This window comes from Sphingomonas pollutisoli (genome assembly GCF_029167165.1).
Taxonomy (GTDB): domain Bacteria; phylum Pseudomonadota; class Alphaproteobacteria; order Sphingomonadales; family Sphingomonadaceae; genus Sphingomonas; species Sphingomonas pollutisoli.
Genome location: NZ_JARFNJ010000003.1, coordinates 115344 through 173014, shown reverse-complemented (window position 1 = coordinate 173014; position 57671 = coordinate 115344). Strand labels below are relative to the sequence as shown.

Here is a 57671-nt window from a genome sequence, read left to right as displayed (position 1 = left end):
GCCGCGCCGGCGAGCGCGACCACCGGATAGCCGAGCCCGGCGGCGATCACGCCGCCGCCCAGCGCCGCGCCGAACGCGTTGCCCAGATTGAACGCGCCGATGTTGACTGACGCGGCGAGGTTCGGCGCATCCGCCGCCGCCGTCATCACCCGTACCTGGAGCGGGGGGACGAGCGCGAAGCTGGCCACGCCCCACAGGAAGATCAGGACCGCCGTGGGGCCGGCGTGCGGCATGAGCATCGCGAAGGCGGCGAGGATCAGCGAGAGCGACGCCATCGTCACGATCAGCGTGCGATCGACCGAATGATCGGCGAACTTGCCGCCCAGCCAGTTTCCGGCGGTGAGGCCGAGGCCGTAGAGCACGAGCATCGCCGTCACGAAGCCGAGCGAGGCATGCGTGGCCTCGCGCAAGATCGGGGCGATGTAGGTGAAGACGGTGAACATCGCGCTCGACCCGACCACGGTGAGCGCGAGCGCGCCGAGCACCTTGCCGCGCGCGAGCACGCGGAGTTCGGCCATCGCGTCGCCCCCCGCCGGCGCGGGCAGGCTGGGCAACGTCAGCCGCAGCGACACCATCGTCACCACGCCCAATGCTGCGATGCCCCAGAAGGCGGCGCGCCAGCCGAGATGTTCGCCCGCCCATGTCGCCAGCGGAACGCCCGCGACATTGGCGATCGTCAGCCCCATGAACATCGCCGCGACCGCGCTCGCCCGACGGTGGGGCGGGACGAGGCCGGCGGCGACGATCGAGCCGATTCCGAAAAAGGCGCCGTGGTTGAACGACGTGACGACGCGCGCCGCCAGCAGCATGCCATAGCCGGTCGACAGCGCCGCCAGCAGGTTGCCCAGGGTGAAGACGCCGGCGAGCCCGATCAGGAGCGCGCGGCGCGGCACGCGGCCGGTGGTGAGCGTCATCAGCGGCGCGCCGATCATCACGCCCAAGGCATAGGCGCTGATCAGCAGCCCGGCGGCGGGGATCGAGACGCCGAGATCGCGCGCGATCACGGGGAGCAGCCCCATCGGCGCGAACTCCGTCACGCCGATGCCGAACGCACCGACCGAAAGGGCGATCAGCCCGGGGTTGAGTTTCATCGCCATCGCCTCAGACCAGCGCCGGGGCGAGGCGGGCGAAGCCCTCCTGCTGGCGATATGGGGTGATCGGATAGGCCGGCAACACCGCGCTCGCGGCGTCGAGCGCGGCGATCTGCGCAGGCGTGAGCGACCAGCCGACCGCGCCGAGATTCTGCCGTAGCTGTTGCTCGTCGCGCGCGCCGAGGATCACCGAGGAGACGGTCGGGCGCTGGAGCAGCCAGTTTATCGCGATCTGTGGCACGGTCTTGCCGGTCTCCGCCGCGATCGCCTCCAGCGCGTCGATGACGCGGTAGAGATGCTCGCGCGCGACCGGCGGCGCGAACCGTTCGGTCTCGTGCAGGCGGCTGCTGGGCGGGATCGGGCGGTCGCGTCCGATCTTGCCGGTCAGACGGCCCCAGCCGAGCGGGCTCCACACCAGGGCGCCGATGCCCTGGTCGGCGCCGAGCGGCATCAACTCGGCCTCATAGGCCCGGCCGATCAGCGAATAATAGACCTGATGCGCGACCAGCCGTGGCCAGCCGTGGCGATCGGCCAGGCCTTGCGCCTTCATCACCTGCCAGCCGGGATAGTTGGAGACGCCGGCATAGCGGACCTTGCCGGACGCGATCAGCCGGTCGAGCGTGCCCATCACTTCCTCGGCGGGCGTCGATGCGTCGAAGGCGTGGAGCTGGAGGAGGTCGATATGGCCGGTGCCGAGCCGGCGCAGCGCGTCCTCGACCGCGCGGATCAGGCGCGCGCGCGACGCGCCCCAGTCCTGCGGCCCGTCGCCCATCGGCAGCCCGGTCTTGGTCGAGATCAACACCGCGTCGCGCCGGCCGCGAACCGCTTCGCCGAGAATCTCCTCGGACGCGCCGTTCGAATAGACGTCGGCGGTGTCGAATAGCGTCACACCCGCGTCGAGGCAGATGTCGATCAGCCGCCGCGCGTCGGCGGCGTCGCTTTGTCCCCAGGCGCTGAACAGCGGGCCCTTGCCGCCGAACGTGCCCGCGCCGAAGCTCAGCGCCGGTACGCGCAGGCCCGAAGATCCGAGTTGCCGATATTCCATGATGCCGTCTTCCGTTGCTATCTTCGCGCACAGATGGACGCTCACGGGCGACGAGAGTAGCGGAAGCGCACGCGAAGGATTTTTGCAGTGGACGCAAAGCTGATGGCCGGCACCGATCGCGCGCGCGAGATGGCGACGTTCGTCGCCGTCGTCGAGCAGGGCAGCTTCTCGGCGGCCGGGCGCGTGCTGCGGCTGAGCCCGTCGGCGGTCAGCCGCGCGATGGACCGGATCGAGGCGCGGCTCGGCGTCCGTCTGGTGCTGCGCTCCACGCGCGCGCTCTCGCTCACGGCGGAGGGGCAGGCCTATCTCCAGGCGGCGCGCCGCATCCTCGCCGATCTCGACGACGCCGAGCAGCAGATCGCCGACCAGGGGAGTCCGCGCGGGCGGCTGCGCGTGAGCGCCGCGCTGTCGCATGGCCGGCTGTGCGTGGTGCCGCTGCTGGGGCGGTTCGCGGCGCTCTATCCGCACATCCTGATCGACATCGCGCTCACCGACGCGCTGGTGGATGTCGCGGCGGGGCAGGCCGATGTCGCGGTGCGGTTCGGCCCGCTCGCCGACAGCACGCTGACCGCGCGCAAGATCGGCGAGACCCGCCGTGTCGTCGTCGCGTCGCCGGACTATCTCGCCCGGCATGGCATGCCGCGCGAGCCGGAGGATCTGCACGGCCACAATTGCCTCAACTTCAACTTCCGCCGCGCCGAGCCGGTCTGGCCGTTCCGCCGGGCCGGGCGGGACTTCGCGCTGTCGGTGCGCGGGAGCATCGAGGCCAACAACGGCGAGACGCTGGGGCAGCTCGCCGCCGCCGGGATCGGCGTGGCGCGGGTCGGCGCGTTCAGCGTCGCGCCCGAGATCGCCGACAATCGGCTCGTCGCGATCCTGGAGGCGTATAATCCCGGCGACGTCGAACTGATTCACGCGGTGTTCGTCGGCGGCGCCAACACGCCGGCGCGGGTGCGGGTGTTCGTCGATTTCCTCGCGGCCAACCTGCGCTGAGCGCCGGCCCGAACCCCGGCGCGGAGACGGCGATCAGATCGTCGGCGCGGGCGCGCCGAGATACGATGCCGGCTCGGCCACCGTGCTCAGCACCAGCTTCTGGAGCACGACATTGTCGTCCAGCCGCCAGATCTTGATCGTGTGCCGCCCCACGGCGAGCGCGTTCAGATCCGCCGCGAGCCGCACGATGTTGTCGCTCACCGCCTCGGCCCAGCGCCGCTTGGCGGACGTATCCTGATCGCCCCCGGTCGCCTCGAGCGAGGTGCGCAGGATCTGGACCGGCTGATCGTCGATCGAGACGCCGATCCGCGAACCGCCCCGGCCCGACGTGTCGAGCGTCGGCGCGAGGTATAGCGTCAGCGTGGCGCGGCCGGCCTTGCGCACGACCACGTCATATTCGAGGCGGACGGCATCTTCCGCGCGCGTCGCGGGCTGGCCCTGGGGCAAAGCGAGCATCGCGCCGGCGGTGCGGCCGAGGTGCGCGATCGGCGTCCAGCGCAGCCCGCCTCCGTCGCGGGCGCGGGTGAATGCCGTCGCATCCAGCGCGATGATGCCGGCGGGCGCGGGGGGGCGCGCGACGAACGTCGGCTGCGGCCGGCGCTGTTCGCTGGGCGTGTCGGCGCCGACCCGGACGATGCTCGGCATCGTCTGCTGGGTGGGATCGTTCCAGATGACGTAGTTCATGTGGACCTGCGCCATCATGCCGTTCCACTTGCCGCCGTTGAGGGTGTGGTAGCGCCGCACCAGCTCGCCGTCGCAGCGGAACGCGGTTTCGACCTGGTCCGCGAAAAAGTTGGCGCGGGCATCGTTGCTCGACGCGAGCAGCCGGTTCCAGGCGGTGCCGTAATACAGCCGGTACAGGTTCGCCATCGCGGCGATCGGATATTCGATCAGTTGATAATATGCGTCGGCTTGATCGGGCCGCAGCCGCGCGCGCACCGCGAGCATCCGCGCTTCCAGCGCGTCCCATTCGGCGACCATCGCGCCGAATTCGCCGCCGTCGAGCCCGGCGGGCGTCACCCCGCCGAGGGGGAAGCTGGTCTCGTTGACGAGCTCGGGCTTCCGCCGCGCGGTATATTGGCTGTAGGCGGTGATCATGTCGCCGATCGCGGGGGCCTGTTCGGGGCCGAAGGTCGCCGACGCCCATTTGCGCGGATAGGCGGCGACCGCGTCCGGCGTCATCGCCTCGGGGTTCCACGCGTGCGCCAGGAAGAAGCCGAGCGGATATTCCATCGGCTTGATGTCGCCGACATTGCCGATCCAAATCGTCCGCGCGCCGTGCCGGTAGGCGAGGTCCATCTGCTGCCAGACCTTCTCGATCTGGCTGGTGTTGATCCATTTGTAGTTGCGCGGGCCGCCGACATAGTCGAAATGATAATAGATGCCGTAGCCACCCGCGCGCGGCGGCGCGGCGGGATCGGGCAGGCGGCGGATCTGGCCCCAATTATCGTCCGAGAACAATAGCGTGACGTCATCCGGCACCTTCATGCCGTGGTCGTAATAGTCTTGCACTTCCTTGTAGAGCGCCCAGACCTGCGGCGTGTCGCTGGCCGGCCTGCCGGTCACGTCGGCGATGATCCGGCGTTGATCGGCGACGACACGCTCGAGCAGGCCGGTTGCGGTGCCTTCCGCCATCGCCTGATCGCCGTCGCCGCGCATCCCGACGGTGACGAGCGATTCATAGCCGTGGCCATCGCCCTTCGACATCATGCGCTCGATGCCGCCGCGCCAGAACGCGCGGAGGTTGTCGCCGTTCGTGTCGTAATCCCACGCGCCGCCGGTGATGCCGCCGTCCTGATGGCGGTGCCATTCGGCTTGCGCGCGCAGCATCGGCTCGTGGTGCGAATTGCCCATCACGACGCCCATCGCATCGGCCAGGACCATGCTGTCGCGGTCGTCGTCGGCGAAGGCCTTGCCCCACATCGCCGGCCACAGATAATTGCCCTTCATGCGCAGCAGCACTTCGAAGACATGCGCGTACATCGCCGCGTTGACGCCGCCGAACGCCTTGGCGGCCCAGCCCGAAAGGCACGGGTCTTCGTCGTTGATGAAGAAGCCGCGATATTTGACCCTGGGTTGGTCGCGCCGCGCGCCGGCGGGGACGAGGATGTCGCGCTGGCGTTGGACCGGCACGTCGGCGAACCAGTGCCAAGGCGAGACGCCGATCCGCTCGGACAGGTCATAGGTGCCGAACACCGCGCCGCGCCGATCGGCGCCGACGATCACCAGCGCGCGGGGTACGCCGGGGAGCGGGTTGTCGATGACGATCTGGCAAAACGCCTCCCACGCGCCGCGCAGATCGGCGGCGTCGATCCGGCCCGTGCGGACGAGCTGGTCGATCAGCGCGCTGTGGCCGAGGACGCCGATGATAACCGCCGGCCCACGCAGATCCGCGGTCCGTTCGACCAGCGCCGGGCGGACGCCGCTCACGCGTTCGAGATCGCCGGTGAAGCTGGCGGCGACCCGGCGGACGGCGCTGTCAGCCGTGGCATCGACGAACACGGTGGCGGGTTTTCCATCCGCGATCAGCCGGAAGGCCGTGGCGGGATCGGCCCCCACGCCCGCGGGTGCGGCCAGCGCGGACGCCGGCAGGGCACCCAGCGCGGCGCCCAATCCCGCGCTCGCCAGCAGGGTGCGGCGCGACATGGCCGGTGCAGTGGGTCGGGTCATCTCGCTCTCCAAAGTCTCGCCGAGGCGCGCCGGCACGGCATCGAGGCGGGGCACCGCGCGCGGTGCCCCGCCGATAACGCGCCTAGAACGTTCCGCGGAGTCCGACGAGCAATTGTCGGCCGGGCTTGTACTGGGTGAATGTGTTGTTTTCGAACTGGAAATACGATCTGAGCGTGGCGTCGGTGAAGTTGGAGAGATTGATCGTCAACTGCGGCGCGTGCGGGATGTTGAAGATCTTGTCGAGGTCGAACGCTGAGGAGAAATCGTAGCTCGTATAATCGAAATTATACAGGCCGGCGGCGGGAATGCCGTTCTGCGCGAGGCCGCTGCTCTGCGAGCCGCGGCGTGAGGTGGTCGACACGCGCAGCATGATGCCGTGCTTCTCGTAATAGCCGGTGATGTTGTAGGTGAAAGGCGCGACCCCGAAGGCGACGGCGGCGCCCTTGCTGGTCTGATCGACGATCGTGGCGTTGGCGTTGAAGCCGAAGCCGGTGACGCCGATGTGCCTGGTCAGGAAGTCGAGCGGCTGGACCCACTGGAATTCGAGGCCGTTGATCGTCAGCTTGTCGGGCACGTTGATCTGCGAGGTGATCTGGACCTGCGCCGCGGTCGGCCCCCCGCGCGAGTTGATCGCGATCTGCTGGGTCGGGTTCAGCGTGTCGTAGGTGATGCCATATTGCGCGAGATCGGTGAACGGCACCGTCGTGATGTTGGTGGTGGTGAAGCCGTTGATCGACTTGCGGAAGGCGTTGAAGCTGACGACGCCTTCGCGCCCGGTATAATATTCGAAGCCGAGATCGAGATTGGTCGACAGATAGGGCTTCAGCGCCGGGTTGCCGATGCCGGCCTGATCCGCCGAGGGCGCGCCGAAACTGACGCCGGGCAGCTGCGCCGAAGGATCGGGGCGGGTCATCGTGCGCGAGCCGGCGAGGCGCACCAGCGCATGTTCGCCGATATCATATGCGAAAGTCGCCGCCGGCAACCAGTTGCTGTAGTGATTGCGCGTCGTCACATAGTTGGTGATATTGGGGTAACGGCTCCCGTCGGGAAGCGACGCGCCGCCGGCGAGCGTGTTGCGCGGATCGGGGAGCGATACGCGCCCGGTGATCGTCTGGATCGTATCGACGTAGCGAACCCCGACGTTGAAGCGCAACGTGTTGCCGCCGAGTTCCTGCGCGCCGGTCAGTGTCGCGAAGGCGGATTTGACGACTTCGCGGATGTAGCCGCCGCTCGCGCCGGTGTTCGAACCGCCGGTATCCGGCGCATTGTCATGGAAATATTTGTAGTTGGTGGCCTTGGCGAAGGCCGGGAAATCGACCGTCACGAAGCCGGCCGGGCCGGGCATGAGATAGCTCGGCACCGCGCTGTTCGGCGCGAGCGAGCCGCCGTAGGTGACCGGGCCGCTCTGCCCGGCGGTGGAGCCGGTGCCATAGCCCGGGTAGGTCGGATAGCCGGCCGGCGCGGCGCCCGGCGCGTTCAACCCTTCGCACGGCGGCTGCGAATTGGGCGACGACACGAAGATGTTCGGGTTGTTGCCGCATGCCGCGTTCTGCCAGGCCTGGCTGTTGTCGAAGCCGCGGATGAGACGCGAGACGTCGTCATACGCGCCGCCGACCGTGAGGCTCAGCGCCTTGCCGCCCCAGGTGAGATCACCGCGCGCGCCCTTGGTCTTGTTGAGCCGCCGCTCGTCCTGGATGTTGAGGCGCGAGCCGGTGTACCATCCGAAGTTCTTCGGATCGTTGAGATCGAGCGCGCTCTGGATGGTGGGAATGCCGGACCCGTCGTTCGTGTAGGTGACGGTGTTGCCGACGCCGAGCGGGGTGGTGAAGCCGACCGTGGGGCTTTCGCGGTGGAAGGTCGACCGCGAGTAATTGCCTTGCAGGTTGAGTTTCAGTGTGTCGGTGATCTCCCACGCGCCGCCGGGGTTGACGCTGAACAGCTCGGTGGTTTCGATATAGGGGCGGAATTCGTCGAAGAATTGCGCGTTGGCGAACGTGCCGCCGGTCACCGTGCAGCCCGCGCTGCAATCGGATTTGTCGAAGGTCATGTTGGTCGGGATGATCGCGCCGTTGCGCACGATCCACGCCATGTCCTCACGGATCAGATCGTTGTGCTTGTAGCCGTACAGGCCATCGACATAGAAGCGCAGCGTATCGGTCGGCCGCCATTCGGCGCTGACGATCGCGTTGATGCGGTCGCGCGAGCCGCGCTCGTCGGAGATGCGGCCGAGACGCGGAAGCAGCGCGTTGTCGATCTGCTGGATCGTGGCGCCGGGATTGTGGGCGAGCAGGAAAGCCTTGTCGATCGGCGTGCCGGCGACCAGCCCCGCTCCGGCGCCGACCGGCACGGCCGCCGGGATCGTCCAGTTGCCGCCGCCTGTCGTGTTGCAGCCGCTGCTCGCGCCACATTGTGCGGCGGTCAGCGCGGGATTGGTATATCCAATCGTCTCGAAGCCGCGCGTGTCGGTGAACAGGCGTTGCCCCGACACGCCGGCCAGAATGCCGATCGTATCGTTGTGCCAGCTCCCGATCATCGAGCCGCGCACGCCGATGCGGTTGTCGGGGCTCTGGTTGGAACCCTGGATATTGTAGGTGAGGAACGGCTTGGCGGTGTCGAACGGGCGCGCCGAGCGCAGATCGACGTTGCCTGCCGCGCCGCCTTCGAGAAGATCGGCGGTGTAGCTCTTGTTGACGGTCAGTTTGGTGAACAGATCGGTCGGGAAGAAGCTGAGATCGACCGAGCGATCGGTGCCCTGCGCGTCGGTCGCGCCCGACGAGGCGACCGCGATCGGCGCGCCGTTCAGCGTCACGTTGGTGAAGTTCGATCCCAGGCCCCGGATCGCGACGTTCACGCCTTCGCCGGTGATGTCACGCGTGATGGTGATGCCCGGAATGCGATTGAACGATTCCGCGATGTTCGTGTCGGGGAACTTGCCGATATCCTCGGCGAAGATCGAATCGGTAAAGCCAGTCGCTTCGCGTTTGGCATTGGTCGATTTGGCGAGACTGGAGCGATAGCCGGTCACGACGATGTCCTGAGCGGCCGCATCGGCCGCCTGGTCCGCCGGTGGTTGGGCGATCGACGCGCCGCCCTGCTCTGCTCCGGCGGGCGGCGACGGTGGCGGTGCGGTCTGCGCGACCGCGGCGAAACTCGCCATGCTCGCCCAGGCGGTGGCGCACAACAATGCCGAACGGGCGGTATAAAGACGTGTTTTAGGCAATTTCATTTTCAGGTCCCCTCTCGATTGTCGGCATTTTTGCCGATCAACTTGATTTTACTGAACAAAACACGGTGAAAATGCAGGTTAGCCGGTAACGAAGCGGCCTTATCGAACCTTTGCGACGCAGATCAGATCAAGCCGGTGATGCGAAAATAGGTTTGCGGTAACGACGTATGGAACAGTGCCAACACGGCAGGCGGCGCTAGCGGCCTTCCTTTGATCGAACACGCCAGCGCATGTATCCCACCCGCCACACCAAGCGCGAAACAGACCGAGCGTGGTAGCGCTATCTAATGGTGGAAATTTGGCAGTGTCAACCCGATTGGTCTGATCGCCTGAAAAAACTGGCTTGCCCCACACGCGGCAATCGGTTTTCAAACCCGCAGATGATCGAGGATCGCGTCGGCGGCGCGCTCCCCGGCGGGGCGGTCCGAGCGGGAGAAGGTCGCCGCGTCGGCGATCCGTTGGCGCTCGCGATAGGCATCGGGGTCGGCCAGCGCGCGGGCGATCGCGGCGGGCATCTCGCCGACGCTCTCGATCACCTCGCCGAGCGACCAATGGCCATAATCCTCGGACGCGTGCCGGTCCGGCTTGTGCGTGTCGAAGAAGATGGCCGGGCGCGGGCGCTGGATCCATTCGTAGATCTGGCTCGACACGTCGCCCAGATAGATGTCGGCGGCGCGGACGTAGCTCATGTCGATCGAACGCCGGCTGCCCGTGTCGATCCGGATTCCCGGAGAATCGCGAAAGCGCGCGGGCACACCGGGCCGGAGGCGCGCCTTGCGGTGGATTAGCGAGGTGTGCAGCCGCCGTTTGAACAGCATGACGTGCGGCGCGAAGATGAGGTTGAGCGCGTCCTGCGACGCGAACCAGTCGAGCACCTGCTCCCCGTGCGAATACCAGGACGAGAGGAGCGGGTTGAAATGCGGGTTGTACAGGACGGTCGGCTTGTCGTTGTCGAAGAAGCGCGGCGTGGCGGCGAGATCGACCGTGTCGAACTTGGGATATCCGACGATCGCATGCCCCCGTTCGGAGATCAGGCCGAGCGACAGCATCCGGTCGCGGACCTTCTCGCCCGACAGCAGCACCAGATCGAAATGCCTGGTGACGGGCTGGAAGCCCGCCGCGCCATCCCCCGCGCCGTGGGGCAGGTAGATCAGCTTGAGCGTATCGAGCCCGAAGCGGGTCTTGAGCAATGTCGACGTCGTCTCGGGCACTACCAGCGCGTCGAGCGCGGCGAACGCCGGCAGATTCTCGCGCAGGATCGCGATCCGGCGGAACGGCGCGACGTGACGGAGCAGCCGGTCGGCGAGCCGGCTGATCCGGCCGACCTCCAGCGCCCGATGGCGGACGTTGGCGGTCGCGGGCAGCAGCGCGCTCGCCACGCCGCGCTGCTCGGCGCTCGAGGTCAGGATCTCGACATCGACGCCGCGCGCGGCGAGCGCCGCCGCGATCGGGATCGTATGCGCGATCTGATGCGTGGCATCGTGGTTGAAGAGGAAGCCGATCCTCATCGCCGTAGAAACGCGACGGTCGCCTCGGCGGCGCGCGCGGCAGCGCCGGGGCTGCGATCACCGAGCGACGCGGCGGCGCGCGCCTCCTGCCGATCACGATAGAGGTGGTGGCGGGCCGGCGCGGCTTCGATCGCCGGCATCAGATCCTGCGGGCGCGAGATCACGTCGCCGAGGTGCCAGTGCGCGAAAGCGGGATCGGCCTTCCAATCGATATCGTACGCGTTGAGAAACACGCAGGGGCGCGGGTGTGCCAGGAACTCATAGACCTGGCTGCTGATGTCGCCGACATAGATATCGGCCGCGCGCGTGTAACTCATATCCACCGACCGATCCGAACCGACATCGATGAGGATATTGGCGGTCGACCGCGAACGCCAATAGGCTTTGGTCCTCGCCCCGCGCCTGCGGAACAGCTTCACGTGCGGCGCGACGATCAGATTATACGCGTCCCGCGCGGCGAAATCGGCGAGCATCGGTTCGATGAACCGGCTCCAGGATTGAAGCCCGCGCGTCTTGTGCGCGTTGTAGAGGACGGTCGGACGCGCGGTTTCGAACAGCGGCCCGGACGCGCGCGCCAGCCGCTCCGCCGTTTCCAGCTTCACCAGCCCGACCTCGCGGTGATTGTCCGGCCGGATGTGCTTCAGGGCGAGCATGCGTTCGGCCGACTTCGGCCCCGGCAGCAGCACGTAATCGAAGCTGCGAAGCCGCGGCGAGAAGCCGACCGTGCCGTCGCCCGCGCCGTGCGGCAGATAGATTTTTCGCGGCCGCAGGGTCTCGGCACGGTTTTCGAACAGGCGGAAGGCGGTATCCTCGACGGTGAAGATCGCGTGGTATTTAAGCAATTCCGGCTCGCTCGACCGATAGACTGACTGTTTCGCGAACCCGAAGATCCCGATGCGCTCCACCAGTTTCGCGAAGAGGTTCCGCTTCATGCGGATATACTCGAACGGGGCTTCGCCATAGGCATGGCGAATGCGCTCGAAATGGTGGAGCGATTCCGGATCGTTGTAATGGATCGCGACCCGGACACCGGGTATGCGGCGCAGTTCGAAGGCGACCGCAAGCCCGTGGTAGCATTGATATGGTTCGGCAATAAAAAGAAACGCGATGTCCATTTTCGAACGCCGTAGGGCGGCCATCGCGACGCCGTCAACGGATATGACGTGGTGATGCCGCCGGCCCTGATCCGGCTTCGCGATCGCCTCAACGGCCAGACGCCGCTGCTCCGCACCTTTCGCAACACGGGCTGGCTGCTGATGGCGAAGCTGCTCGGCGCGGTGCTGAGCCTGGCGTATCTGGCGATGGCCGCGCGCGGGCTGCATGCGGCCGGATTCGGCGCGTTCGCGCTGATCCTCGGGCTGGCGCAGGGCATGGCCGCGCTGGTCGGCTTCCAGAGCTGGCGGATCGTGCTGCATTGGGGGACCGCGCCGATGCTCGAAGGCAGGACCGCGCAAGTCTCCGCGCTGCTTTGGTTTTGCGGCGTCCTCGATCTGGTCGCGGGGATCGCGGGATGCGCGATCACCGTCGTGCTCGTCCGCTATCTCGCGCCGCATTTCGGCTGGTCGCGCGCCACCGCCGATCATGCGATCCTCTTTGCGTTCGTGCTGCTGCTCACCGTGCGATCGACCGCGGTCGGCGCGCTGCGGCTTTACGACCGGTTCCGCGACGGCGCGCTGGCGGACACCGCGACGCCGGTGTTCCGCATGATCGGCGCGCTCGTCGCGGTGTCGGCGGGCGCCAGCGTCGACGGGTTCCTGCGGGCGTGGGGCGTGGCGGAGATCGCCACCGCCGCCGCCTATTGGGGACTCGTCTGGTATCGGGTCCGACCGGTCACGACCGGGCTGGCGCTCGCCGATATCGTGTCGGTGCCGCGCGCGTATCACGGCTTCTGGCGTTTCGGGTTGTTCAGCAACCTCAACTCCACGCTGTCGTCGGCGAGCCAACAGGTCGCGCTGCTCGCGGTCGGCTATGCGGTGGGCGCGGTTTCGGCCGGCTATTTCCGTCTGGCGCACCAGCTCGGGCAGGCGTTGCTCATCCTCGCCGAGATGCTGAGCCGGTCGCTCTATGCCGAGCTGGCGCGGGTCAGCGCGAGCCGGAGCCGGGCCGCGATGACGACATTGCTCGACCGGACCAACAAGGCGGCGCTGTTCGGTGGCGTCGCCGTCTTCGCGGTCGTCGCGATCCTGGGCAAGCCGGCGCTCTATCTGATCGGCGGCGCGGCCTATCTTCCGGCCTTCCCCGCGCTCGTCATACTCGGCGCCGCCGCGGCGGTCCAACTGATCGGCGTGAGCTTCGAGCCGGCGCTGATGGCGCTCGGGCGGACCGGCAGCTTGCTGGTGATCCGGGCGACGGCGCTGCTATGCCTCGCGGGGCTGCTCGCGCTGCTGTTGCCGCGCATCGGCGTCCTTGGTGCCGCCTTGGCGATGCTGGCGGACGCGCTCGTCGCCGTGGCGCTGCTGCGACGCGCGACGCGGCGGGTGGCTAGGGCCGCACCCCCGTCTCCCTGAGCGTCCGGCGAACGATGCCACGCAGCCGGACCGCGTTGGCATAGGGCGAGTTGGCCGTGCGCTTGACGTCGATCAGCGTCACCGGCCCCGCCGCGGCGAGCGTATGGAAGCCTTGGGTGAAGGGTGCCATCCAGCCCGGCGCGCGCAGCGCGGGTGCGTCGCTCGCGGCGAAGCGCGTTTCGCTGAGCTCGGTGATCGACAGCAGCCGGATCGCGCCGCCATAAGTCTCGCGGCAATCCTGGACCGGCAGCAGGATCACGCCGTCGCGCACGATCGGCACGCCGCCGGGGCGGGTGCTCGCCAGGTCGACGCGAACCGGGTTGAGCGGGTGGAGCCGCCACGGCCCGGCGAGCCGGTCCGCCCATGCGACATGAAGATGGCTGCGACGCGCCGCCTTTTCGGCGGACGGCGCATAAAACAGCCACCATTTGCCGGCGTGATACAGCGGTGTCGCGTCGATCGCGGCGCCGTCGAGCGGGATGTCGCAGGCCGGCTCCCACACGTTCGGGAAATCCCTGGCGCGGTAGAGCGTGAGCGTGCCGGACTTATAGGCCTCCGGCAGCATCCAGGTTTCGCCATCGGCCTCGAACACGAACGGATAGGAGAGATGCCAGGGCGTCTTGAGGACGGTGCGGCAATCGAGCAGCGTCAGCCGCTCGTCATACGTCAGCACGTCGATATGACCGATCCGTGTCCGGTAGTCGAAGGCTTCCGCGAACACATGGAGCCTGCCGTCGCGCCATAGCCCGAACGGATCGGCCCGGAACGCGAGCGGCGGCATGTCGGGCAACCAGACGACGGCCGCCGGATCGACTCCGTCGTCAAGGATCGCCTTCGCGCTTTGCCGTACGATCGCACAGCGCCATACATCCATCGGGCGCAGCATTCGGTCTCCTCTGATGCCACTCCTAAGCTGCGGAGAGCGGTTATCCAAGCGTCCGTCATGCCGCCGCCGCCCTCGCATGTTGAAACGCCATGCCGGCGGCCATATTTCGTCCCGGATGAAAATGTTGTCATCGCGGGCCTTGCTTGCCAGTCTCGCCATCGCGGCCGGCACCCTCGCTCCTCCGGCCGTCGCGGAGGTGGTGGGCGCCGATGCGGCGGCGTGTGGCGACCCGACCGCCGCGTCGGTGCGCGTCCACATCACGGGGTTCAAGAACGGCGACGGCACCGTGCGGGTCCAGGCCTATGGCTCCAACCCGGCCGACTTCCTCGCTACCGGGAAGTGGGTGCGCCGCGTCGAGGTGCCGCTTCAGGGGCGCCGCGCGCTCGACGTGTGCCTGCGGCTTCCGGGCTTCGGCGCCTATGCGGTGGCGGTGCGGCATGATGCCAATGCCAATGGCAAGTCCGACTGGAACGATGGCGGCGGCTTTTCGCGCAACCCCAAGCTGTCGCTCTTCCACCTGAAGCCGGCATTCGCCGACGTTGCGGTGTCGGTGAACCGCGATGCGCCGACGATCCCGATCGTGATGCGCTACCGGCAGGGATTTTCGATCGCCCCCGTGCCAGAGGCGGCGGCGCGCTGAGCGGCGCCGGGCGAAATCCCGTCGGGCGGTCGCGCGTCAGGCGCCCCAATCGACGATCCGCCACCCACGCGCGCGGGCCAATGCGCGCAGCCGGGCGTGCGGGTTCACCGCGATCGGCTCGTCCGCCCATGCGAAGCTCGGTGCATCGGAAACATGGTCGGACTGGAAGCGGATGTGCGCATCCTGCCGCGCTATGTCGGCATCGGCCAGCCACCGCTCCAGCATCGCGCGCTTCGCCGCGCCGTAGCAGTTCGGGCCGTCGAGCATCGGGGTGATGTCGCCCGCCGCGTCGCGCTTCGCGCGGGTGGCGACCAGATCGGCGACGCCCAGCCGGTCGGCGATCGCACGGGCGTAGAAGGCGTGGGCCGCCGTCGCGATCACGATCCGGCGCCCCTCCGCGCGGTCCGCCGCGATCTGCGCGCGCGCGCCCGGCCGGATGTGATCGCGCGTCAGGCGCGTGGCGAAATCCTCCGCCAGCCGCGTGGCGGTCGCCTCGCCAAGCGCCGGGCCGAGGATCAGCCGGTGCATCCGCTCCTTGCGGCGGTCGCGGTCGGCGTGGGTCAGCGCGGCGAGACCGACGACCGGCAGCGCCGCCAGCCGCCACGGCGCCACCGCCCGCGCCGCGTGGAGCAGGAACGGCGTCCAGGTCGGCAGGCTGGTGATCGTCCGATCGAGATCATAGACGGAAATCCGGACGCGGGGCGCGATCATCGTATCAGGCCACGCACCAGATCGAGATCGGCCGGCTTGTCGACATCGACCGCCGCCAGCCCGAAGGGCGATTCGACCATGCGCGCCCGCACGCCGACGCGGCCGCCGATATCCGCCAGCGCGCGCGCCAGCGTCAGCCTGCCGGTCGCGTACCGGACGAGCGGCATGACGCCCAGCCGCCGCACGATCCGCCAGGGCCGTTTGCGATCCCGCTCGACCTGCTGCCACAGATCGAGCGCGAGGTTCGCCGCCGGGGTGGCGAGCCAGAACAGGTTGCAGCCCGACCAGTCGCCGTCGGCGAAGCGCAGATAGGTCCGCCGCGTCGCCGGGGCGTCGCGCTCGATCGTTTCACGCCGGGCGAGCAGCGCGGCGATGTCGGCGTCGTCCGGTACCGCGTCGAGAAACGTCGTGATCCATTCCGCGCGGAGCAGCGCGTGGTCCGCCGTGGTCAGCAGCAGCGGTGCTCCCGCCAGGGCGAGGCCGCGCTTGGCGCTCGCGCTCGGCCCCGCCTCGGCGGCGGTCGGCTCGGCGCCGAGCGTGAGCGCCTCGCGCCGGACCGCCTCGTCGGCCGTGCTGACCAGGATGCGCGCCGCGCCCGCCGCGCGCACCGCATCGACGACCCGGGCGAGCATGGTCCGGCCGCCGATGTCGATCAGCGCCTTGTGGGCGACGCCGGCATAGGCCGCGACCGGATCGATCCCGCCGCGCGAACCCGCGAGAATCAACGCGTTGAAGCTCATCCGCCGCCAACGTGAAAGACGCGCCAGAGCACGCCCGGCGCGGCGAGCAGCGGGTGACGTTCGCGCCACGGCGTCAGCGCGACGCGGACGCCGGTGTGGCGCTCGATCTTCCAGAGCCCGTAGCGCGCGGCGCCGTCGAACGTGAAGGCGGCCTTGACCAGCCGCGCGACGTTCAGCGGCTTGCCCGCCGCCGCGCGCGTCAGCCACGCCTGGACCAGCCGCCGGCATTCGCCGAACCCCAGCGACGGCACCAGGCTGGAGCCCCGTATATCGAAGGCGATCCCGCTTTCCTGCCATGCCAGCGGCAGCAAGCGATCATAGCGCTCCGGCGCGTGGCCGAGAATCTGCGTCTCGCGGCCGGGGGGCTCGACGCGAAACTCGACGCGGTAGGTCTCGCGCAGCAAGGCTTTCCAGAAATCCTCGGCCCGGCCGTGGCGCGGCCCCAGCACCGCCGCGAACCGCCCCGCGGTCTTGACCGCTTCGGCGACCGCGCTCAGCGTGCGGTGCTGGTCGGCGGGGCTGTGGCTCCACACCAAGGCGCTTGGTTGCGCGAAGCGAATCCAGATCGTCGTATCGAGCAGCACGCCCGTCGCCGCCCGCTCGAACGTGGACAGCGGCATCGTCGCCACCTTGGCGCGGATCGTGCGCTCGCCGACGCGTATCTCGTGATAGCTGACATCGGGCCAGAGGCTGCCGAGCACAGCGCGCCGCAGCAAAGAGCCGCGCGCGCGCGGCGTGAGCACGTAGAAATCGAGGATGTCGCCAAGCGCTCCGGTTCGCAGCACCGAGCCGTAGAACAACACCGCGACGCCGCCCAGGCGCTCGGCCAGCACCCGCGCCACCGAACGGATCTCCCGCGGCACCGCCACCGACAATTCCTGTGCCACCAGACTTTGCAGCGCGCTCGTCATGGCACCACGAAATCGATCAGACCCCCGCGCGTGAGGACCACGTCGCCACCGGGATAGGTCTCGCCGTCGAGCACGAAATCCGCATCGAACTGAAGGCGTATGCTGCTCGTCGTGCAGCGATGATAGCCGAACCTTTGCAGCCACTGCGCTTCCGATCCCGCGAGCAGCGCCGGGAGCGTCGCCAGCAGGTGGCGCGGCGGAGCATCGACGCCGAGCACCTTGAGGCCGGCGCGCTCATGCCCGAACGGACGCAGCCCGAGCGGCAGGCGCTTCAGCGTCGATCCGAGGATCAGGTAGAAGGGCCGCTCGATCCGCATGCCGTCTTCCAGCGTGACGCCGACGTTCAGCCCGCGGCGCCAGCGGTTGTCGGCCTTGCCGAACACGGTCTGCGCGATCGCGGCGGCGAGCGAGAGACCCACCGCGACGCCGCGAAATCCGCCGAGACCGTGGACGTCCTGCGCGATCTCGGTCGCTTGGACGAAGGCGCCGGCACCGAACAGGAAGCCGCGCAGATGCGGGGTCGCGGCGGCGGCATGGCGGACCTCGAGCGGGCTGCGCTGCTTGACATGCCCGAGCGGAATGGCGCCGAGCGCGTCGGCGAGCGACCAGGTGATCGGGATGCCGAGATCCAGCGCGAGCGCGTTCGTCTTGCCCGACGGGACGATCGCGATCCTGGGAAGCCGGTCCCGAAAATAGGCCGGTGCGATGCTGAGCACATCGCGGATCGTCCCGTCCCCGCCGTCCACCGCGAGGACGTCGATCCCGCGATCAGCGAAGCGCGCGAGCGCCTCGCGCAAATCCTGTTCGGTGTGGGGAAACGCCCAGTCGAGCGCCCGCGCCACCTCGGGCGAGGCTTGCGCATGCCTGAGATTGCGGTGCGCCTTGCGATTGAAGATGATCCCGACGCTGTTCGCGGATGGTCTCGCCACGTCCGGGTAGATCGCGGGGCGCGATACCGCCGGTCTCGCGGCGGTGACTCGCATGCGGGCGATGCCCCGTGCCAGCAGGCCGTCCGTGTCGGCGGCGCGCGGAACCGAGGGTGCCAGAGGCCCGGTGCCGCCTTGCAATGTCACGCGCTTCATACGTCATGCAACTGTCATAAACTTGTCCGGTTTGAAACCGAAATATGAGTAGTCTCCTCCGTTTCGTGCGCGGCGGCGGCGCGGGTTGATGCGCGGTGGCGGCCGGCCGGGGTCGCGCTGGCCGCGCGGACCGGCCGGCGCGATCACGCCGTCAGGTCGAGCACCACGCGGCCTTCGATCTGTCCCTTGTGCATACGGGCGAACACGTCGTTGACGTCCTCCAGCCGCGCGGTCGAGATCGTCGCCTTGACCTTGCCGGCGGCGGCGAAATTGATCGATTCCTGAAGGTCGAGCCGCGTGCCGACGATCGAGCCGCGCACGGTGATGCCGTTCAGCACCAGCCCGAAGATGTTGAGCGGGAAATCGCCCGGCGGCAGGCCGTTGAGCGCGACCGTGCCGCCGCGCGCCATCATGCCGATCGCCTGTTCGAACGCGCGCTCGCTGACCGCCGTCACCAGCGCGCCCTGCGCGCCGCCGCCCGTCTCCCGCTTGATCGCGGCGGCGGGATCACCGTTGCGGGCGTTGACCGTCGCCGTCGCGCCGAGCCGGCGGGCCAGATCGAGCTTGGCGTCGTCGACATCGACGGCGGCGACGTTCAGGCCCATCGCGACCGCATATTGCACGGCCATATGGCCGAGGCCGCCGATGCCCGAGATCACCACCCAGTCGCCCGCTTTGGTGTCGGTCATCTTCAGGCCCTTGTACACCGTGACGCCCGCGCACAGGATCGGCGCGATCTCGTTGAAGCCGATGTTGTCCGGCAGGTGGCCGACATAATCGGGATCGGCGAGGACATATTCGGCGAACCCGCCGTTGACCGAATAGCCGGTGTTGCGCTGGCTTTCGCACAACGTCTCCCACCCGCCCATGCAATGCACGCAGTGGCCGCAAGCGCTGTAGAGCCACGGCACGCCGACACGGTCGCCCTCCTTGACGTATTTGACGCCCTTGCCCACCGCCGACACGAAGCCGACGCCCTCGTGCCCTGGAATGAACGGCGGGTTGGGCTTGACCGGCCAGTCGCCCTCGGCGGCGTGGAGATCGGTATGGCATACGCCGGACGCCTGGATCGCGACCTGGATCATGCCTTCGCTCACCTCGGGCACGGGGACTTCGTCTATGGTCAGCGGCTTGCCGAATTCGCGCACGACGGCGGCCTTCATGGTCTTTGCCATGGCATCACTCTCCTTGGGGTTTTGCGGGGGTTGGGAACCGGGCCGGGCGGCGGGAGGCCCCGGCCACCCGGCGGCGGTCAGAAGAAGCCGAGCTTCTTGGGGCTGTAGCTGACCAGCAGGTTCTTGGTCTGCTGGTAATGGTCCAGCATCATCTTGTGGTTCTCGCGGCCGATGCCGGATTGTTTGTAGCCGCCGAACGCCGCATGCGCCGGATAAGCGTGGTAGCAGTTGGTCCACACCCGTCCGGCGTGGATCGCGCGGCCCATGCGGTAGGCGCGGGTGCCGTCGCGCGTCCACACGCCCGCGCCGAGGCCGTACAGCGTGTCGTTGGCGATCGCGAGCGCCTCGGCATCGTCCTTGAAGGTGGTGACCGATACGACGGGGCCGAAAATCTCCTCCTGGAAAACGCGCATCCGGTTGTCGCCCTTGAGCACGGTCGGCTTGACGTAATAGCCGTCGAGCCCCTCAATCACGTTGCGCGTGCCGCCGGTCAGCAACTCGGCGCCTTCGCTCCGTCCGATGTCGAAATAGGACAGGATCTTCTCGAGCTGTTCCGAGGACGCCTGGGCGCCGACCATCGTCGCGGGATCGAGCGGATCGCCCTGCACCATCGCCTCGACGCGGCGGATCGCGCGCTCCATGAAACGGTCATAGACGCGCTCGTGGATCAGCGCGCGGCTCGGGCAGGTGCAGACCTCGCCCTGGTTGAGCGCGAACATCGCGAAGCCCTCGATCGCCTTGTCGAAAAAGTCGTCGTCCTCGTCCGCCACGTCGGCGAAGAAGATGTTCGGGCTCTTGCCGCCCAGTTCGAGCGTGACCGGAATGAGATTGTCCGACGCATATTGCATGATGAGCCGGCCGGTGGTCGTCTCGCCGGTGAAGGCGATCTTGGCGATGCGCGGCGATTGCGCGAGCGGCTTGCCGGCCTCGACGCCGAAGCCGTTGACGATGTTGAGCACGCCCGGCGGAAGCAGATCGCCGACCAGTTCGGCCCAGACGAGGATCGAGGCCGGGGTCTGCTCGGCGGGCTTGATGACGACGCAATTGCCCGCCGCGAGCGCCGGCGCGAGCTTCCAGCACGCCATCAGCAGCGGGAAATTCCAGGGTATGATCTGCCCGACGACCCCGAGCGGCTCATGGAAATGATAGCCGACCGTGTCGTGGTCGATCTCGGAAATGCCGCCTTCCTGCGCGCGGATGCAGCCGGCGAAATAGCGGAAATGGTCGATCGCGAGCGGCACGTCGGCGGCGGTGGTCTCGCGGATCGGCTTGCCGTTGTCCCAGGTTTCGGCGGTGGCGAGTTCGGCGAGATGCTCCTCCATGCGGTCGGCGATCCGGTGGAGGATGAGCGCGCGCTCGGCGGGGCTGGTGCGGCCCCAGGCCTCCTTCGCGCCGTGCGCGGCGTCGAGCGCGCGCTCGATATCGGCGGCCGTGCCGCGCGCGACCTCGCAGATCACCTGTCCGTCGATCGGTGAGCGGTTCTCGAAATAACGGCCCTCGCTGGGTTCGACCCAGGTGCCGCCGATGAAATTGCCGTAGCGCGCCTTGAACGGCGCCGTGCGCGCCGAGACGGTCTGGTGGACGGTCATATGCCTCTCCTTGGTGTCGATTTATCGGACCAAAAGGCGCCCGCCGGCGCCCGCTGGCAAGCGGCGCGGGAGGCGGGCGGGCGCCGGACGACGGAATTTCGGCGCGCGATCGCTCGGGTCCGGCGCAGCGTGCGACAGTCGGACGCGCACCTGTCGCAGAGTGCGACAGTTGGGCCGGCTTCGCGGGGGCGATGGGCGGCGCGGCGTCAGGCCGGTGAGTCGGGCGGTTGGCGTTCGCGCGGATCGGAGTAAGATCATCGGCGAGGCGCGGCGCACGACCGCGCGCGATAGGATGGAGACTGGATCCGCGATGGAAAGCGTCGGCATCGACTCGGCGCGGGAGGCGTTCTTCGGCGAGGGCCGCCTGCCGGTCGCCGCGGTGCGCCCGCCCGTGCTGCAATCGTGGATACGCTGCGTCGATCTCGGCCTCGCGCAACGCACGTTGCCGCGCTTGGCGCCGATCGCCGACGGCGATCTGCACGTCCTCCAGCAACGCCACGAAGCCTTGCGACGCTTGTGCCGCCCCGAACTCGAGGTGCTGGCGGGGGAAGCGCGCGAAACCGGCAGCGTCGTCATCCTCGCCGACGGTGATGGGATGATCCTCGATGCGATCGGCGACCTCGCCTTCGCGTCGCGCGCCGCGCAGGTCGCGCTGCGCCCCGGCGTGTCCTGGAAGGAGGCGAGCACGGGCACCAACGCGATCGGCACCGCGATCGCCGAGCGGAAGCCCGTCGCGGTGCATGGACCGGAGCATTTCTTCGCCGGGCATGGCGTGCTGAGCTGCGCCTGCACGCCGATCATGGACCCGCGCGGCGCGATCATCGGCGCGCTCGATATTTCGGGTCCGTCGGCGGTCGGTCACGGCCACGCGCTCGGCATGATCCGCATGGCGGTCGACCAGATCGAGCACCGGCTGTTCCGCCAGCGCTTCGACGATTGCCGCGTGCTGCGCTTCCACGGCGACCCGGCGATGCTGGGCACGAGCCGGGAAGGCATATTGGTGTTCCGCGAGGATCGGCTGGTGGCCGGCAACCGCCGCGGCCTCGCGCTGGTCGACCGCCATTGGGACGCGCTCGACGAGAGCCTGATCGGGCAACTCTTCGAGGAGCGCGCGCGGCACGGTGCGGATCTGGCTTTGCGGCTCAGCACCGGCGCGCAGGCGGTGGGCCGATGGGATACGCCCGCGCGCGGGTCGGGCGGGGCAGCGCCGCAATTCGAAGCGCGCTCCGCCCCGAGCGGCGGGGCGCTCGCCGAGCGCGAGGCCGAACTCATCGCATCGGCATTGGCGGAGGCGCGGGGCAATGTCAGCAAGGCGGCGCGGAGCCTGGGGATCCATCGCAGCACCATCCATCGCTATCTCAGCCGGCAGCGGGGCGCGTGAGCGACGCGTATCGCAGGTGGGCGGCGACCCGGTCTCCTCCGGATCGCCGCGCCCTCGTCCCCGTCGCGCGCCCGATCAGAGCGTGCCCTCGGCGAGCATTTCGCGGGTGCGCTTCAGCGTGGAGAGCAGGGCGGCCTTATAGCCCTGATCGCTGTCGAACTGGGCCTGTTCGGCCTGTTCCTCAGGGCCGTTCGGCATCTTGTCGCGCAGCCCGAGGTAGCAATAGAAGGTGAGGTGAAGCGCGCCCGCCGCGTCCTCGGTCAGGGCGTTGATGATCGCGCCTTCGCGCGGGCCGCTCGCCTGGAAGAAGGTGACCTTGCGCCCCGGTTCGAGCGTGATGATCTCGCGCAGATCCGCGCCTGCGATGGTGGCTTCGCGGACGAAGTGGGTCCGGCTTTCCTCGGTCACGTCGCAGCGGGTGCACAGGCCCGGCGGCAGGAAGAGCCGGGCGTCGCGCGCCTTGCGTTCGAGGCCTTTCCAGATCTGATCGCGGGTCAGCCTGGGCTCGCCGTGCGGGTTCACGGGGACGGTCGCGGTCGAATAGATCATGTCGATGGTCCTTTTCATTCGGGATCGGATGATGGCGGCTCAGCCGGCGGTCTGCCGGACATAGTCGCGGTACGAGCGCAGCGGCCGGCCGAGCATCGCGGTGAGCCGGTCGGCATCGCCCGGCTCGGGGAGCATGCCGTCGCTCAGGAAGCGCTCGGCCATCAGGCGCATGTCGAACGCCATCCAGCCCGGCATGAACTGGCGCAGGCTCTGCTCGAAGGCGGCGGTGTCGTCGCCGGAATAGGCGATCGTGCGGCCGAGAACCTCGCTCCAGACGGCGGCAGCGCCCGCGCCGGTCAGCGTGTCCGGCCCGACCAGGTTGATGCGATCGAGCGGCAGCGGCGAGGCCGACCGTTCGCGGCGGATCAGCGCGAGCGCGGCGATCTCTCCGACGTCGCGCGCGTCGATCATCGCGAGGCCGCGCGCCCCGATCGGCATCGGATAGATGCCATAGCCGGTGACCACGTCCTTGATCGTGAGCTCATTGTCCATGAAATAGGCCGGGCGCAGGATGGTGGCGCCCATGGCCATCCGCTCGATCATCCGCTCGACGCCGAACTTGCCCGCGAAATGGGGCACGTTGACGTAGAGATCGCTGTGGATCACCGAGAGATAGACGATCCGCTCGATTCCCGCCTCGCGCGCGACGTTGAGCGCGATCAGCGCCTGGGTGTATTCGTCGGCGACGACGGCGTTCAGCAGGAACAGCGTGGACACGCCGGCCATGGCGGCGCGTACCGAGTCCACGTCGAGCAGATCGCCCTGGACGACATCGACGCCGGCGGCGAAGCCGGCCTTGGCGGGATCACGGACGAGCGCGCGCACATCGGCGCCGCGGTTGACGAGCTGTTCGACGACGTTGCGCCCGACAGTGCCGGTCGCGCCGGTTACGAGAATGGTCATGAAGGTCACTCCTTGAGAGGGTCGTTCAGGTTTGGGCCGGTTGGCTTGCCCCCAAATTAGAGATCCACAATCGTGCCGGTAGCCGGTAGATTTGGACGTACCGTCTCACAGGTGGAACATATGGACCTTCTCGCCCTCGCCGATTTCAACCTCGTCGCCCGTCATGGCGGGTTCGGAAAAGCCTCCCGGGCGGCCGGGCGCCCCAAGGCGACGCTGTCCCGCCGTGTCGCGGACCTGGAGGCCGGCCTCGACCTCCGCCTGTTCGAGCGCGGCGCGCGCGCGCTCAAGCTGACCGAGGAAGGGCGCGCGCTGTTCGAGCGGACGGCCCAGTTGCTGAGCGAACTCGACGAGACGGCGGCGGCGATCGCCTCGGGCGGACACAGTCCGCGCGGGCGCCTGCGGATCAGCGCGCCGCTGCTCTTCTCGCAGACCGCGATGGGGAAGCTGGCAGCGGGCTTCGCGCTGAAATATCCCGAGGTTCGGCTCGAGGTCACGACCGAGGACCGCCCGGTCGACATGATCGAGGAGGCGTATGACCTCGTGATCCGGGTGAACCCGGAGCCCGATGCCGGTCTGGTGGGGCGAATCTTCCTGCGCGACCGGCTCGTCGTGGTGGCAGGCCCCGGCCTCGTGCCGCAGGCGGATGGTGCGCCCGTCCCGGCGGTGGTGCGCGGGGCCGCCGAACCGGTCGGCGCCTGGGACATCACGACCGCGACGGGCCGCGCGAAGATCGCCGTCCGTCCGGTTCTGAGCCTGTCGTCGCTCGTGATGGTGCGCGATGCGGTGCGGACGGGATTGGGCGTCGGCCGCCTCCCGATATCGCTCGTCAGCCATGATCTCGCGGAGGGCAGGCTGGTGCATCTCGGCGACGCCGATGCGCGGGAGATCGCGCTGTGGGCGCTCTATCCGACACGCCGCCTGCTGAGCGCGCGCGTGTCGGCGTTCCTCGACTATCTGAAGGACGCGTTCCCGCATGGGACGCCCGACGAGCTCGCCGCCTATCTTCGGCAGTAGCGGCCGTTTTTCACGGCCTGCCCCGCATCAGCGCGCGGGCCGCGCCGGCTGTCAGATCGCCCTGAAGGGATATGGTACGCGCGCCTTGCGGATCGGGTTGAGATCGAGCGAGCGCGTGATCGGGGGCAGCGAGCGATCGGTGCAATCGGTGCGCTCGCAGAGGTGACAGGCCGGCCCGATCCGGGTCACGCCCGCCGAAGCGTCGCCGTAGCCGATGCGCGCGGCGTGCTTCGCCTCGCAGCCCAGCACGATCACCGCCGGCTCGCGTCCCTCGCCGCGCATCACCGCGCGCGCCCACGTGAAATAGGAGGCGCCGTCCGGCATCTCGACCCGGTCGGTGACGGTCTCGCCAAGCCGGCGGAAGGCGCGGTGGACACGCCAGCGCGGACACCCGCCACCGAAGCGCGCGAGCGGCATCGTCTCGCCCGAGAAGCGCTTGGCGACGTTGCCCGCCGTGTCGAGCTTGAGCAGGAACAACGGCACGCCGCGCGCGCCCGGTCGGTCGAGCGTCGTCAGCCGATGCGCGGCCTGCTCGTACGAGACGCCGAACCGCGCGCTCAGCAGGTCCATATCGTAACGGCTCGCCTCGGCGGCGGCATGGAAGCGGCCATAGGGCATCACGATCGCCGCAGCGGCGTAGCTGGTCAGCGTCTGTTGCGCCAAACCGCGCGTCTCGGCGTCGGGCGCGTCGGCGGCGGCGGTCGCGGCGGCGAGCGGCCCGGAGAGATCCTCGATCGCGAGCCGGCTCGCGATCTCGAACAGCCGGTCCGAAGCCGACAGCGTCTCGGCGAGCATCAGGCGGCGGCGGTGATAGTCGTAATGCCGGATCGCATCGCCCAGCACCTCGCGCCCGACGATCCGCACCGCGACGCCATGATCGTCGCGCAACCGCCGCGCCATCGCCTCGCGCATGGCATCGGGATCGTCCCCCAGCGCGGCTGAGATCGTCTCGGCCGCCGCATCGAGGTCCGCGAAGTGATTGCGCCGCGCGTCGAGCCAGTCGCGCAGCCAGGCGAGCGGTGACGCGACGCGCGTGCCGGCCAGCCCCGCCGATTCGACGCGTTCGGGCATCTGCCGCAAGTCGGCGAGCGCGCGGTAGAGCCGCGTCATCGCCTCCGCGACGCCCGGATAATTTTCGGCGACCTCGAGCACCTCCTGCCGGGGCACACCGATGTCGCGGACCAGCGCGTCGGCGAAAATCTCGTGCAGGTCGCTCGACGACGCCTCGTTCGCCGCCGCGACGAAGCCGCGCATGTCGATGTCATAGGTATCGGCGAGGCGGAGCAGCATCTGCGCGGTGAACGGCCGCTGGTTGCGTTCGAGATGGTTGAGATAGCTCGGAGAGACGCCGAGTTCCTCGGCCATCTGCGTCTGGTTGAGGCCGAGGTCGCGGCGCAGCAGCCGCAAACGCGGGCCGAGATAGAGCTTGCGGTCGCCTGCCGGTGCCATGAGCATTTCTGTCATGGTGTGACAAAGAATTCAAGTCACGCTTTGTCTCGCCGTCACTCTGCGTCCTTCATCGCGCCCGCCGAGCGGGGCATGACACGGTCAACAACCCGCGAGGACGCTCATGACCTACCAAAGCCTTATCACCGACACCCGCCGCATCATCGCCGCCAACGGATCGGGCTGGGAGGGCATTTCGGGCGAGGCGGTCGCGCGGATGCGGCTCCAGAACCGCTTCCGGACCGGGTTGGATATCGCGCGCCATACCGCGCGGATCATGCGCGACGACATGGCCGCGTATGACGCGGACCCGGCGCGCTACACCCAGTCGCTCGGATGCTGGCACGGCTTCATCGGCCAGCAGAAGCTGATCGCGATCAAGAAGCATTTCGGCTCGACGCGCGGCAAGTATCTGTACCTGTCGGGATGGATGGTCGCGGCGCTGCGGTCCGACTTCGGCCCCTTGCCGGACCAGTCGATGCACGAGAAGACCAGCGTTCCCGCGCTGATCGAGGAACTCTACACCTTCCTCAAGCAAGCCGACGCGCGCGAACTGGGGCTGCTGTTCCGCGATCTCGACGCCGCGCGCGATGCCGGCGACGCGGCGAAGGCGGCCGAGATCACCGCGAAGATCGACGGTTTCGAGACGCATGTCGTGCCGATCATCGCCGATATCGACGCAGGCTTCGGCAATGCCGAGGCGACCTATCTGCTCGCGCGCAAGATGATCGAGGCGGGCGCCTGCGCGCTCCAGATCGAGAATCAGGTCTCCGACGAGAAGCAATGCGGGCATCAGGACGGCAAGGTCACGGTGCCGCACGAGGACTTCCTCGCCAAGATCCGCGCCTGCCGGTACGCCTTCCTCGAACTCGGCGTCGAGGACGGCATCATCGTCGCGCGCACCGACTCGCTCGGCGCGGGGCTCACCAAGCAGATCGCCTTCTCGAAGGAAGCGGGCGATATCGGCGATCAGTATAACGCGTTCCTCGATTGCGAGGAGGTGACCGATGTCACCACCTTACGCGGCGACGTGGTGATCGAACGCGACGGCAAGCTGATGCGGCCGAAGCGGCTGCCCTCGAACCTGTTCCAGTTCAAGGCCGGGACCGGCGCCGACCGCTGCGTGCTCGATTGCATCACCAGCCTCCAGAACGGCGCCGACCTGCTGTGGATCGAGACCGAGAAGCCGCATATCGAGCAGATCGCCTCGATGGTCGATCGCATCCGCGCGGTCGTGCCCGACGCCAAGCTGGTCTATAACAACTCGCCCTCGTTCAACTGGACGCTCAACTTCCGCCAGCAGGTGTATGATGCCTGGGCCGAGGAGGGCCGCGACGTCTCGGCCTATGAGCGCGCGGCGTTGATGAGCGTGATCTACGACGGCACCGATCTCGCGCACGAAGCCGACGAGCGCATCCGCACCTTCCAGAAGGATGCGAGCGCGCGGGCGGGCATCTTCCACCATCTCATCACGCTGCCGACGTATCACACCGCGGCCTTGTCCACCGACAATCTCGCGAGGGACTATTTCGGCGCGGCGGGGATGCTCGGCTATGTCGCGGGCGTGCAGCGCAAGGAAATCCGCGAGGGGATCGCGTGCGTCAAGCACCAGAACATGTCCGGCTCGGACATCGGCGACGACCACAAGGAATATTTCGCGGGCGAGGCGGCGCTGAAGGCCGGCGGCGCGCACAATACGATGAACCAGTTCGCGGCGTGATCGCGACGCGATCACGCCCGGCCGGCGGCGGCGAAGCCGCCGTCCGACGACGCGGCTTCGCCGCGGCGCGCCCCAAAAGGAGAAGAGACATGACCACCGAAACCATCACCCCCGCACCGGCCCGCGCCCGCGCGATCTTCTCGACCGAGGATTTCCAGTTGCTCAAGACGGCGGTGATGACGCACCTGCAACGGCCAGAGGTTCAGGACAGCCCGGAGTCGGTCAAATACAGCAATCTCTACCATCGGCTCGGGCGCCTCTGATGCTGGCGCAGATGTGGGATCGCGCCGGCCTGTCGGTCGATCCGCGCCTCGCGCGCTTCATCGAGGAGCGGGTTCTTCCCGGCACGGCGATCGCGGCCGAAGCGTTCTGGCAAGGCGTGGCGGAGATCTTCGCGCGCTTCACGCCCGAAAACCGCGCCTTGCTGGCCGAGCGGGACGCGCTTCAGGCGGCGATCGATGCGCGCTACGAGTCCGGCGCGCCGGCGGACGCGGTGTTCCTGCGGTCGATCGGCTATCTCCGCCCGGAACCCGCCCCCTTCGCGATCGCGCCCGGCCCGGTCGATGTCGAAGTGACGATGGCCGGGCCGCAACTGGTCGTGCCGGTCCTCAACGCGCGCTTCCTGCTCAACGCCGCCAATGCGCGCTGGGGGAGCCTGTATGATGCGCTCTACGGCACCGATGCGATCGGTGCCGTTCCGACAGCGGGCGCATATGACACGACGCGCGGTGCGGCGGTGATCGCCTGGGCCAAGGCGTTCCTCGACGATGCCGTGCCGCTGGCCGACGGCCCATGGGGCGCGTGGCGCGGCGGCGCGCCGGTCCTCGCCGATCCGGGCCAGTTGGTCGCGCGCCGTGGCGAAACCCTGCTGCTGCGCCACAACGGCCTGCATATCGAGGTGGTGATCGACCGTAGCCACCCGATCGGCGCGAGCGACCCGGCGGGGATCGCCGACGTCATTCTCGAATCCGCGCTCACCACGATCTGCGATTTCGAGGATTCGATCGCGGCGGTCGATGCCGAGGACAAGGTCGCCGCTTATGCCAATTGGCTCGGCCTGATGCGTGGAGATCTCGAGGCGCGCTTCGCCAAAGGCGAGCGGACGCTCACGCGCCGCCTCGCTGACGATCGCCATTACACCACGCCCGACGGCGGCACGCTGGTCCTGCCGGGCCGCAGCCTGTTGTTCGTGCGCAACGTCGGCCATCTGATGACCACGCCGGCGCTGCGCCTGCGTGACGGTGGCGAGGCGCCCGAAGGCATTCTCGACGCGATCGTGACCAGCCTGATCGCGCTGCACGACCTGAAGCGCCCCGCCGCGCGGCGGAACAGCCGCGCCGGATCGATCTACATCGTCAAGCCGAAGATGCACGGCCCCGACGAAGCCGCCTTCACCAACCGGCTGTTCGACGCGGTCGAGGATCTGCTCGGCCTGCCGCGCCACACCATCAAGGTCGGCGTGATGGACGAGGAGCGCCGCACCAGCGCCAATCTCGCCGCGTGCATCCATGCGGTGAAGGACCGGATCGTGTTCATCAACACCGGCTTCCTCGATCGCACCGGCGACGAGATCCACACCGCGATGCGGGCCGGGCCGATGGTGCGCAAGGGCGAGATGAAGGCGACCGACTGGATCAACGCCTATGAGGATCGCAACGTCCAGATCGGCCTCGTCTGCGGTTTCGCCGGGCGCGCGCAGATCGGCAAGGGCATGTGGGCCGCGCCCGACCGCATGGCCGACATGCTGCGCGACAAGATCGCGCATCCGCTGAGCAGCGCGAACACCGCCTGGGTGCCGAGCCCGACCGCCGCGACGCTCCACGCCACGCAATATCACCGCATCGATGTCGCCGCACGCCAGGCGCAGCGCACCGGTGAACCCGTCGCCGCGCTGTCGGCGCTGCTCACCCCGCCGCTCGCGGTCGGCCGCACCTGGCGCCCGGACGAAATCCGCGAGGAACTCGACAACAACGCCCAGGGAATCCTCGGATATGTCGTGCGCTGGGTCGATCAGGGGGTCGGCTGCTCCAAGGTGCCCGACATCCACGACGTCGGCCTGATGGAAGATCGTGCGACGCTGCGGATCTCGGCGCAGCATATGGCGAACTGGCTGCTCCACGGCGTCGCCACGCTTGAGGATGTCGAGGGTGCGCTCGTCCGCATGGCGGCCAAGGTCGATGTGCAGAATGCCGGCGACCCGCTCTACACACCGTTGACGCGCGCGGGCGAACCGTCCGCCGCGTTTCTGGCGGCGCGAAGCCTCATTCTGGAGGGAGCGGCGCAGCCAAACGGCTATACGGAGCCGCTGCTGCACGTCTGGCGAGCCCGCATCAAAGCGGCGGCGTAGCGGCCCTGCGGTGCCCGGGGGTCGCATCGGCGCGCGGCATGTGCGCTTGCGGCGTCCGTCGGCATCGATACCGCCCGCGCTGATCGCGCATGCGCGACGATGTCGCCCGGCTGGGCCATAAGGCGCCGCCATGTTTCGGATCCTGCGCGAACCACGCGTCGAGCCGGGGATGAACGGCAGATCGACCTGTTCCTGGCACTTGGTGGCGGATGGGAAGGATGATCCCATCGGGATGCGCGGCACCGCCCCTTCACTCGAGCACCGCCGTCGCGGACGCGCCATGGTCGAACCGGTCGCGCGCGGCCCTGAACGCCGGGGCGTTGTCGATGATCCACGTCCAAAGCGGTATCATCCCGACGAGCAAGCCCCGCCCCAGAAGCGTCAGCGTGTAATCCACCCGAGGCGGAACCTCACCATGGTCGCGGCGGACGATCAGGCCGTCGCGTTCCAGGTGACGCAGGGACCGGGTCAACATGCGCTGCGTGACACCTTCCAGCCGCCTCGCCAGCTCCGCGTGGCGCAACGTGCCCGAGACGCCGAGAGCGTGGACGATGCCCAGCGACCAACGGTTGCCGGCATGGGCCAGCACGTTCCGCTTCAGCCCGTCATCGTGGTAGCTCAGCGCGTCGCAGGCCGCCTGCGAGCGGGCGATCACCTCGTCGAAATCGAAATCATCGAGCAGTATCACGCGTGTACCTTCTTCTGCATCCGGGCCGTGCATCGCATCTTGCCATCAGGATCATAAGGAGCGCCAGATGCCGGAAACCAAGACCTTTGCCGCCACCACGCTCGTCATCGGCGCGGGAGAATTGGGGCTCGCCGTCATCGCCGGCTTGCTGGAGCGGAACCCGGAAAGCGCCCGATCGACCAGCGTCCTGCTCCGTCCACCCGCCGCGGAAGGCAAGGTAGGCCGCCAGTTGCGCGACAAGGGACTTCAGATCGTTCACGGCGACCTCGCGACGGAAACGGTGGACGGTCTCGCCGCGATCTTTGCGGGGTTCGACACGGTCATCTGCTGCACCGGGTTCGTCGGCGGGCCCGGCACGCAGCGCAAGATCACCACGGCAGTCTTGCAAGCCGGGGTGGAACGCTATGTGCCGTGGCAGTTCGGCGTCGATTACGATGTGGTCGGGCGCGGCAGCGGCCAGGACGTCTTCGACGAGCAATCGGACGTCCGCGACATGCTGCGCGGGCAATCCGCCACGCAATGGGTTGTCGTCTCGACGGGCATGTTCACCAGTTTCCTGTTCGAGCCAGCCTTCGGCCTGGTCGATCTGGAACGCGCCCAGGTTCATGCGCTCGGCAGTTGGGACAATCGCCTGACCGTGACCACCGCCGAGGATATCGGGAGGCTCACCGCCATCATCCTCGCGCATCAACCGCGCATCCGGAACGAGGTGGTGTACGTCGCCGGGGATACATTCTCCTATGCCCGGCTTGCCGACATGGTGGCAGACCACCTCGGCCGCGACGTGGAGCGAGTGCTTTGGGACATGGATCGCCTACGGTCCGAAGCCGCCGCGCACCCCGACGACGGAATGCGGAAGTATCGTCTTGCCTTCGCGCGCGGCACGGGCGTCGCGTGGGACAAGGCGGGTACGTTCAACGCCGCGCGGGGCATCGACGTGACCGACGTGCCGACATGGCTCCGGCGGAACCATGTTGCTAGGGGAACACCTCTTATAGTGTCGCGAGGCGACAGGACGGCGGCCCGCGTCAAAAATGGGCGAGATAGCCGCCATCGACGGCGAGCACCTGCCCGGTGACGTACGACGAAGCCGGCGAGGCGAAAAAGAGCACGGCGCCGACGATTTCCTCGGGGCGACCCCAGCGCCCGAGCGCGGTACGACGCGCGAGATGCTCGGCCACGGCGGGGTTCGCGACCATTGCCGCGTTCGCGTGCGTCGCGAAAAAGCCCGGCGCGACGGCGTTGACGGTGATCTGGCGCGACCCGAGTTCGGCGGCGAGCGCTCTGGTGAGCGCATCGAGGCCGCCTTTGGTCATGGTGTAAGCGGCGTCGCCCGCGCGGGCGATCTGGCCGGCGATCGACGTCACGTTGATGATGCGCCCGCCCGCCGGCATGCTGGCGGCAAGACCGCGCGCGAGATCGAACGGCGCGACCAGGTTGATGTCGACGAGCTTACGCACCGCGTCGCGGTCGAGCTCGGCGAGTGGCCTTCGATCGCGATCTCCCGCGGCGTTGACCAATATGTCGACGGACTCGCACGCCGCCAGCAGGTTCGCCGCCGCGTCCGCCTCGCGAAGATCGGCGATGACGATCCGGGCCGAACCGCCGGCGGTCGCGATCTCCCGCTCCAGCCCGGCGAGCCGATCGGCATTCCGGCCGTGGAGGAGGACGTGGGCACCTGCCGCCGCGAGCGCCTTCGCGATTTCCCGGCCGAGGCCACCGCTCGCACCGGTGACGAGGGCGGTCTTACCGTCGAGCTGAATCATCACGCCTCCGCTTTGGCTCATCGAGCCGATTGAGGACGAGGTGCATGGCCGCGCCGGGAGAAGGCCGCAACACGTCCATACCGGTTTGGCTGGACTATCGGTTGGGAGCGGTGACCGCCGCGCCGCCGCAGTTCGTCGAACCTCCAGCCGGCGCTTGTGCGCGCGACAGTGGCGCGATCAAGGTCGGCGCGGCGCGGATGAAACGATCGAGCACGCCGTCTCCCACACGGATCGCGCCCTGCGGACGGGTGGCGCCTTCGATCGTCCGCAACGCTTCCGCCCGGCTGGCGTAGCTGGCCGCCTCGGCGAAGCGCGTGCATGCCGCCGGCATGGCGGCATTGGCCGCGATCAAGCCTTTCGCCGTGGCCTGGAGCGCTTCGCCCCATAGGCCGAGCGCATCGAGCCACGGCGCGCTCTGCGCGAGGAAGCCGGCGTCGTGGACGCCGGCTCGGATCGTCGCCGGCGCGGCGATCATGCGCGCCGCCGTCGCGCCGAGGGCGGCGAGCATGGCGGTGCGGTCGGCTGGGCTGCCGTCCGCCAAAGCGTCCGTCACGCCGTCCAGCAGTCGTTTGAGCGCGGGCGCCTGCGACTGCCACGGCTGGCTGTGAAAGGTCGGCGCGAGATGTTCGAGATCGAACAACAGCAGCAGCGCCTCGGTCGTCGGCCCGTCCCGCGACGCGAGTTCGGCGGCGGCCGCGCGCCACGCGCGATCGGCATCATAGTCGCGATCGTTCCAGGCGAAAGCGGCGCTGCCGGTGATCGCGACGCGGCTGGGTGCTTCCTGGTTCATCGGATTGGCGAGGATGCCGTTCAATTGCTCGGCCAATTGCGGCTCGCGGCCTATGTAGGGGGCGAGCAGCAGCCGCCCCGCCGTTTCCGCATAATCGTTGACCGGGTAATTGTCCCAAAGGACGGTCTTGCGGCCGAAGGCGGTGGCGGCGGCTTTCGCGTCGCGGATCGAAACCGACGGCGGCACGACGTCGGTACCGGTCCACTGCACCAGCACGCGCGGGTCGATCGCGCGGAGCGCGGCCTTGTACGGCGTTTCCTTCGTGTCGGAATATTCGGTCGGCACGATCATCAGCCGCGCGGCATTCCCGTCCCGCGCGGCCAGCCAGGTCAGGATGGTGTTGATGAAGGCGGCCTGCGCGCGCCCCGCCGCCGCCGCGCCCGGTTCGCCGAGCGTCGTGCGGTCACGCTCGCAATTCCACTTGGTGTAATCGATGTCATCGAACGCGATGTAGAAGGATCGCACGCCGATCGCCCGGAATGCCGCGAACTTGCGTTCGAGCGCCGCGATGTCGGCTGGATCGGAGTAACAGACCGACGGCCCCGGCGAGATCGCATAGGTGAAGCGCACATGGTACCGCCTCGCCTGATCGGCGAGCGCCCTCAGCGCTTCGAAGGTCGCTCGCGGATACGGATCGCGCCAGCGATCGCGGGCGAACGGATCGTCTTTTGGGCTATAGACGTAAGTGTTCGCCTTCACGCCGCCGAGGAACGCGAGGTGCGCCATGCGGTCGGTCATCGACCAGGGCGCACCATAGAAGCCCTCGATCGTGCCACGCACCGCCATGCGCGGGCGATCGGACAGCGTCAGCCCCGGCAGCGTTCCGCGCGCGGCGATCTGCCGGAGCGATTGTGCCGCGTAATATAGGCCATCCGCGTCTTGGCCGGCGAGAACGATCAGCGGCCCGCCGCCCACCGTCGTGCTGACGAGCGCATAGCCTTCGGGTGACTCGGGAGCGGCGCCACCGGCTTGCGCCAACGCGCGCGCGACGAGGGGATCGGAACCGAGCCCCAACACCACGCGCGTCGTGCCGGCGCGCGCTGGGCGTTTCGTGACCACGACGCGGCGCACGCCGACCTTGTCGAGCGCGGCGCGCACCAGATGAAGCGTCTCCGCGTCGATGCCGTCCGGCGCGGCGATGGTGGCAGTGTCGCCGAGGTCGAGCGCCGCTCCCGTCAGCCGCATCGTCTCCGGCTGCGGTACGACGATCGGCATGGTGGTGACCGGCCGCGCGCCGACCGTCACGGAAAGCGCGGCGGCGAGCGCCGTCTGGATCAGCGGGAGAGGCAAGGACCATCCTTTCGAGACACTGGCGGTTCGATCGTCATACCTAACCGACCGTCCGCCAAATTAAATAAAAATGATTGTTTAATTTGCCCGCCCGCGTACGAAGCCGCGCGTGACGTAAATCGCAAACGACGGAACAAGGAAGACGGATGAAGCGGATCGCGGGTGTCGAATTGGGCGGCACCAAATGCATCGTCGTGCTCGCGAACGGGGACGACCGGATCGCGGAACAGCATGTGATCCCGACGCTCGATCCCGCGACGACGCTCGCCGCCATAATCGAAACGCTCGATCGCTGGTGGGGTGACGGTCGGTTCGACGCGCTCGGCATCGCGTCATTCGGTCCGCTGGACCTCGACATCAGCTCGCCCGCTTATGGCACCATCACCTCGACGGCCAAGCCCGGGTGGCGTGACACGCCGATCGTCGCGCCGCTGGCGGCGCGCTATGCGGTGCCCGTCGCGTTCGACACCGACGTCAACGGCGCGGCCTTTGCCGAACGGCGCTGGGGCGCCGGGCAGGGGCTCGATGATCTTGCCTATGTCACGGTCGGCACCGGCGTCGGCGTGGGCCTGATCGTCAACGGTCAGGCGACGCGGGGCCTCGGGCATTGCGAGGCGGGGCACATGCGGGTCGCCCGGCTGGCCGGCGATCATTGGCGAGGCGCATGCCCCTATCATGGCGACTGCGTGGAGGGGCTTGCCGCCGGGCCGGCGATCGCGGCGCGTCTCGGGCGTGACGGTGCCTCGGTGCCGGACGACGATCCGGTCTGGGACACGGTCGTCGAGGCGGTGGCGCAGATGCTCCAGGCGCTGGTGTCGATCGCCGGGCCACGACGCATCTTGATCGGCGGCGGCGTCATGGCGTCGCGACCGCTCCTCATCGAACGCATCGAGGCGCGCGTACGGGCCTTGGTCGGGCGCTATCTCGCGCTGCCCGCCGAGCGGTTCGTGCGTTCGCCCGGCCTCGGCGCGGAGGCTGGGCCGCTCGGGCCGATCGCACTCGCGCTGGCAATGGCGGAGCGGGACCGAACCAGCGCGATCGACACGCACGCGTCACCACTCCCCAACTTTAATTAAAAGAAATTGTAAAACTTATCTTGTGAAGGGATTCCGTTTCGGCATAAGAGCGTCGCACGCGGTGATCGAACGCTCACGGAGCCTGAACACGCCGCACGAAAAAACGGGGAGAGTTCTCATGCGGCAGGTGACGACGACGATTTTCCGGGCTGCGCTGGCGGCATCGACGATGCTTGCGACGCCCGCTTTCGCCCAGGTGAGCAGCGCGCCCGGCCCGGTTCAGGGCGGCGAGGCACCGGTCTCCCAGCCCGCACCGGCGACCTTGAGCCCCAGCGCGCCCACGGGAGCGCCGGCACCGCAGGGCGACGTGGTCGTCACCGGCTCGCGCATCACGTCGAGCGGCTTCACCGCGCCCACCCCGACCCAGGTGCTGAACCGCGACGCGATCATCAAGAACGCGCAGCCCAACATCTTCACCACCGTCGCGCAATTGCCCTCGCTTCAGGGCAGCACCGGAACGACCGTCGGCGCGAACGGCACCTCGACCGGCGTGCAGGGGCTGAGCACGCTCAGCCTGCGCGGATTGCAGCCGATCCGCACGCTGACCCTGCTCGATGGCCAGCGCATCGTCGGCGCGAACGTGACCGGTGTCGCCGACGTCAGCCTGTTCCCGCAACTGCTGATCGACCGGGTCGACGTGGTGACAGGCGGCGCTTCCGCGTCGTACGGCTCGGACGCGGTCGGCGGTGTGGTCAACTTCGTGACCAACACGCGCTTTCAGGGGTTCCGCGCCAACGTGCAGGGCGGCATCACCACTTATGGCGACGACGGCAATTACACGTTCCAGGCCGCCGCTGGTAAAGCGCTGCTCAATGATCGCCTGCACCTGATCGGCAGCGCGGAATACAGCCATGAGGACGGGATCGGCAGCGCCGGGTTCGGCGTGGGGTCCGATCCGAACGGTAGCGGCCCGAACGGGCGCAAATGGCTGGTCGCGCGCAACCTCATCAACCGCGGCATCACCAACGACGGGCGGCCGCAATATCTCGACCGCAATTTCACCCAGTCCTACCAGGCCTCGCTCTACGGTCTGATCACGTCGGGGCCGTTGCAGGGCACTGCCTTCGATGCGGCCGGCAATCCCTATCAGTTTCAATACGGCTCGAACGGCGTCCCGCTGAAGAACGCGGCCGGCACGGTGCAGGGCTGTTACAACGGCCTGTGCGAAGGCGGCGATCGCTCCGGCAACGTCACCAACGGCAACAGCCTGCAATCGGCGCTGACCCGCATCAACGGCTATGGCCGGGTCGGTTTCGATATCGATTCCGACAACGAAGTCTATGCGACCGTCAACATCGCCCAGGTGGGGACGAGCAACATCCCGAACCCCGGCTCGGCGCAGTTCGGCAATCTGACGATGCAATGCTCGAACCCGTTCGTGCCGGCGTCGATCCAGGCGGCATGCACGGCGAACGGGATCACCAGCTTCGGCTACGGCGTCGATAACGCGATCTTCCCGGAATTCGTGACGGTGCACACCAACCGCAACCAATACCGCTTCGTCGGCGGCGCGAAGGGGCGTTTCCAGGCGTTCGGCACGAGCTGGCGCTATGACGCCTACGGCGAGCACGGCACCGAAATCACCGACATCCACGTCTACAACATCCCGCTGATGCCGCGTTACAATGCGGCGATCCAGGCGGTGCGCGGCGCCAACGGCGTGATCACCTGCGCCAATCCGGTCGCCGTCGCCAGCGGCTGCGTGCCGATCAACATCTTCGGCGGCCAGACGCCGAGCGCCGCCGCGCTCGAATATGTCGAACCCTCCGCCGGCCCGTCGCAGCACACCCGCCAGACGCAGGACGTGGCGAGCTTCTCCGTCAACGGTGATCCGTTGCGGCTGCCGGCCGGCCCGCTGTCGGTGGCGTTCGGCGGCGAATATCGCCACGAATTCTACGAGGTGAAGGGCGACCCCTACGGCAATGGCGTAACCGCGACCAACCAGAACACCAGCGCCTATCCGGCAGACCCGCTGCTCAACCCGCTCGGCAACAATTGGTATGCCGGCAATTATCATGACGGACGCGGCGCCTATACCGTTTACGAAGGCTTCCTGGAACTCAACGCGCCGCTGTTCGACAGCGCGGCGATCGGCAAGGCCAACCTCGACATCGCGGGGCGCGGCACGCACTACAGCACGTCGGGCACGGTCTACACGTGGAAGATCGGCGGCACGTGGACGACGCCGCTCGACGGCATCCGTCTGCGCGCGGTCACATCACGCGACATCCGCGCGCCCAACCTCAGCGAACTCTATGCCGCGCCGGTCACCAGCAACCGCACGGGCACGGTCGATCCGTTCAACAACCGCACCATCACCGTGTTGCAGACGACGGCGGGCAACCCGAACCTGAAGCCGGAAATCGCGCGCAACACCGAAGTCGGCATCGTGCTGTCGCGACCGTCCTGGGCACGCAACCTCAACCTGTCGTTCGATTACTATCGGATCAGCCTGAAGGGCGCGATCGCGGCGCTCGACGCGCAGACGCAGATCAACCTGTGCTATGCGGGCGTCAGCTTCACCTGCGGCACGTTCAACCTGAGCGATCCGAACAACGCCTCGGTCACGGTGCAGTCGTTCAACCTCGCGTCGATCTTCACGGACGGGTTCGACATCGAGGGCAGCTATCAGTTCCCGCTCGATGGCGTGGGCCTGCCGGGCAAGATCTCGTTGCGCGGCCTCGCGACGCACGTGAAGAACTTCGTCACCAATCGCGGCCTGCCGGGTACGATCCCGATCCAAGGGGCCGGCGTCAATCTCGGCGCGGGCGCCACCCCGCGCTGGAAGGTGCTCGCCAGCGAGGATTGGAGCACCGACGATGTGAGCTTCACGCTCCAGCAGCGCTGGTTCAGCGCGGGCGTGCTGGCCAACGAATATGTCGTCTGCTCGACCGATTGCCCGGTCTCGACCGTCAACAACCCAACGATCGACCGCAATCGCCTCGCGGGCGCGCTCTACGTCGATATCAGCGCGTCCTACAGGTTCGCCAAGGGCCTGCAGGCCTATGTCAAGGTGGACAACCTGTTCAACAAGGATGCCGCGACCGTGCCGAGCGACATCACCAACCCCGGCCTGTACGACGTGATCGGCCGCATGTACCGGTTCGGCGTTCGCGCCAACTTCTGATCGGCCCCCCCCGAACTGGCCCGGCGCGACCTTCCCGGTCGCGCCGGGCTGTCTTTTGTTCAGCGACGTCGATGAGGAAAAGCCGATGTTCCCGATCCTGCTGATCGCCGCCGATGCGCCGTCCGCCGCCACCCCCGCGATCGAGCAGACGATCCGCACGATGACGATGGAGGAGAAGGCCAAGCAGCTCGGCAGCAGCGCACCCGCTCTGCCCAAGGCTGGCTTGCCGGGCTATGATTATTGGAGCGAGGGGCTGCACGGCCTTGCGCGCAATGGCATCGCCACGGTGTTCCCGCAGGCGATCGGGCTTGCCGCGAGCTGGGACGCGGCGCTGGTGCACCAGATCGGCGACGTCATCTCGACCGAGGCGCGCGCCAAGTACAACGCCTTGCCGCGCGGTGCCGACCGACGGCGTTTCGCGGGGCTGCATCTGTGGTCGCCCAATGTGAACATCTTCCGCGATCCGCGCTGGGGGCGCGGACAAGAGACGTATGGCGAAGATCCGTACCTGACCGGGACGCTCGGCGTGGCGTTCGTCACCGGCGTCCAGGGTCCAGACGTCGCGCATCCCAAGGCCATCGCTACTCCGAAGCATTTCGCCGCGCATTCGGGGCCGGAGGCGGGGCGCAACAGCTTCGATGTCGATGTGTCGCCGCGCGACATGGCCGAAACCTACACGCCCGCCTTCCGCATGGCGCTGACGCAAGGGCGCGCGCTGTCGACGATGTGCGCCTACAATGCGCTGCACGGCACGCCCGCCTGCGCCTCGACCGCGCTGCTGACCGATCGCGCGCGTGGCGACTGGAAGTTCCGCGGGCTGATCGTGTCCGATTGCGACGCGGTCGGGTACATCACGACGTTCCACAATTATCGTCTCGATATGCCATCGGCGGCGGCGGCGGCGCTGAGCGCCGGGACCGATCTCGATTGCGGCCCGAGCTACGATGCGCTGCCCGCCGCGGTGCGGGATGGGCTGATCCCGGAGACGTCGCTCGATACGTCGCTGCGGCGCGTGTTCGCCTCGCGCGCCGCGCTCGGCATCGCGTTCGGGCAGCGGAGCCCGTGGGATCGCATCGCGCCGAGTGAAAACGACTCGGCCGCCCACCGCGCGCTCGCGCTCAGGGCGGCGGAGGAATCGCTGGTGTTGCTCACCAACAAGGATCGGCTGCCGCTGAAGCCCGGTACGCGGATCGCGGTGATCGGGCCGAACGCGGATTCGCTCGACGTACTCGAGGCCAATTATCACGGCACCGCCGCGGCGCCGGTGACGCCGCTCGAGGGCATCCGCGCGCGCTTCGGCGCGGAGCGGGTGCGCTATGCGCAAGGTGGCGTGCTGGCGGAGGGCGTTCCCGTGCCGGTGCCCGAGACCGCCCTGTCCGCGAATGGCGCGCCGGGCCTGCGCGGCGAATATTTTCGCGGTACCGACATGGCCGGCGCACCTGTGCTGCGCCGGCAGGATCGCAAGATCGACTTCGATTGGGATCGCGCGCCGCCGGCTGCGGGACTCGCCGAGGACACATATGCGGTGCGCTGGACCGGCCAACTGACGCCGCCCGCGCCGGGACGATATCGCCTGCGGCTCGACGTGCCGCGCTGCTTCGATTGCGATGGGCACGATCCCGCGCGCGTGTGGATCGACGGCAAGCCGCTGATCACCGACGACGGCAGCGATGAGCATGTCGAAGCCGACATCGATTTCATGGACGCGCGCCCCCGCGACATCCGCATCGACTATATCCATCAAAGCGAGGACGGCGGCATCGGTTTGCGCTGGGTCGCACCCGGCGCGGCGCAGCAGGCCGAGGCACTCGCCGCGACGCGCGATGCCGACGTCATCGTCGCCTTCGTCGGCCTGTCGCCGACGCTGGAGGGCGAGGCGTTGCGGCTGGACGTGCCCGGCTTCGTGGGCGGGGACCGCACCGCGATCGAACTGCCCGAGCCGCAACGCCGCATGCTGGCGGCGCTTTCGACCACCGGCAAGCCGCTGGTCGTGGTGTATATGACGGGTTCCGCGATCGCCGACCCGTGGAGCAAGCAGAACGCCGACGCGGTGGTGAACGCATGGTATCCCGGCCAGTCGGGCGGGACGGCGATCGCGCGCATGCTCGCGGGCGACGTCAATCCGGGCGGCAGGCTGCCGGTGACATTCTATGCCGCGACCCGCGATATGCCGGCCTATATCGATTACAGCATGAAGAACCGGACGTACCGTTTCTTCACCGGCGCGCCGCTCTATCCGTTCGGCCACGGGCTGAGCTACACCCGCTTCGCCTACGCGCCCGTCTCCCCCGCGGCGGTGAGCATCGCCGCCGGCGAGCCGCTCGTCACCAGCGTGCGGGTGGAGAATGCCGGCAAGATGTCGGGCGACGAGGTCGTCCAGGCGTATCTCGTACCGACGGCGGCCCCCGAGAAGGGGCGGACAACCCCTGAATTGCAGCGTCAGCTCGTCGGCTTCGCGCGCGTCTCGCTGAAGCCGGGCGAGCGGCGGACGGTGCGCCTGACGATCGATCCGCGCAGCCTCAGCCTGGTCGAACACGACGGCACGCGCGCGATCGTCCCGGGCGGATATCGCCTGTTCGTGGCGGGCGGCCAGCCCGGCGACGCCGCCGGTGTGTGGAGCGACATCACGATCACGGGCGCGCGCACCGTTCTGCCGAACTGATCGCGCGCCACCCCGTTCATGCGTCGGGGGCGATGGTGAAATCGGCCGCGCCGCGTGGGTCGGCGATCTCGAAGCGGACGGTCTCGGTGGCCGGATCGGCGGTCGCGATGATCTGCTTGCCCGCGCCGGTTACCCGCGCGCCGCCATGCCAACCGTGAACGACGACCGCGACCCGCCGCCACCACGGCCGATACGCACCGTCACGCGCATCGAAGCTCAGGCGTAGTCCCGCCGGCCCCTGCGCGCAGCGCAGGTGCTGGCGCAGGAAGCCGCGGCGTGTGAACGCCATCGAGTGGCCATCGTCGGCGTACAGCTCGCCGGTGCAGTCGGCGCCGGGATAGACATGCAGTTCGAGCGGGCCGGCGGGCGTTTCCGATAGGCTTTGCACGAGCGGCTGGCGCGGCAGAATGGTGCCCGCGCGCACGAACACCGGCAAGGAGTCGAGCCGGGGCGTTTGCATCAGCAGCGTCGCATCGCCGTCCCGCGCATCGGTGGAGGGCCGGCCCGTGACACGCCGCCCGCTCCACAGATCGAACCAGCCGCCGGCGGGGAGGCACACGTCATAGGCTTGCGGCGACTCCATCTTGGCGGGGGGCGCCACCAGCAGCGATCGGCCGACGGTGAACGTCATCGCCTGGTCGCAGCTTCGCGCGGTCAGCAGCCCCGGATAATCGCAAAATACCGGCCGCATGATCGGGTCGCCGGTGCGGGCGTTCGCATCCGCCAGCGCGTAGAAATACGGCATCAGCCGGTAGCGTTCCTCGACGAAGCGGCGCCGGATCGCGAGATGTTCGGGGCCATCGACCCACGGTTCGGTGCGCGGCTTGCCCTTGTCGCTATGGTCGCGGAAGATCGGCGTGAACGCGCCGATCTCGAACCAGCGGGTCAGCAGATCGGCGCTCGGCCCGCCGGTGAAGCCGCCGACATCGGCGCCCGCATATGCGAACCCCGACAGGCCGAGGTTGATGAGCTGATGGACCGACAGCCGCAGATGATCCCAGGTCGAGCTGTTGTCGCCGGTCCACGTCACCGCGTAGCGCTGGCCGCCGGCATAGCTCGCCCGCGTCATCACGAACGGGCGTTCGTCGGGACGGAGCGCGCGCAGGCCCTCGAAGGTCGCGCGGGTGTTCTGCATGCCGAATATGTTGTGGATCTCGGCATGGGTCGCGTCGCGCGGCGCGAAATCGTCGCTGGCGACGCGGTGCAGTGTGTCGAGCGGCATCGTCTTGGTTGGCGTGTCGAACACCGCCGGTTCGTTCATGTCGTTCCAGAAGCCGGCGATGCCGTCGGCCGCGAACGGCCGGTACAGCCCGCCCCACCAGTCCCGTGCGCGCTTGTCGGTGAAATCGGGGAAGACGGCCGGGCCGGGCCATACCGGGCCGACGAAGGTCGTCCCGTCGGGATTGCGGACGAAGTGCTTGCCGGCGACGCCGCTGTCATATGGCGCATATCCCTCGCCCGGTGCGGCGGCGATATGAAGATCGGTGATCGCCACCAGCTTGATGCCTTCGCCGCCGAGATCGCGCGTGAGGCCGGCGAGATCGGGGAAGGTCTGGCGATTGACCGTGAAGGGACGGTTGCGGTCCTGGAAATCGATGTCGAGCCACATCGCGTCGGTCGGCACATGCTCCGATCGCAGCCGTGCGGCGACCTGCCGGACCTCGTCGGCGGTCATGTAGCCGAAGCGCGATTGCTGATAGCCGAACGACCAGCGCGGCGGCAGCGGCGCGCGGCCGGTAAGATCGGTATAGCGGCGCACCACCTCGGCGGTGGAAGGGCCGGCGATCAGGTAATAGTCGATCGGGCCGTCGGGTGCGCCCATCGTGATCCGGTCGGGATCGACATGGCCGAAATCGAAGAAGGCGCGGTAGCTGTTGTCGAGCAGCATGCCGTAGCTTCCGCCGGGGCCGCCCGCGCCGATGAAGAACGGGATCGACTTGTAGATCGGATCGCGCGTGCTGGAGAAGGCGACATCGGTATTCCAGTCGACATAGGTCTGGCCGCGCCGGTCGAGATCGGCACCGGTCTTGTCGCCGAGCGCGAAGATATGCTCGCTTTGCGGCAACGCCTTGCGCAGCGTGAAGGCTGTGCCCGCGATCGAGACCGGATCGATTGCGTCGGCGGAGATGATCCCGCCGGCGAGATCGGCGACGATCAGCCGCCCGCCCGCGACACGCACGCTGAGCTGCCGGGTGGTGAAGCCGTCCACGCGCGGCAGGACCGCGACGCGGTGGCGGCGAACGTCGGACGGGACCGCCCAGCTCGCATCTTCCGGCAGGGTGCCGGTAGGGGCGATGCGGACGCGCAGGATCTGGTCCGTCAGCGCGGTTACCCGCCACAGCATCGCCCCATCGCGCACGACGATGCCGTCGCGGGCGGCGGCGATCACGGGCGCGGCGGCGATGCCCGCGTGCCGCTCGGGCGCCGCGGCCGCGACGTTCGCGGACAAGACGGCGAGGGATGCTGCCCCGAACACCGTGCGATATCGAAGCATTGGGCCTCTCCTGCTCGATTAAATAAATTCATCTAATCAAGTCTTGCGGGGGCATGTCAACCTGGGGCACACATCGCGAGGCGGCGGACACCGTCCGACAGAGGGGGAGGCTTATGAGCACGTCCAGGATCAAAGCCTATGCGGCGTGCCTGATCGCGAGCGGGGTGAGCGCGCAACTCGCCGCGCAGCAGATCGAATGGCCGTCCTCGCGCATCGCTCACCCCAAGCAGGCGACGATCGGCCCGCACAACGCGGTGTTCCTTGCAGGCTCCGATGAGGTGCGGCATCTCGCGCAAGGCTACGTGGCTGGCGAGGCGCTGCCCGCGACCTCGCAATGGACGCTGCGCATGTGGATCAAGCCGACGCGGGACGCCGACGGGCGTATCGTGCTGGCGGCTATCGGCGCGCCGGACAGCGCGGCCGGCCGGCAGTTCGCGCTCGACGACGGCCGCCCGGCGTTCGAACTGGGCGGTGTGCGGATCAGCGCCACGGCCAGGATCGCGGCGGGTCGCTGGCATCTGCTCGTCGCGAGTGTGGACGGCGGTGCGGTGCGCTTCTTCGTCGATGGCCGGCTTGTTGGCACACGCGGCATCCAACCACCGCCCGCAGAGGCCGTGGTGGTGATGGGACCGCGTCTCCCCGGCCGGCCCGGCTTCGCGGGCCATATCGCGGGGCTTACGCTGGAGCCGGTCTCACGCACCGGCGCCGAGATCGCGGCGCTGGGCAAAATCGCTCCCGACGACGCCTTGACGCGGTTCGAAGATGCCAGCCCGTCGTGGCCGCTTCAGGTAAAGACGCAATATGGCCTCGCCGCGCCGCAACCCGCGTGGGAACTGCCGGTCGCGAAGGCGCCGCCCGCGCGCGGGGTGGCGAAGCCCGCGTCGAGCGCGCCGGCGCTCGAAGCCCTGGGTGACGGGCGCTATACCGTCAACGGCTGGCGCCTGATCGACGCGCCGCATGCGGTGGGCGACGGCGCCGCGATCTCACGGCCGGGCTTCGACGCGCGCCAATGGTATGTGGCGACGGTGCCCGGCACCGTGCTCACGACGTTGGTCGATCGCGGCGTCTATCCCGACCCGACGATCGGCCTCAACAACATGGCGATCCCGGAAAGCCTGTCGCGGCAGGCATATTGGTATCGCACCGAATTCACGCTGCCGGCGGGGCCCGCGAAGCGGCTGACGCTGACCTTCAACGGCGTCAACTACGCGGCGCAGGTCTGGGTCAACGGCGTGCCCGTCGGCGACGTCACGGGCGCGTTCATCCGGGGCCGGTTCGACGTGACCGACCGGCTACGGCCCGGCGAGCGCAACAGCATCGCGGTGCGCGTGTCGCCGCCGCCGCACCCCGGCATCGCGCACGAACAGTCGCTCGCCGGCGGACGCGGCGACAATGGCGGCGCGTTGATGAGCGATGGCCCGACCTTCGGCGCGAGCGAGGGGTGGGACTGGATACCGGGCGTGCGCGACCGCAACACCGGATTGTGGCAGGACGTCGAACTCGCCGCGACCGGGATGGTGACACTCGGAGACCCGGCGATCGCCACCCGACTGCCGCGCGCCGACAATGCGGTCGCGGAGGTTTCGATCACCGTGCCGGTCACCAACCACGGGTCGGCGCCGACGCAGGCGACGGTACGTGCGGCCTTCGATGACGTGGCGGTCGAGCGTACGCTCACCGTCGCCGCCGGGGCGACCGAGACGGTGCGGTTCGTACCCGGCGACTTCCCGCAACTGAGCGTCGCGCACCCCCGGCTGTGGTGGCCCAACGGCTATGGCGACCCGGCCCTGCACCGCCTGCACCTGAGCGCCACGGCGGACCACGCCCTGTCCGACCGCCGCAGCCTCGACTTCGGCATGCGTAGCGTGACCTACGAACTCGCATCGCTCGACAAGGACGGGGCGCTGCGGCGGGTGCTGGTCGATTCCGCGCGTGCGCGCGACCTCGGCACGCCGGTGATCGACGAGCGGCACGCGGCGTTGCGCAAGGTGCGCGGCGGCTGGGCGGATTCGCTGATGCCGGGCGCGGAGACCTCGCCCGCGATCCAGACGCTGCCCGACGATCCGCTCGGCACGCAATTGGTGCTGCGCGTGAACGGCGTGCGGATCGCCGCGCGCGGCGGCAATTGGGGCATGGACGACATGCTCAAGCGCGTCGCGCCGGACCGGCTCGATCCCTATTTCCGGCTCCACCGCGAGGCCGGCATGAACATCATCCGCAACTGGATGGGGCAGAGCACCGAAGAAGCCTTCTACGCGCTCGCCGATCGCTACGGGTTGATGGTGCTCAACGATTTTTGGGAATCGACCCAGGACGGCGACGCCGAGGCGCAGGACGTGCCGTTGTTCGTCGCCAACGCGCGCGACGTGGTGCGGCGCTACCGCACGCATCCGTCGATCGTGCTATGGTTTGGCCGCAACGAAGGCGTGCCGCAACCGGCGCTGCAAACGGCGTTGCAGGACATGGTGTGGCAGGAGGATGGAACGCGCCTCTACAAAGGCAATTCGCGGATCATCAACCTCGCCGGATCGGGCCCTTACGAATGGCATCCGCCCGAGGACTATTTCACCAAATATCCGCGCGGCTTCGCGGTCGAGGTCGGCACCGCGAGCTTCCCAACGCTCGAATCGTGGCGGCGCACCGTGCCCGCCGCCGATCGCTGGCCGATCAGCGACACCTGGGTCTATCACGACTGGCATCAGGAGCGGGGCGTCTCGATGGCGAGCTTCATGCGCGCGCTGGAGACCGAATTCGGAGCGCCGCGCGATCTCGCCGATTTCGAGCGTAAGGCGCAGATGCTCAACTACGAATCGTACCGCGCGATCTTCGAGGGATTCGCCGCTGGTTTGTGGACGACCAACAGCGCGCGGATGCTGTGGATGACGCATCCGGCGTGGCCGTCGGCGGACTTCCAGATATATTCTTCCGATTACGATACCCATGCCGCTTTCTACGGCACCAAGAAGGGCGCCGAGCCGGTCCACGTCCAGATGAACCAGCCCGATCGGCAGGTGACGATGGTCAATACCACGCGTGACGGGCTGAGCGGCGTGAAGGTCGTCGCGCGGGTGACCGATCTCGCCGGCGCGGCGGTTCTGTCGCGCGACGCGACCGTCGATCTGCCGGCGAACCGGACGGTGGCGGCGTTCGCGCTGCCGATCGAAGCCGCGCTGACGAAGGGGCCGGTGCTGATCCGGCTCGAAGCGTTCACACGCGACGGCACGATGCTGTCGTCGAATTTCTATTGGCAGTCCGCGCGGCCGGCGGATCTGAAGGCGCTCGCGTCGATGCCGCAGGCGACGCTGCGGGCGTCGGTTCATGACGAGACCGGTGCGGAGGGCGAACGCGCGGTGCGCGTCGATCTCGTCAACGCCGGGCCGACGCCCGCGTTGCAGGCCAAGCTCACGCTGTTCGACGCGAAGGGCGAGCAAATCCTGCCCGCCTATTTCAGCGACAATTATGTCTCGTTGCTGCCTGGCGAGAGCCAGCGCGTCACCGTGCGGTATCCGCGGCTGCGCGGCCCCGCGACGGTGCGGCTGCGCGGCTGGAACCTCGCCGATACGATGGTGGCGGGCGCCGGCACCTGAGCGCTGCTACACCAGCGCCGATACGGCGAGCGTGAGCGCCAGCGCGATCACCGAGATCAGCGTCTCGCAAACCGTCCAACTGCGGATCGTGTCGGCGACGCTCAGCCCGAAATATTCCTTCACCAGCCAGAAGCCGCCGTCGTTGACATGGCTGAGGATGACCGATCCGGCGCCGGTCGCCACCACGAGCAATTCGGGGCGGATGCCGGGACTGGCGGCGGCGAGCGGCGCGACGATTCCGGCCGAGGTCGCCATCGCGACGGTGGCGGAGCCGGTCGCGACGCGCATCAGCGCGGCGATCAACCAGGCCAGCGCGACGATCGGCAGATGCGCGGCGGATGCCGCCTGAATGATCGCCGCCGATACGCCGCTGTCCGTCAGGATCCGGCCGAAGCCCGCGCCCACGCCGACGACCAGGGTGATCATCGCGGTCGGCGCGAGGCATTCGTTGGTGAATTTCTGGATGATGTCGATGGTCATGCCGCGCGCGAGCCCGAGCGTCCAATAGCTGACCAGCACCGCGATGAGCAGCGCGGCCACCGGCGTGCCGACGAAACGAAGCGCGCCGTCGAGCGCGGAGCCCGGCGTCGCGACCGCCGCGGCAAGGCTCCCGGCCAGCATCAGTGCCACCGGCAGCAACAGGGTGAGGAGCGTGGTCGCGAAGCCCGGCAACGCGCGCGCCGCGCCCGCGTCGATCGGGTCCGCCACGGTGGCGGTGGACGGCGCGAGCCGTCCGACCACCAGCCGCGCGTATAGCGGGCCGGCGATCGCGGCGGTCGGTATGCCGATCACCAGCGCGAACAGCACGGTGAGGCCGACATCGGCGTGATAGGCTTGTGTCGCGAGCATCGCGGCGGGGTGTGGCGGCATCATCGCATGCACCACGGACAAGCCCGCCGCCATCGGCAGCCCGACCCGCATCGGATGCTGGCCGAGCCGCCGCGCGACGGTGAAGACGATCGGCACGAGCAGCACGAAGCCGACCTCGAAGAAGACCGGCAGGCCGATGATGAGCGCGACGGTCATCATCGCCCAATCGGCGCGGCGCGCGCCGAAAAAGCCGATCACCGTATCGGCGATCCGTTCCGCGCCGCCCGATTCGACCATCATCTTGCCGAGGATGGTGCCGAGCCCGACGACGAGCGCGATATGGCCGAGCGCGCCGCCCACGCCCGCTTCGAAGGTCTTGACGATGGCACCGGCCGGAATGCCGGCGGCCAGCGCGAGCCCGAGCGAGACGAGGATCAGCGCGATGAACGGGCTGAGCCGCACCCGCACGATCAGCGCGACCAATATCGCGACCGCGCCGATCGCCTCGAGCAGCAGCGGGCCGCCGGTCGTCACTTAGGGCTTCTTCCAGGCGACGCAGTCGACCTCGACCTTGCAATCCACCACCATCTGCGAAACCACACAGGCGCGCGCCGGCGGGTTGGCGCCGAAATATTCGCGGAACACGCGGTTGAACGACTGGAAATCGCGTGCGTCGTCGAGCCACACGCCGCAGCGCACGACATGCTCGGGCCCGTAGCCGGCTTCGGCGAGGATCGCGATGACGTTGCGGATCGCCTGATGCGATTGCGCGACGATTCCGCCCTCGATCACTTCGCCATCGACCATCGCCACCTGACCCGAAACGTAGAGCCAGCCATCGGCCGCCACCGCACGCGCGAACGGGAGATGTTGTCCGCCGGTGCCGGTGCCGCCTTCGACGCCGTAGCGCTTTATGCCGTCAGTCATATTCTTGTCCTTCGTTATGAATGAGATGCCGCGTCTCGCCGCAGCAAGCGTCCGCCGCGCGCGCCGGTCGGCCCCTGCGCCGACAGGGTGTGGACACCGTTGACCCACACTTCATGGATTCCAGCGGACGGTTGTTCCGGCGCGTCATAGGTGGCGCGGTCCGCAATGCGGGCGGGATCGAACAACACGAGATCCGCCGCATACCCTTCGCGGACATAGCCGCGCGCCGCCAGGCCGAACCGGTCGGCGGGCAGGCCGGTCATCTTGCGGACCGCCTCGGCGACCGAGAAGAGGCGGCGCTCGCGCGCGTAATGGCCGATCACGCGCGGGAAACTGCCCCACAGCCGGGGGTGCGGACGCGGATCGCACGGCAACCCGTCCGAGCCGACCATCGTGAGCGGGTGCGCGAGGATGCGATCGACATCCTCCTCCGCCATGCAATGATAGACCGCGCCGGCCGGCTGCAAGCGCCGCGCGGCGGTGCGCAGATCAGTGCCCCAGTCGGCGGCGATATCCGCGAGCATCCGACCGGCCTGGCCCGGTTCCGGGTGCGACCAGGTGATCTTGATCGGCGTCTCGGGCACGACTTGCTTGAGGTCGAGCGTCGAGGAACTGGCGGTATAGGGATAGCAATCGCAGCCGACCGGATGATCGGCGGCAGCCGTTTCGAGCCGCGTCAGCATCTCGCGGCTGCGGCCGTACTGGCGGACGCCCGCGCATTTCAGGTGCGACACGACGACCGGCGCGGCGGCGTGCCGGCCGATCGCGAACGCTTCATCGAGCGCGGCGACGATTTCCTCCCCCTCGCTGCGCAAGTGCGTGCAATATACGGCGTCGCGGCCCCGCAACGCCTCCGCCAGTTCCATCACCTCGGCGGTGGGCGCGGCATTGGCATTGGCGTAGGCGAGGCCGCTGGACAATCCGAAGGCACCGGCATCGAGTGCCGCGTCGAGATCGCGGCGCATCGCGGCGATCTCGCCGACCGTCGCGGCACGGTCGAGCCGGTCCATATGCCGCGCGCGCAGCGCGGTGTGGCCGACCAGCGCCACGACATTGGTGGCGGGCCGCGCCTGATCGACGGCCTCCGCATAAGCGGTGAAATCGGCGTAGCGGAACTGCGCCGCGGGGCCGAGCAGGACGAGCGGATCGGCCAAGTCGCGCGCGGTGTCGAACGGCGTGCTGGCGCTGATGCCGCAATTGCCGACGACGACGGTGGTGACGCCCTGTGTCGTCTTCGCGGTCATCTCGGGCGCGGCGATGACGACGAGGTCGTCATGGGTATGCGCGTCGATGAAGCCGGGCGCGAGCGCCAGGCCGCGCGCATCGAGCGCACCGTGGGGGAGGATCGCCGCGCAGGGGCGGATCCCGGCGATGACGCCGCCTTCAAGGGCAACGTCGGCGCGGAACGGCGGCTGGCCGCTGCCGTCGAAGATGTCGGCGCCGGCGATGGTGGTACGTGTCATTCCGGCCCCCAGGATCAGATCCGCATTGTCACGCCGTCGCCAGATAATGTAAACAAATTTCTTTAAGGGAGACCCGCCGTGGACGATCACCGCTTCGAACTGGACAAGGGCGTCGGGCGTGGGACGATGGTCTGGGATTTGCTGGCCGGCGACGTGCCGTTCCCCGCCGCCGTGCTCAACGAGCGGCGGATGCGGCACAACCTCGGCTGGATGCGTGCTTTCATCGATGCGTACGGGCTGTCGCTCGCGCCGCACGGCAAGACGACGATGGCGCCCAAGCTGTTCCAGCGGCAGCTCGATGCGGGGGCGTGGGGGATCACCGTCGCGACCAGCCAACAGGCGGAGGTGGCCGCCGCGCATGGGGTGCGCAGGATTTTGATCGCCAATCAGATCGTCGGCGCGGCCAACCTTGCCGCCGTCGCCGATCTCGCCGCGCTGCCGGGGATGGCGCTGTTCTGCATCGCGGATTCGGCGGCGGGGGTCGCGCTGCTCGGCGCGGCGTGCCGCCGGCGCGGGGTGGTGTTGGACGTTCTGATCGAACTCGCTCCCGAACCGGACCAGCCTGGTTTTCGCACCGGCGTGCGCGATGCGGCGGGGCTGGACGCGGTGCTTGCGGAACTGGAGCGTTGGCGCGGGCATCTGCGGTTGTCGGGCGTGGAGTTTTACGAGGGCGTTCTACCCGACGAGGGCGAGGTACGGCGCTTCGTGCGGCGTGCGGCCGCGACGACGACGCGTTTGCTGGCGGAGCAGCGGTTCGACCGTACGCCCGCGATCCTCTCCGGCGCGGGGTCGGCGTGGTATGACGTGGTCGCGGACGAGACCGCGCCGCTCGCGCGGAGCGGCGCGGTCGAGATCGTGTTGCGACCCGGCTGCTACATCAGCCACGACGACGGCCTGTATCGCATCGCGCAGGAGCAGATCCTCAAGCGCAACGCCGTCGCGCCGCGCTTCGGCGAGGCGCTGTTGCCGGCGCTGCGCATCTGGGCGGTCGTGCAGTCGCTGCCCGATCCCGCGCGCGCGATCATCGCGATGGGCAAGCGTGACGTCGCGTTCGACGCGGGGATGCCGCGCCCGGCGACCCTGTTCCGCCCCGGCCGCGACGATCGGCCCGGCGATGCGCCGCCGCATTGGGCGGTGACCGGCCTGATGGACCAGCACGCCTATCTGACGATCGCGCCGGAGGACGACATCGCGGTGGGCGACGTGATCGCGTTCGACATCTCGCATCCATGCCTCACCTTCGACAAATGGCGTCGGTTGCTGGTGGTGGATGACGATTATCGCTGCACCGAGGTGATCGAGACGTTCTTCTGAGCGCCCGCGGGCGGCGCGCGCCGCCGCCCGCGCGTGGTCACGCCTTGGTGGCGGACGGCGGGCGGTCCGCCTTCGCGGTGCCGAAGCGCGATGGCGCCGCGCCCATCACGAATTCGAGCGTGCCGCCGGCGATGAGGTCGCGGTGGGCGATCCAGTTGCGCGTCCACGGCCGGCCGTTCCAGCGCACCGACTGGACGTAGGGCCGATCGGGCGCATTGCCGATGGCGTTCACGCGCAGCAGCTTGCCGGCCCCGACACGAACCTCGGCCGTATCGAACAACGGCGCGCCGAACACATAGACGCCGGTCGTCGGATCCACGGGGTAGAAGCCCAGCGCCGAGAGGATGAACCAGGCACTCATCTGCCCGCAATCGTCGTTGCCGATCACGCCGTCGGGATCGTCCTTGTACATCTCGACGCACAGCCGGCGCACCATCGCTTGGGTCTTCCACGGCGTGCCGACGAAGGCGTAGAGATAGGGCGCATGTTGGTCGGGTTCGTTGCCGTGTGCATATTGTCCGACCAGTCCGGCGATGTCGGGCGGCGCGTTCGCGGGCAGCGTCGAGGGTGCGTTGAAGAGCGCGTCGAGCTTGGCCTCATAAGCCGCATCGCCGCCGAAATGCGCGATCATGCCGTAGATGTCGTGCTGGTTGAGAAACGTCGCCTGCCAGCCGTTCGCCTCGGTATAGTCGCGCCAACGCGGCTCGGGCATATGGCCGAGCTGAACCGGGTCATAGGGTGCCCACCAGCTTCCGTCGGCGAAGCGGGGCCGTGCAAAGCCGATCTTCGCGTCGATGACGTTGCGCCAGTTGCCGCTGCGCTGGCGCAAAGCGGCCGCATCGGCCTTCGCGCCGGCCGCGTCCGCGAGGATCGCCATCGCGTGATCGTCATAGGCATATTCCTGCGTGCGGCTGACCGATTCCTTCACCTTGTCGGCGGGGACGTAGCCGAGCCGGAAATAGGGTTCCCGGCCGAGCGTGGCGCGGCTGTCCTTGAACCCCGGATCGAAGGCATGTTTGCGGATGTTGGGCCAGGCGGCGGCATAATCGGCCGGGATGCCCTTGCGATATGCCTCGGCGAGCACGACCACCGAATGCGTGCCGTTCATGCAACCGGTCTCGAACCCCTGGAGCGGCCATGTCGGCGGGCCATAGGGGCTTTGCTGCGTCTGGCGAATGAGGTCGTGAACGAAGCGCTGGGCCATGTCGGGGCGCACCAGCGTCATCAGCGGGTGCAGCGCGCGATACGTGTCCCACAACGAATAGGCGCTGTAGGCGCGTTCGCCGGCGGGCAAGGTACGGACCTGCTGATCGAGCCCGACATAACGGCCATCGCGATCGCTGAACAAGGTCGGCCCCATGAAGGCGTGGTAGAGCGCGCTCGCCATGATCGTGCGCTGTGCCTGGGTGCCGCCGGAGACGCGGACGCGGTCGAGCGTCTCCGCCCAGGTCCGGCGCGCGGCGGTGCAGGCGGCATCGAACGCCCAGCCGGGCGCCTCCGCCAGCGCATCGCGCGCGCCCGCCACGTCGACCGCCGAAATGCCGGTCTTGACGAGGATCGGAGCGCTTCCGGCATCGTCGAAGAACAGCGCGACCTTCAGCCGGTGGCCCGATACGCCGCGCGCGCCCGCCGGGGCGGCGGTGTCGCCGTCGCCGAAGAACTGCACGCGGTCCGGCTTGCGCGAAAGGTGCATCGCGAAGTGGATGTGGCGGCCCTCCGCCCAGCGGAATACCTGGCGGCTACCGCTCAGCATGCCATCCTCGCCAAGGGCGAGCGACGCATTCTCGATGCGGATCGGCTCGTCGGCGCTCTCCTGCTTGCAATGCGCGAAGTCGATCAGGATATGCCCGGCGCCGGCGGGGAAGGTGTAGCGGTGCAGCCCGGTGCGTTCGGTGACGGTCAACTCCGCGAGCACGCCCGATTCGAGTTTGACGCGGTAATAGCCGGGCTCGGCATGTTCGCCGGAATAGCGCTGGCGATAGCCGGCGGACGGGTTTTCCGGCGTGCCGGCTTGCAGCTTGAGCGGTCCGCGCGTCGGCACGACCAGCACGTCGAGCATGTCGCCGATACCGGTCCCCGACAGATGCGTGTGCGAAAAGCCCATGATCGAGCGATCCGACTGGTGGTAGCCGGAACATGCGTCCCAACCCGCATTGTTGGTGTCGGGCGAGAGCTGGACCATGCCGAACGGCATCGTCGCGCCGGGGAAGGTGTGGCCGTGGCCGCCCGAGCCGACGAACAGATCCGGCTCGGTCGCGGCCGGTGACTGGGCGCGGCCGACGCCGGGGATGGCGGCGGCAAAGGCGGCGAGCGCGGAACCCCCAAGAAGCTCGCGACGGTTGGCACGGATCAAGCGAATGTCTCCTTGGAGATTTGCGGTCAGAAGGTTTGCGCGAGCAACGCGGGGCGGCGGCGCTCGAGATCGAGGATCAACTCGCCGAACAGGCCGTTCGCCCAGGCGAACCATGGCCGCGAATAGCGCGTCGGGTCATCGCGGTCGAAAGACTCGTGCATGAAGCCGGTGCCGGCGTGGGTGGTCTTCAGCCACGTCAGGCACTGCCGGATCTCGCGGTCGTCGTCGCTCGTCATCGCGCGCGCGATGATCGACATCGGCCAGATCATGCCGAGGCCCTTGTGCGGGCCGCCGATGCCGTCGGCCGCCGCGCCCGTGAAGAAATAGGGATCGCGCGCGCTCCACGCCAGCGCACGGGTGCGGCGGTACAGCGGGTCGTCGCGCCGCGCAGCCCCGAGCAACGGCAGCGCCGACAGGCTCGGTATGTTCGCGTCGTCCATGAAAAGCGCGTTGCCGAAGCCGTCCACTTCATAGGCCCAGACCGTCCCGCCCGCGCCATCCGACATGCGGCCATGCGACCGCAGCGCCGCGTCGACCGCATCCGCCAGCGCGCGGCAGTCGGCGGCGGCGGCCGTATCGTGCCGGGCCTCGGCATGAACCTGCGCCAGCATCCGCAGCGCCGCCACCGCGAACAGGTTCGAGGGGATCAGGAAGGGGAGCGTGCAGGCATCGTCCGACGGGCGGAACATCGAATGGATCAGCCCGACCTTGCGGGTCGGCGCGCCGACACCCTTCAGCATCAGCGTCTCGGTGGCGTGGCGGTTGACCCGCTCGAACCGGTACGGGCCGTCGCCATGCAACCGCTGCTGCGCGCGCATCGTCGCCACGGCGCGCGCCATCGCCTGCGACCAGAGCGCGTCGAAGGGCGTCGTGTCGCGGGTCGCCGTCCAATAGGCATGCGCGAGCCGCATCGGATAGCACAGCGAGTCGAGCTCCCATTTGCGTTCCGCGACGCCGGGTTTCATCTCCGTCAGATCGTCGATCGCGCCGAGGTTCGATTTCGCGCTCGGATCGGCCATGAAGGCGTTGGCATAGGGGTCGATCAGCACGCAGCGCGCCTGCCGTTGGATGACCCCCTGGAACAGCCGGCGCAGATCGGCGTCGCGCGGCGTGAGGTGGACGTAGCTCTGTAGCTGGGCGGAGCTGTCGCGCAGCCACATCGCCTCGATGTCGCCGGTGATGACGAACGTATCCGGCTTGCCATCGACCGTACCGGGGCGGACGGTGGTGTCGAGCGTGTTGGGATAGCAATTCTCGAACAGCCACCCGATCTCGGAATCGGCGATGCGGGCGCGCACCCGGGCGATCTCCTGCTCGACGGCGCGGCTGATGAAGCGCCGCTCGCCCGGCGGCGGACGGCGCGTCGGGCGGATCGTATCCGCCGCCTGTGCCGAGGCGATCGGTGCCAAGGGCGCCAACGCGCCGATGGCGAGGAGATCGCGACGGCTGATCCAAGCTGACGGTCCGCTCGGTGCTGGCGCCACGATATTCCCTCTCTTGCCTTGCGCGGTGGCGGATGCGCGACCGCGGCCGCCCCGGCGCGATCCGCCGAAGAGACCGGCAACCCTTGGATGGGCTGCTTCGGTGCCGAGGCTAGGACCAGCCCGCCGCTGGATCAAGCATATTTAATAAAACAATTTTTGTTTAGGTGGCGCGTTGCGTGTCCTAGGCTTAGGATCGACAACGTGGAAAGGTGGATAGATACGCGCGTCGGCCCGGCAGAGGGTGCTGGTACGGGGCGTCGAAGGGGCAGTGCGATGACGATGGACATGCAACGGGATGCTCCGCGCGATACGCGTGGCGCGCGGCTGGCCGTGTCGCTTTCGGGAACCAACCTCGCGCGCGCCAGCGACTATAACCAGCGTGTCGTGCTTCAGGCGATCCGATCGAGCAGCGAGACCACGCGCGTCGAGTTGAGCCGCATGACCGGGCTGACCGCGCCGACCATCGCCAACATCACGCGCCGCCTGATGGATGCCGGGCTGGTCAAGGAGATCGGACGGTTGCAGGGGCCGCGCGGTCAACCGGCGATCCGCCTCACGATCGATGCGCTCGGCTGCGTCGCGATCGGGCTCAACATAGATCGCGATCACCTCACGCTGGTGGCGCTCGATCTCGCCGGGCAGGTCCGTGGCCGGATTTCGCGCGACATCGCGTTCGCGCTCCCCGAGGATGTCGTGGCGTTCGTGGCCGACGGGCTCGACCCGTTGCTGGCCGAGGCGGGCGTGGGCCGCGACCGCGTGCTCGGCGTCGGCGTGACGCTGCCGGACGATCTCGGCAGCATCGCCTTGCCCGGCCGCCCCGAAACGTATGAGCGCTGGGCCGAGCTTTCGGTCGCGGACCTGCTCGCGCCGATGTTGCCGTGGCCGGTGCTGGTCGACAACGACGCCGCCGCCGCCGCGATCGGCGAGGCGCAATCGGGCGCGGGGCTGGGGCTGGCGAGTTTCTTCTACATCTTCATCAGTTCGGGGCTCGGCGGCGGGTTGATGATCGATCGGCATTACGTCGAGGGGGCAAACCGCCGCAGCGCCGAACTCGGCCTGCTCCCCGATGTGACGAGTTCACGGCCGGGCGCGCTGGTGCAGGATGTCGTCTCGCTTTCGGCATTGATGCAATATCTCGCGCAGGCGGGGTGCGATATCGACAGCCCATCGCGCATCGATCCTGCCGATCCCGCCGTCAAGCGCGTCATCGACCGGTGGGTCGAGGATGCCACGCGCGCGCTGATCGCGCCGATCGTCAACATCAACTGTTTGATCGATCCGCACGCGATCATCATCGGCGGCCGGCTGCCGGACTTTCTCGTCGATGATCTGATCGAACGCCTCACGGCGCGCTTGGCCGAGATGCGCCTGCCGGCCGTCGCGCCGATTTCCCGCGCCGCGATGGCGGGCGACGCGTCCGCGATCGGCGCCGCCATCCTCCCGTTCCTTGATCAACTGCTGCCGTCCGACGCGATCCTCATGCAGGCGGGCCGCGCGGCCTGACGCAGCGGAGCGATGGTGGCGGAACGACCGCTATGTAAGCGGGCGTTTTTTCACGCTGGACGGGATTGGCCGAAGCTGCTGTGCCCCCGTTATGGGACGCCGAGTTCCTCGATGGGTACGCGCACCTCGATAAGGCGCCATACGACCGCGCCCGGACGGGGTTCGGCTACGCCCTCCGAAAACGTTGCCTCTCCGATCAGCAG

41 protein-coding genes (2 of these 41 cut by a window edge) are annotated in these 57671 nt (G+C 68.5%); 15 read left to right on the top strand and 26 right to left on the bottom strand.

From position 1 onward, the window contains the following. A protein-coding gene (locus tag PX554_RS07225) for an MFS transporter (protein ID WP_275500255.1) crosses the window boundary here: on the bottom strand, positions 1 to 1091 show its 5' portion. 85 nt of this gene lie to the left of the window's left edge; 1091 of the gene's 1176 nt are visible here — the first part of the coding sequence; it begins with the start codon at positions 1089 to 1091; its stop codon lies beyond the left edge, outside the window. Positions 1092 to 1101: 10 nt separating this feature from the next. After that, entirely contained in the window at positions 1102 to 2136 is a 1035-nt protein-coding gene (locus tag PX554_RS07220; RefSeq protein ID WP_275500252.1) for an aldo/keto reductase, read from the bottom strand. 102 nt (positions 2137 to 2238) lie between these two features. Here PX554_RS07220 and PX554_RS07215 point away from each other — a divergent pair, with 102 nt between their 5' ends. Continuing rightward, positions 2239 to 3129, top strand: coding sequence for a LysR substrate-binding domain-containing protein (locus tag PX554_RS07215; RefSeq protein ID WP_420833438.1), 891 nt, complete (start codon positions 2239 to 2241; stop codon positions 3127 to 3129). Positions 3130 to 3162: 33 nt separating this feature from the next. Here the strand turns inward: PX554_RS07215 and PX554_RS07210 are convergent, their stop codons facing one another. The 4 genes from PX554_RS07210 to PX554_RS07195 form a co-directional block, all read right to left on the bottom strand. Beyond that, positions 3163 to 5799 carry a glycosyl hydrolase 115 family protein gene (locus PX554_RS07210; RefSeq protein ID WP_275500248.1) on the bottom strand — a complete coding sequence of 879 codons (2637 nt, stop codon included), beginning with the start codon at positions 5797 to 5799 and terminating at the stop codon, positions 3163 to 3165. An 82-nt stretch (positions 5800 to 5881) separates the two neighbouring features. Next, positions 5882 to 9025: a TonB-dependent receptor gene (locus PX554_RS07205; RefSeq protein ID WP_275500247.1), complete on the bottom strand. Its 3144-nt coding sequence runs from the start codon at positions 9023 to 9025 to the stop codon at positions 5882 to 5884. 368 nt (positions 9026 to 9393) lie between these two features. Then, positions 9394 to 10533, bottom strand: coding sequence for a hypothetical protein (locus tag PX554_RS07200; RefSeq protein WP_275500245.1), 1140 nt, complete (start codon positions 10531 to 10533; stop codon positions 9394 to 9396). Next, entirely contained in the window at positions 10530 to 11648 is a 1119-nt protein-coding gene (locus PX554_RS07195) for a hypothetical protein (protein WP_275500243.1), read from the bottom strand. Before PX554_RS07195 ends, PX554_RS07200 begins: the two co-directional genes overlap by 4 nt. A 51-nt stretch (positions 11649 to 11699) precedes the next feature. Here PX554_RS07195 and PX554_RS07190 point away from each other — a divergent pair, with 51 nt between their 5' ends. Next, positions 11700 to 13040, top strand: a complete 1341-nt coding sequence (locus tag PX554_RS07190; RefSeq protein WP_275500241.1) for a lipopolysaccharide biosynthesis protein — start codon at positions 11700 to 11702, stop codon at positions 13038 to 13040. Here PX554_RS07190 and PX554_RS07185 read toward each other — a convergent pair. Beyond that, entirely contained in the window at positions 13015 to 13926 is a 912-nt protein-coding gene (locus PX554_RS07185; protein ID WP_275500239.1) for a glucosamine inositolphosphorylceramide transferase family protein, read from the bottom strand. The genes PX554_RS07190 and PX554_RS07185 overlap by 26 nt on opposite strands. Positions 13927 to 14047: 121 nt before the next feature. Here PX554_RS07185 and PX554_RS07180 point away from each other — a divergent pair, with 121 nt between their 5' ends. Further along, positions 14048 to 14566, top strand: a complete 519-nt coding sequence (locus tag PX554_RS07180; protein ID WP_275500237.1) for a DUF2141 domain-containing protein — start codon at positions 14048 to 14050, stop codon at positions 14564 to 14566. A 36-nt stretch (positions 14567 to 14602) separates the two neighbouring features. On the opposite strand, the gene PX554_RS07175 is transcribed toward PX554_RS07180, so the two are convergent. The 6 genes from PX554_RS07175 to adh all read right to left on the bottom strand — a co-directional run bounded on the left by PX554_RS07175 (position 14603) and on the right by adh (position 20774). Next, a complete protein-coding gene (locus PX554_RS07175; RefSeq protein ID WP_275500235.1) occupies positions 14603 to 15277 on the bottom strand; it encodes an HAD family hydrolase in 675 nt (224 codons plus the stop codon). Then, positions 15274 to 16017 carry an NTP transferase domain-containing protein gene (locus PX554_RS07170; RefSeq protein WP_275500234.1) on the bottom strand — a complete coding sequence of 248 codons (744 nt, stop codon included), beginning with the start codon at positions 16015 to 16017 and terminating at the stop codon, positions 15274 to 15276. Before PX554_RS07170 ends, PX554_RS07175 begins: the two co-directional genes overlap by 4 nt. Then, positions 16014 to 16928, bottom strand: a complete 915-nt coding sequence (locus PX554_RS07165) for a hypothetical protein (RefSeq protein ID WP_275500232.1) — start codon at positions 16926 to 16928, stop codon at positions 16014 to 16016. The genes PX554_RS07170 and PX554_RS07165 overlap by 4 nt, the downstream gene beginning before the upstream one ends. Continuing rightward, positions 16925 to 18001, bottom strand: coding sequence for a diacylglycerol/lipid kinase family protein (locus tag PX554_RS07160; protein ID WP_275500231.1), 1077 nt, complete (start codon positions 17999 to 18001; stop codon positions 16925 to 16927). The genes PX554_RS07165 and PX554_RS07160 overlap by 4 nt, the downstream gene beginning before the upstream one ends. A gap of 152 nt (positions 18002 to 18153) precedes the next feature. After that, on the bottom strand, positions 18154 to 19185 hold the full coding sequence (gene adhP, locus PX554_RS07155; protein WP_275500228.1) for an alcohol dehydrogenase AdhP: 1032 nt from the start codon (positions 19183 to 19185) through the stop codon (positions 18154 to 18156). A 77-nt stretch (positions 19186 to 19262) separates the two neighbouring features. Beyond that, positions 19263 to 20774 (bottom strand): aldehyde dehydrogenase, encoded by a 1512-nt coding sequence (adh, locus tag PX554_RS07150; RefSeq protein ID WP_093223128.1) that lies wholly within the window; start codon positions 20772 to 20774, stop codon positions 19263 to 19265. Positions 20775 to 21084: 310 nt separating this feature from the next. On the opposite strand from adh, the gene PX554_RS07145 reads away from it, so the two are divergent. Beyond that, positions 21085 to 22155 carry a sigma-54-dependent Fis family transcriptional regulator gene (locus tag PX554_RS07145; protein ID WP_275500227.1) on the top strand — a complete coding sequence of 357 codons (1071 nt, stop codon included), beginning with the start codon at positions 21085 to 21087 and terminating at the stop codon, positions 22153 to 22155. A gap of 75 nt (positions 22156 to 22230) precedes the next feature. On the opposite strand, the gene PX554_RS07140 is transcribed toward PX554_RS07145, so the two are convergent. Both PX554_RS07140 and PX554_RS07135 read right to left on the bottom strand, forming a co-directional pair. Then, a complete protein-coding gene (locus tag PX554_RS07140; protein WP_093223132.1) occupies positions 22231 to 22704 on the bottom strand; it encodes an SRPBCC family protein in 474 nt (157 codons plus the stop codon). Between the two features lie 39 nt (positions 22705 to 22743). Next, positions 22744 to 23607 carry an SDR family oxidoreductase gene (locus PX554_RS07135; RefSeq protein WP_275500222.1) on the bottom strand — a complete coding sequence of 288 codons (864 nt, stop codon included), beginning with the start codon at positions 23605 to 23607 and terminating at the stop codon, positions 22744 to 22746. A gap of 120 nt (positions 23608 to 23727) precedes the next feature. Between PX554_RS07135 and PX554_RS07130 the strand changes: the two genes are divergently transcribed. Then, positions 23728 to 24621: a LysR family transcriptional regulator gene (locus PX554_RS07130; protein ID WP_275500220.1), complete on the top strand. Its 894-nt coding sequence runs from the start codon at positions 23728 to 23730 to the stop codon at positions 24619 to 24621. A gap of 51 nt (positions 24622 to 24672) precedes the next feature. On the opposite strand, the gene PX554_RS07125 is transcribed toward PX554_RS07130, so the two are convergent. Next, positions 24673 to 26070: a helix-turn-helix domain-containing protein gene (locus PX554_RS07125; RefSeq protein WP_275500219.1), complete on the bottom strand. Its 1398-nt coding sequence runs from the start codon at positions 26068 to 26070 to the stop codon at positions 24673 to 24675. A gap of 121 nt (positions 26071 to 26191) precedes the next feature. Between PX554_RS07125 and PX554_RS07120 the strand changes: the two genes are divergently transcribed. The 3 genes from PX554_RS07120 (at position 26192) to PX554_RS07110 (ending at position 30134) form a co-directional block, all read left to right on the top strand. Further along, positions 26192 to 27787: an isocitrate lyase gene (locus tag PX554_RS07120; protein WP_275500217.1), complete on the top strand. Its 1596-nt coding sequence runs from the start codon at positions 26192 to 26194 to the stop codon at positions 27785 to 27787. Between the two features lie 89 nt (positions 27788 to 27876). Then, on the top strand, positions 27877 to 28050 hold the full coding sequence (locus PX554_RS07115; protein ID WP_275500214.1) for a hypothetical protein: 174 nt from the start codon (positions 27877 to 27879) through the stop codon (positions 28048 to 28050). Next, a complete protein-coding gene (locus tag PX554_RS07110) occupies positions 28050 to 30134 on the top strand; it encodes a malate synthase G (protein WP_275500212.1) in 2085 nt (694 codons plus the stop codon). Before PX554_RS07115 ends, PX554_RS07110 begins: the two co-directional genes overlap by 1 nt. A gap of 250 nt (positions 30135 to 30384) precedes the next feature. Here PX554_RS07110 and PX554_RS07105 read toward each other — a convergent pair whose 3' ends face one another. After that, on the bottom strand, positions 30385 to 30822 hold the full coding sequence (locus PX554_RS07105; protein ID WP_275500210.1) for a winged helix-turn-helix transcriptional regulator: 438 nt from the start codon (positions 30820 to 30822) through the stop codon (positions 30385 to 30387). 67 nt (positions 30823 to 30889) lie between these two features. Here PX554_RS07105 and PX554_RS07100 point away from each other — a divergent pair, with 67 nt between their 5' ends. Continuing rightward, the gene (locus PX554_RS07100; protein WP_275500208.1) at positions 30890 to 31900 is read left to right on the top strand and encodes an aromatic alcohol reductase; all 1011 of its coding nucleotides are present in this window, start codon (positions 30890 to 30892) and stop codon (positions 31898 to 31900) included. On the opposite strand, the gene PX554_RS07095 is transcribed toward PX554_RS07100, so the two are convergent. Continuing rightward, the gene (locus tag PX554_RS07095) at positions 31851 to 32588 is read right to left on the bottom strand and encodes an SDR family oxidoreductase (RefSeq protein ID WP_275500205.1); all 738 of its coding nucleotides are present in this window, start codon (positions 32586 to 32588) and stop codon (positions 31851 to 31853) included. The genes PX554_RS07100 and PX554_RS07095 overlap by 50 nt on opposite strands. 94 nt (positions 32589 to 32682) lie before the next feature. After that, a complete protein-coding gene (locus tag PX554_RS07090) occupies positions 32683 to 34668 on the bottom strand; it encodes a glycoside hydrolase family 84 protein (protein ID WP_275500203.1) in 1986 nt (661 codons plus the stop codon). Between the two features lie 146 nt (positions 34669 to 34814). Here PX554_RS07090 and PX554_RS07085 point away from each other — a divergent pair, with 146 nt between their 5' ends. From PX554_RS07085 to PX554_RS07075, 3 genes are all read left to right on the top strand, one after another. Beyond that, positions 34815 to 35744, top strand: a complete 930-nt coding sequence (locus PX554_RS07085) for an ROK family protein (protein WP_093223146.1) — start codon at positions 34815 to 34817, stop codon at positions 35742 to 35744. A gap of 118 nt (positions 35745 to 35862) precedes the next feature. After that, positions 35863 to 38871, top strand: a complete 3009-nt coding sequence (locus tag PX554_RS07080) for a TonB-dependent receptor plug domain-containing protein (protein WP_275500195.1) — start codon at positions 35863 to 35865, stop codon at positions 38869 to 38871. A gap of 85 nt (positions 38872 to 38956) precedes the next feature. After that, positions 38957 to 41533, top strand: coding sequence for a glycoside hydrolase family 3 C-terminal domain-containing protein (locus PX554_RS07075; protein WP_275500192.1), 2577 nt, complete (start codon positions 38957 to 38959; stop codon positions 41531 to 41533). 16 nt (positions 41534 to 41549) lie between these two features. On the opposite strand, the gene PX554_RS07070 is transcribed toward PX554_RS07075, so the two are convergent. Continuing rightward, positions 41550 to 44027: a glycoside hydrolase family 31 protein gene (locus tag PX554_RS07070; protein ID WP_275500190.1), complete on the bottom strand. Its 2478-nt coding sequence runs from the start codon at positions 44025 to 44027 to the stop codon at positions 41550 to 41552. Positions 44028 to 44140: 113 nt separating this feature from the next. Between PX554_RS07070 and PX554_RS07065 the strand changes: the two genes are divergently transcribed. Then, positions 44141 to 47614 carry a glycosyl hydrolase 2 galactose-binding domain-containing protein gene (locus PX554_RS07065; protein ID WP_275500189.1) on the top strand — a complete coding sequence of 1158 codons (3474 nt, stop codon included), beginning with the start codon at positions 44141 to 44143 and terminating at the stop codon, positions 47612 to 47614. Between the two features lie 6 nt (positions 47615 to 47620). Here the strand turns inward: PX554_RS07065 and PX554_RS07060 are convergent, their stop codons facing one another. From PX554_RS07060 to PX554_RS07050, 3 genes are read right to left on the bottom strand one after another with little or no spacing between them, the layout of a single operon-like run. Then, positions 47621 to 48958: a GntT/GntP/DsdX family permease gene (locus tag PX554_RS07060; protein ID WP_275500185.1), complete on the bottom strand. Its 1338-nt coding sequence runs from the start codon at positions 48956 to 48958 to the stop codon at positions 47621 to 47623. Beyond that, complete coding sequence (locus PX554_RS07055) at positions 48959 to 49351, bottom strand: RidA family protein (protein ID WP_093223153.1); 393 nt, start codon at positions 49349 to 49351, stop codon at positions 48959 to 48961. It abuts the gene before it with no gap. Positions 49352 to 49365: 14 nt separating this feature from the next. Continuing rightward, complete coding sequence (locus PX554_RS07050; RefSeq protein ID WP_275500183.1) at positions 49366 to 50814, bottom strand: N-acyl-D-amino-acid deacylase family protein; 1449 nt, start codon at positions 50812 to 50814, stop codon at positions 49366 to 49368. 78 nt (positions 50815 to 50892) lie between these two features. On the opposite strand from PX554_RS07050, the gene PX554_RS07045 reads away from it, so the two are divergent. Next, positions 50893 to 52128: an amino acid deaminase gene (locus PX554_RS07045; protein WP_275500181.1), complete on the top strand. Its 1236-nt coding sequence runs from the start codon at positions 50893 to 50895 to the stop codon at positions 52126 to 52128. 37 nt (positions 52129 to 52165) lie between these two features. On the opposite strand, the gene PX554_RS07040 is transcribed toward PX554_RS07045, so the two are convergent. Together PX554_RS07040 and PX554_RS07035 are read right to left on the bottom strand one after the other, a co-directional pair. Then, positions 52166 to 54481 (bottom strand): GH92 family glycosyl hydrolase, encoded by a 2316-nt coding sequence (locus PX554_RS07040; RefSeq protein ID WP_275500179.1) that lies wholly within the window; start codon positions 54479 to 54481, stop codon positions 52166 to 52168. Positions 54482 to 54507: 26 nt separating this feature from the next. After that, entirely contained in the window at positions 54508 to 55965 is a 1458-nt protein-coding gene (locus PX554_RS07035; RefSeq protein WP_275500174.1) for a glycoside hydrolase family 125 protein, read from the bottom strand. A 273-nt stretch (positions 55966 to 56238) separates the two neighbouring features. On the opposite strand from PX554_RS07035, the gene PX554_RS07030 reads away from it, so the two are divergent. Beyond that, a complete protein-coding gene (locus PX554_RS07030; protein ID WP_275500173.1) occupies positions 56239 to 57468 on the top strand; it encodes an ROK family transcriptional regulator in 1230 nt (409 codons plus the stop codon). An 89-nt stretch (positions 57469 to 57557) separates the two neighbouring features. Here PX554_RS07030 and PX554_RS07025 read toward each other — a convergent pair whose 3' ends face one another. Then, positions 57558 to 57671, bottom strand: partial view of a hypothetical protein gene (locus tag PX554_RS07025; protein ID WP_093223160.1) — the final stretch only. The gene runs 660 nt beyond the window's last position; 114 of the gene's 774 nt are visible here — the last part of the coding sequence; its start codon lies off the right edge, out of view; its stop codon occupies positions 57558 to 57560.

What these genes read in the sequence shown, in the direction of transcription:
- PX554_RS07220 (WP_275500252.1), bottom strand. Translation starts at nt 2,136, where the DNA reads ATGGAATATCGGCAACTCGGATCTTCGGGCCTGCGCGTACCGGCGCTG.
- PX554_RS07215 (WP_420833438.1), top strand. Translation starts at nt 2,239, where the DNA reads ATGGCCGGCACCGATCGCGCGCGCGAGATGGCGACGTTCGTCGCCGTC.
- PX554_RS07210 (WP_275500248.1), bottom strand. Translation starts at nt 5,799, where the DNA reads ATGACCCGACCCACTGCACCGGCCATGTCGCGCCGCACCCTGCTGGCG.
- PX554_RS07205 (WP_275500247.1), bottom strand. Translation starts at nt 9,025, where the DNA reads ATGAAATTGCCTAAAACACGTCTTTATACCGCCCGTTCGGCATTGTTG.
- PX554_RS07200 (WP_275500245.1), bottom strand. Translation starts at nt 10,533, where the DNA reads ATGAGGATCGGCTTCCTCTTCAACCACGATGCCACGCATCAGATCGCG.
- PX554_RS07195 (WP_275500243.1), bottom strand. Translation starts at nt 11,648, where the DNA reads ATGGACATCGCGTTTCTTTTTATTGCCGAACCATATCAATGCTACCAC.
- PX554_RS07185 (WP_275500239.1), bottom strand. Translation starts at nt 13,926, where the DNA reads ATGCTGCGCCCGATGGATGTATGGCGCTGTGCGATCGTACGGCAAAGC.
- PX554_RS07180 (WP_275500237.1), top strand. Translation starts at nt 14,048, where the DNA reads ATGTTGTCATCGCGGGCCTTGCTTGCCAGTCTCGCCATCGCGGCCGGC.
- PX554_RS07175 (WP_275500235.1), bottom strand. Translation starts at nt 15,277, where the DNA reads ATGATCGCGCCCCGCGTCCGGATTTCCGTCTATGATCTCGATCGGACG.
- PX554_RS07170 (WP_275500234.1), bottom strand. Translation starts at nt 16,017, where the DNA reads ATGAGCTTCAACGCGTTGATTCTCGCGGGTTCGCGCGGCGGGATCGAT.
- PX554_RS07165 (WP_275500232.1), bottom strand. Translation starts at nt 16,928, where the DNA reads ATGACGAGCGCGCTGCAAAGTCTGGTGGCACAGGAATTGTCGGTGGCG.
- adhP (WP_275500228.1), bottom strand. Translation starts at nt 19,185, where the DNA reads ATGGCAAAGACCATGAAGGCCGCCGTCGTGCGCGAATTCGGCAAGCCG.
- adh (WP_093223128.1), bottom strand. Translation starts at nt 20,774, where the DNA reads ATGACCGTCCACCAGACCGTCTCGGCGCGCACGGCGCCGTTCAAGGCG.
- PX554_RS07145 (WP_275500227.1), top strand. Translation starts at nt 21,085, where the DNA reads ATGGAAAGCGTCGGCATCGACTCGGCGCGGGAGGCGTTCTTCGGCGAG.
- PX554_RS07140 (WP_093223132.1), bottom strand. Translation starts at nt 22,704, where the DNA reads ATGATCTATTCGACCGCGACCGTCCCCGTGAACCCGCACGGCGAGCCC.
- PX554_RS07135 (WP_275500222.1), bottom strand. Translation starts at nt 23,607, where the DNA reads ATGACCATTCTCGTAACCGGCGCGACCGGCACTGTCGGGCGCAACGTC.
- PX554_RS07130 (WP_275500220.1), top strand. Translation starts at nt 23,728, where the DNA reads ATGGACCTTCTCGCCCTCGCCGATTTCAACCTCGTCGCCCGTCATGGC.
- PX554_RS07125 (WP_275500219.1), bottom strand. Translation starts at nt 26,070, where the DNA reads ATGGCACCGGCAGGCGACCGCAAGCTCTATCTCGGCCCGCGTTTGCGG.
- PX554_RS07120 (WP_275500217.1), top strand. Translation starts at nt 26,192, where the DNA reads ATGACCTACCAAAGCCTTATCACCGACACCCGCCGCATCATCGCCGCC.
- PX554_RS07115 (WP_275500214.1), top strand. Translation starts at nt 27,877, where the DNA reads ATGACCACCGAAACCATCACCCCCGCACCGGCCCGCGCCCGCGCGATC.
- PX554_RS07110 (WP_275500212.1), top strand. Translation starts at nt 28,050, where the DNA reads ATGCTGGCGCAGATGTGGGATCGCGCCGGCCTGTCGGTCGATCCGCGC.
- PX554_RS07100 (WP_275500208.1), top strand. Translation starts at nt 30,890, where the DNA reads ATGCCGGAAACCAAGACCTTTGCCGCCACCACGCTCGTCATCGGCGCG.
- PX554_RS07095 (WP_275500205.1), bottom strand. Translation starts at nt 32,588, where the DNA reads ATGATTCAGCTCGACGGTAAGACCGCCCTCGTCACCGGTGCGAGCGGT.
- PX554_RS07085 (WP_093223146.1), top strand. Translation starts at nt 34,815, where the DNA reads ATGAAGCGGATCGCGGGTGTCGAATTGGGCGGCACCAAATGCATCGTC.
- PX554_RS07080 (WP_275500195.1), top strand. Translation starts at nt 35,863, where the DNA reads ATGCGGCAGGTGACGACGACGATTTTCCGGGCTGCGCTGGCGGCATCG.
- PX554_RS07075 (WP_275500192.1), top strand. Translation starts at nt 38,957, where the DNA reads ATGTTCCCGATCCTGCTGATCGCCGCCGATGCGCCGTCCGCCGCCACC.
- PX554_RS07070 (WP_275500190.1), bottom strand. Translation starts at nt 44,027, where the DNA reads ATGCTTCGATATCGCACGGTGTTCGGGGCAGCATCCCTCGCCGTCTTG.
- PX554_RS07065 (WP_275500189.1), top strand. Translation starts at nt 44,141, where the DNA reads ATGAGCACGTCCAGGATCAAAGCCTATGCGGCGTGCCTGATCGCGAGC.
- PX554_RS07055 (WP_093223153.1), bottom strand. Translation starts at nt 49,351, where the DNA reads ATGACTGACGGCATAAAGCGCTACGGCGTCGAAGGCGGCACCGGCACC.
- PX554_RS07050 (WP_275500183.1), bottom strand. Translation starts at nt 50,814, where the DNA reads ATGACACGTACCACCATCGCCGGCGCCGACATCTTCGACGGCAGCGGC.
- PX554_RS07030 (WP_275500173.1), top strand. Translation starts at nt 56,239, where the DNA reads ATGACGATGGACATGCAACGGGATGCTCCGCGCGATACGCGTGGCGCG.